This is a genomic window from Brevundimonas sp. Leaf363, from assembly GCF_001424025.1.
Lineage (GTDB): Bacteria > Pseudomonadota > Alphaproteobacteria > Caulobacterales > Caulobacteraceae > Brevundimonas.
Map to the genome: position 1 here is coordinate 1,050,321 of NZ_LMPZ01000002.1, position 56,797 is coordinate 1,107,117.

Annotated in this window: 49 protein-coding genes and 1 pseudogene (1 of these 50 running past the window's edge); 26 read left to right on the forward strand and 24 right to left on the reverse strand. The window is 67.2% G+C overall.

Features of this window, described 5'->3' with window-relative positions; all coding sequences use genetic code 11:
- The 3 genes in view from pyrC to ruvX are tightly spaced (at most 34 nt apart) and all read right to left on the reverse strand, a layout consistent with a single transcriptional unit that may run on beyond the window.
- Positions 1-693, reverse strand: the 5' portion of a protein-coding gene (pyrC, locus tag ASG17_RS08240; RefSeq protein WP_056101642.1) for a dihydroorotase. The gene continues 591 nt to the left of window position 1, outside the view; 693 of the gene's 1,284 nt are visible here — the first part of the coding sequence; the start codon lies at positions 691-693; its stop codon lies off the left edge, out of view.
- Entirely contained in the window at positions 690-1,667 is a 978-nt protein-coding gene (locus tag ASG17_RS08245) for an aspartate carbamoyltransferase catalytic subunit (protein WP_056101644.1), read from the reverse strand. The genes pyrC and ASG17_RS08245 overlap by 4 nt, the downstream gene beginning before the upstream one ends.
- 34 nt (positions 1,668-1,701) lie before the next feature.
- Positions 1,702-2,166, reverse strand: coding sequence for a Holliday junction resolvase RuvX (gene ruvX, locus ASG17_RS08250; RefSeq protein WP_056101646.1), 465 nt, complete (start codon positions 2,164-2,166; stop codon positions 1,702-1,704).
- 71 nt (positions 2,167-2,237) lie between these two features.
- On the opposite strand from ruvX, the gene ASG17_RS08255 reads away from it, so the two are divergent.
- From ASG17_RS08255 to gatB, 4 genes are all read left to right on the forward strand, one after another.
- A complete protein-coding gene (locus ASG17_RS08255) occupies positions 2,238-2,783 on the forward strand; it encodes a hypothetical protein (protein ID WP_056101649.1) in 546 nt (181 codons plus the stop codon).
- A 76-nt stretch (positions 2,784-2,859) separates the two neighbouring features.
- Positions 2,860-3,147: an Asp-tRNA(Asn)/Glu-tRNA(Gln) amidotransferase subunit GatC gene (gene gatC / locus ASG17_RS08260; protein WP_056101652.1), complete on the forward strand. Its 288-nt coding sequence runs from the start codon at positions 2,860-2,862 to the stop codon at positions 3,145-3,147.
- 2 nt (positions 3,148-3,149) lie between these two features.
- Positions 3,150-4,628, forward strand: a complete 1,479-nt coding sequence (gatA, locus tag ASG17_RS08265) for an Asp-tRNA(Asn)/Glu-tRNA(Gln) amidotransferase subunit GatA (protein ID WP_056101655.1) — start codon at positions 3,150-3,152, stop codon at positions 4,626-4,628.
- A 9-nt stretch (positions 4,629-4,637) separates the two neighbouring features.
- On the forward strand, positions 4,638-6,143 hold the full coding sequence (gene gatB / locus ASG17_RS08270) for an Asp-tRNA(Asn)/Glu-tRNA(Gln) amidotransferase subunit GatB (protein ID WP_056101658.1): 1,506 nt from the start codon (positions 4,638-4,640) through the stop codon (positions 6,141-6,143).
- An 88-nt stretch (positions 6,144-6,231) separates the two neighbouring features.
- Here the strand turns inward: gatB and ASG17_RS08275 are convergent, their stop codons facing one another.
- The 3 genes from ASG17_RS08275 to ASG17_RS08285 form a co-directional block, all read right to left on the reverse strand.
- Positions 6,232-6,615: an RcnB family protein gene (locus ASG17_RS08275; protein ID WP_056101661.1), complete on the reverse strand. Its 384-nt coding sequence runs from the start codon at positions 6,613-6,615 to the stop codon at positions 6,232-6,234.
- Positions 6,616-6,723: 108 nt separating this feature from the next.
- Positions 6,724-7,854, reverse strand: coding sequence for an RcnB family protein (locus tag ASG17_RS15685; protein WP_235560387.1), 1,131 nt, complete (start codon positions 7,852-7,854; stop codon positions 6,724-6,726).
- 158 nt (positions 7,855-8,012) lie between these two features.
- Positions 8,013-8,561 carry an RcnB family protein gene (locus tag ASG17_RS08285; RefSeq protein WP_056101664.1) on the reverse strand — a complete coding sequence of 183 codons (549 nt, stop codon included), beginning with the start codon at positions 8,559-8,561 and terminating at the stop codon, positions 8,013-8,015.
- 308 nt (positions 8,562-8,869) lie between these two features.
- On the opposite strand from ASG17_RS08285, the gene ASG17_RS08290 reads away from it, so the two are divergent.
- On the forward strand, positions 8,870-9,178 hold the full coding sequence (locus ASG17_RS08290) for a hypothetical protein (RefSeq protein ID WP_056103304.1): 309 nt from the start codon (positions 8,870-8,872) through the stop codon (positions 9,176-9,178).
- 23 nt (positions 9,179-9,201) lie between these two features.
- On the opposite strand, the gene ASG17_RS08295 is transcribed toward ASG17_RS08290, so the two are convergent.
- A complete protein-coding gene (locus ASG17_RS08295) occupies positions 9,202-9,924 on the reverse strand; it encodes a polysaccharide biosynthesis/export family protein (RefSeq protein WP_056101667.1) in 723 nt (240 codons plus the stop codon).
- 90 nt (positions 9,925-10,014) lie between these two features.
- Here ASG17_RS08295 and ASG17_RS08300 point away from each other — a divergent pair, with 90 nt between their 5' ends.
- Both ASG17_RS08300 and ASG17_RS08305 read left to right on the forward strand, forming a co-directional pair.
- Positions 10,015-11,466, forward strand: a complete 1,452-nt coding sequence (locus ASG17_RS08300; protein WP_056101670.1) for a Wzz/FepE/Etk N-terminal domain-containing protein — start codon at positions 10,015-10,017, stop codon at positions 11,464-11,466.
- Between the two features lie 22 nt (positions 11,467-11,488).
- The gene (locus ASG17_RS08305; RefSeq protein WP_056101674.1) at positions 11,489-12,190 is read left to right on the forward strand and encodes a hypothetical protein; all 702 of its coding nucleotides are present in this window, start codon (positions 11,489-11,491) and stop codon (positions 12,188-12,190) included.
- A 185-nt stretch (positions 12,191-12,375) separates the two neighbouring features.
- Here the strand turns inward: ASG17_RS08305 and ychF are convergent, their stop codons facing one another.
- The 9 genes from ychF to ASG17_RS08350 form a co-directional block, all read right to left on the reverse strand.
- Positions 12,376-13,473 (reverse strand): redox-regulated ATPase YchF, encoded by a 1,098-nt coding sequence (gene ychF, locus ASG17_RS08310; RefSeq protein WP_056101677.1) that lies wholly within the window; start codon positions 13,471-13,473, stop codon positions 12,376-12,378.
- Between the two features lie 69 nt (positions 13,474-13,542).
- The gene (locus tag ASG17_RS08315) at positions 13,543-14,013 is read right to left on the reverse strand and encodes a copper chaperone PCu(A)C (protein ID WP_056101681.1); all 471 of its coding nucleotides are present in this window, start codon (positions 14,011-14,013) and stop codon (positions 13,543-13,545) included.
- A gap of 10 nt (positions 14,014-14,023) precedes the next feature.
- Entirely contained in the window at positions 14,024-15,379 is a 1,356-nt protein-coding gene (locus ASG17_RS08320) for a PepSY domain-containing protein (RefSeq protein WP_056103307.1), read from the reverse strand.
- Positions 15,376-17,430 carry a TonB-dependent receptor domain-containing protein gene (locus ASG17_RS08325; RefSeq protein WP_056101684.1) on the reverse strand — a complete coding sequence of 685 codons (2,055 nt, stop codon included), beginning with the start codon at positions 17,428-17,430 and terminating at the stop codon, positions 15,376-15,378. Before ASG17_RS08325 ends, ASG17_RS08320 begins: the two co-directional genes overlap by 4 nt.
- A 68-nt stretch (positions 17,431-17,498) precedes the next feature.
- Entirely contained in the window at positions 17,499-17,885 is a 387-nt protein-coding gene (locus tag ASG17_RS08330) for a hypothetical protein (protein ID WP_056101687.1), read from the reverse strand.
- 32 nt (positions 17,886-17,917) lie between these two features.
- A complete protein-coding gene (gene pth / locus ASG17_RS08335; RefSeq protein WP_056101690.1) occupies positions 17,918-18,538 on the reverse strand; it encodes an aminoacyl-tRNA hydrolase in 621 nt (206 codons plus the stop codon).
- Between the two features lie 88 nt (positions 18,539-18,626).
- Positions 18,627-19,301: a 50S ribosomal protein L25/general stress protein Ctc gene (locus ASG17_RS08340; protein WP_056101693.1), complete on the reverse strand. Its 675-nt coding sequence runs from the start codon at positions 19,299-19,301 to the stop codon at positions 18,627-18,629.
- Between the two features lie 152 nt (positions 19,302-19,453).
- Positions 19,454-20,548 carry a hypothetical protein gene (locus ASG17_RS08345; RefSeq protein WP_056101697.1) on the reverse strand — a complete coding sequence of 365 codons (1,095 nt, stop codon included), beginning with the start codon at positions 20,546-20,548 and terminating at the stop codon, positions 19,454-19,456.
- 84 nt (positions 20,549-20,632) lie between these two features.
- On the reverse strand, positions 20,633-21,565 hold the full coding sequence (locus ASG17_RS08350) for a ribose-phosphate pyrophosphokinase (protein WP_056101699.1): 933 nt from the start codon (positions 21,563-21,565) through the stop codon (positions 20,633-20,635).
- Positions 21,566-21,759: 194 nt separating this feature from the next.
- Between ASG17_RS08350 and ASG17_RS08355 the strand changes: the two genes are divergently transcribed.
- Both ASG17_RS08355 and recN read left to right on the forward strand, forming a co-directional pair.
- Positions 21,760-22,602 (forward strand): outer membrane protein assembly factor BamD, encoded by an 843-nt coding sequence (locus tag ASG17_RS08355; protein WP_200935045.1) that lies wholly within the window; start codon positions 21,760-21,762, stop codon positions 22,600-22,602.
- A 68-nt stretch (positions 22,603-22,670) separates the two neighbouring features.
- Positions 22,671-24,371, forward strand: coding sequence for a DNA repair protein RecN (gene recN, locus ASG17_RS08360; protein WP_056101702.1), 1,701 nt, complete (start codon positions 22,671-22,673; stop codon positions 24,369-24,371).
- 164 nt (positions 24,372-24,535) lie between these two features.
- Here the strand turns inward: recN and ASG17_RS08365 are convergent, their stop codons facing one another.
- Positions 24,536-25,291, reverse strand: a complete 756-nt coding sequence (locus tag ASG17_RS08365; RefSeq protein ID WP_056101703.1) for a tRNA1(Val) (adenine(37)-N6)-methyltransferase — start codon at positions 25,289-25,291, stop codon at positions 24,536-24,538.
- Between the two features lie 196 nt (positions 25,292-25,487).
- Between ASG17_RS08365 and ASG17_RS08370 the strand changes: the two genes are divergently transcribed.
- The gene (locus tag ASG17_RS08370) at positions 25,488-26,429 is read left to right on the forward strand and encodes a polyprenyl synthetase family protein (RefSeq protein ID WP_056103313.1); all 942 of its coding nucleotides are present in this window, start codon (positions 25,488-25,490) and stop codon (positions 26,427-26,429) included.
- A gap of 145 nt (positions 26,430-26,574) precedes the next feature.
- Here ASG17_RS08370 and ASG17_RS08375 read toward each other — a convergent pair whose 3' ends face one another.
- The gene (locus ASG17_RS08375; protein ID WP_056101706.1) at positions 26,575-27,780 is read right to left on the reverse strand and encodes a pyridoxal phosphate-dependent aminotransferase; all 1,206 of its coding nucleotides are present in this window, start codon (positions 27,778-27,780) and stop codon (positions 26,575-26,577) included.
- Positions 27,781-27,906: 126 nt separating this feature from the next.
- Here ASG17_RS08375 and ASG17_RS08380 point away from each other — a divergent pair, with 126 nt between their 5' ends.
- The 8 genes from ASG17_RS08380 to rplL all read left to right on the forward strand — a co-directional run bounded on the left by ASG17_RS08380 (position 27,907) and on the right by rplL (position 36,134).
- Entirely contained in the window at positions 27,907-28,644 is a 738-nt protein-coding gene (locus ASG17_RS08380) for a TVP38/TMEM64 family protein (RefSeq protein WP_056101710.1), read from the forward strand.
- Between the two features lie 231 nt (positions 28,645-28,875).
- Positions 28,876-29,916, forward strand: a complete 1,041-nt coding sequence (locus ASG17_RS08385; RefSeq protein WP_056101713.1) for a rod shape-determining protein — start codon at positions 28,876-28,878, stop codon at positions 29,914-29,916.
- A gap of 139 nt (positions 29,917-30,055) precedes the next feature.
- The gene (mreC, locus tag ASG17_RS08390; protein ID WP_056101716.1) at positions 30,056-31,195 is read left to right on the forward strand and encodes a rod shape-determining protein MreC; all 1,140 of its coding nucleotides are present in this window, start codon (positions 30,056-30,058) and stop codon (positions 31,193-31,195) included.
- 8 nt (positions 31,196-31,203) lie between these two features.
- A complete protein-coding gene (locus ASG17_RS08395; RefSeq protein WP_056101719.1) occupies positions 31,204-31,710 on the forward strand; it encodes a hypothetical protein in 507 nt (168 codons plus the stop codon).
- On the forward strand, positions 31,707-33,731 hold the full coding sequence (mrdA, locus tag ASG17_RS08400) for a penicillin-binding protein 2 (RefSeq protein WP_056101722.1): 2,025 nt from the start codon (positions 31,707-31,709) through the stop codon (positions 33,729-33,731). Before ASG17_RS08395 ends, mrdA begins: the two co-directional genes overlap by 4 nt.
- Positions 33,728-34,879: a rod shape-determining protein RodA gene (rodA, locus tag ASG17_RS08405; protein ID WP_056101726.1), complete on the forward strand. Its 1,152-nt coding sequence runs from the start codon at positions 33,728-33,730 to the stop codon at positions 34,877-34,879. Before mrdA ends, rodA begins: the two co-directional genes overlap by 4 nt.
- Positions 34,880-35,175: 296 nt before the next feature.
- The gene (rplJ, locus tag ASG17_RS08410) at positions 35,176-35,691 is read left to right on the forward strand and encodes a 50S ribosomal protein L10 (RefSeq protein ID WP_056101728.1); all 516 of its coding nucleotides are present in this window, start codon (positions 35,176-35,178) and stop codon (positions 35,689-35,691) included.
- Between the two features lie 56 nt (positions 35,692-35,747).
- Positions 35,748-36,134 carry a 50S ribosomal protein L7/L12 gene (gene rplL, locus ASG17_RS08415; RefSeq protein WP_056101731.1) on the forward strand — a complete coding sequence of 129 codons (387 nt, stop codon included), beginning with the start codon at positions 35,748-35,750 and terminating at the stop codon, positions 36,132-36,134.
- A gap of 84 nt (positions 36,135-36,218) precedes the next feature.
- On the opposite strand, the gene ASG17_RS08420 is transcribed toward rplL, so the two are convergent.
- Positions 36,219-36,722, reverse strand: coding sequence for an FKBP-type peptidyl-prolyl cis-trans isomerase (locus ASG17_RS08420; protein WP_056101733.1), 504 nt, complete (start codon positions 36,720-36,722; stop codon positions 36,219-36,221).
- A 325-nt stretch (positions 36,723-37,047) separates the two neighbouring features.
- Here ASG17_RS08420 and rpoB point away from each other — a divergent pair, with 325 nt between their 5' ends.
- Together rpoB and rpoC are read left to right on the forward strand one after the other, a co-directional pair.
- On the forward strand, positions 37,048-41,163 hold the full coding sequence (gene rpoB / locus ASG17_RS08425) for a DNA-directed RNA polymerase subunit beta (protein ID WP_056101735.1): 4,116 nt from the start codon (positions 37,048-37,050) through the stop codon (positions 41,161-41,163).
- Between the two features lie 133 nt (positions 41,164-41,296).
- Positions 41,297-45,490: a DNA-directed RNA polymerase subunit beta' gene (gene rpoC, locus ASG17_RS08430; RefSeq protein WP_056101738.1), complete on the forward strand. Its 4,194-nt coding sequence runs from the start codon at positions 41,297-41,299 to the stop codon at positions 45,488-45,490.
- A 55-nt stretch (positions 45,491-45,545) separates the two neighbouring features.
- Here the strand turns inward: rpoC and ASG17_RS08435 are convergent, their stop codons facing one another.
- The 5 genes from ASG17_RS08435 to ASG17_RS08455 all read right to left on the reverse strand — a co-directional run bounded on the left by ASG17_RS08435 (position 45,546) and on the right by ASG17_RS08455 (position 51,398).
- Positions 45,546-46,769: a hypothetical protein gene (locus ASG17_RS08435; RefSeq protein ID WP_056101740.1), complete on the reverse strand. Its 1,224-nt coding sequence runs from the start codon at positions 46,767-46,769 to the stop codon at positions 45,546-45,548.
- A gap of 78 nt (positions 46,770-46,847) precedes the next feature.
- Positions 46,848-47,615 (reverse strand): hypothetical protein, encoded by a 768-nt coding sequence (locus ASG17_RS08440; protein WP_156367780.1) that lies wholly within the window; start codon positions 47,613-47,615, stop codon positions 46,848-46,850.
- Between the two features lie 114 nt (positions 47,616-47,729).
- Positions 47,730-48,965, reverse strand: coding sequence for an ABC transporter permease (locus ASG17_RS08445; RefSeq protein WP_156367781.1), 1,236 nt, complete (start codon positions 48,963-48,965; stop codon positions 47,730-47,732).
- A gap of 133 nt (positions 48,966-49,098) precedes the next feature.
- Entirely contained in the window at positions 49,099-49,779 is a 681-nt protein-coding gene (locus ASG17_RS08450) for an ABC transporter ATP-binding protein (protein WP_082496158.1), read from the reverse strand.
- A gap of 8 nt (positions 49,780-49,787) precedes the next feature.
- Positions 49,788-51,398 (reverse strand): efflux RND transporter periplasmic adaptor subunit, encoded by a 1,611-nt coding sequence (locus ASG17_RS08455; protein ID WP_056101745.1) that lies wholly within the window; start codon positions 51,396-51,398, stop codon positions 49,788-49,790.
- Positions 51,399-52,050: 652 nt separating this feature from the next.
- Here ASG17_RS08455 and rpsL point away from each other — a divergent pair.
- The 6 genes and pseudogenes from rpsL to ASG17_RS16030 all read left to right on the forward strand — a co-directional run bounded on the left by rpsL (position 52,051) and on the right by ASG17_RS16030 (position 56,643).
- On the forward strand, positions 52,051-52,425 hold the full coding sequence (rpsL, locus tag ASG17_RS08460; RefSeq protein ID WP_008260482.1) for a 30S ribosomal protein S12: 375 nt from the start codon (positions 52,051-52,053) through the stop codon (positions 52,423-52,425).
- Positions 52,426-52,463: 38 nt separating this feature from the next.
- Positions 52,464-52,937, forward strand: coding sequence for a 30S ribosomal protein S7 (gene rpsG / locus ASG17_RS08465; RefSeq protein ID WP_056101747.1), 474 nt, complete (start codon positions 52,464-52,466; stop codon positions 52,935-52,937).
- Positions 52,938-53,077: 140 nt separating this feature from the next.
- A complete protein-coding gene (gene fusA, locus ASG17_RS08470; RefSeq protein ID WP_056101750.1) occupies positions 53,078-55,159 on the forward strand; it encodes an elongation factor G in 2,082 nt (693 codons plus the stop codon).
- Between the two features lie 86 nt (positions 55,160-55,245).
- Positions 55,246-55,351, forward strand: a pseudogene (locus ASG17_RS15180) (GTP-binding protein); the annotation flags it as partial.
- Positions 55,346-56,536, forward strand: a complete 1,191-nt coding sequence (gene tuf / locus ASG17_RS08475) for an elongation factor Tu (protein WP_056101753.1) — start codon at positions 55,346-55,348, stop codon at positions 56,534-56,536. The pseudogene ASG17_RS15180 and the gene tuf, both read left to right, overlap by 6 nt.
- A gap of 26 nt (positions 56,537-56,562) precedes the next feature.
- Positions 56,563-56,643 (forward strand): hypothetical protein, encoded by an 81-nt coding sequence (locus ASG17_RS16030; RefSeq protein WP_369796697.1) that lies wholly within the window; start codon positions 56,563-56,565, stop codon positions 56,641-56,643.
- The last annotated feature ends 154 nt before the right edge of the window (positions 56,644-56,797 follow it).

Below are 56,797 nucleotides of genomic sequence, written 5' to 3' on the forward strand. Positions count from 1 at the left end.
GCGGACGCCGGTCTGTTCCACCAGCGCCAGGTCGCGCTCCAGACCGATACGCTCGGCGATGGCGGGACTGCCGGACAGGCCCAGACGGGTGGCCATCTCGCCGGAGGCTGCGACCGCGCCTGCGCTCAGCCAGGGATCGGCGGGGCGGCAGGCGATCAGGGCGTTGAAGGCGACGGCGTAGCTCATCACCCGCTGCAGGGTGCGGCTGTTGACGATGATGCTGTCGCCGTCGGTGAAATACAGGGCGCCGGCCTCGTCCATCAGGCCGATCTCGGCCATCCGCTCGCCGCCCAGCTTCTGGGTCGCCGCGCCGGCCGCGCGGACATTCACGAGATTCAGCGCCGCGCCGCGCCGCTGAATGAAGTCGATCATGGCCGGGTCGTCGACGGCGGGATCGGTGTCCGGCTGGACGACTATGGTCGTCACGCCCCCGGCCGCGGCGGCCAGGCTGGCGGACTTCAGCGTCTCCTTGGGCTCGGCGCCGGGCTCACCTGTCTTGACCCGGATGTCGATCAGGCCGGGCGCGAGGCAGCGGCCGTCTGCGTCGATGATGTCGAGGTTGGCGGGGGTGTTGGTCGCCGCGCCGCGCACCACCTCGACGATGTGGCCGTCCTGAACCAGCACGGCGCCGGGGCCGTCATAGTCGCTGGCGGGGTCCAGCAGACGGGCGTTGACGATGGCGAAGGCGGTCACTGGTCAACCTCGCGCCGCGCCGACAGGCTGGCCAGCACGGCCATCCGGGCGGCGACGCCCATCTCGACCTGATCCTGGATCAGCGAGACCGACAGGTCGTCGGCGACGTCGGAATCGATCTCCACGCCCCGGTTCATCGGCCCCGGATGCATCACCTTGGCTCCCGGCGCGGCCCAGGTCAGCTTCTCGCGGTCCAGACCCCAGAAGCGGAAATACTCGCGCGTCGACGGGACCAGCGCCCCGGTCATTCGCTCCAGCTGAAGCCTCAGCATCATGACCACGTCGGCGCCCTTCAGTCCCTCGCGCATGTCATGAAAGACCGGCACGCCCCAGTGCTCGGCCCCGCCCGAGGTCAACGTCGGCGGCCCGACCAGTCGCACCTCGGCGCCCATCATGGTCAGCAGGGTGACGTTCGATCGCGCCACCCGGCTGTGGGTCACGTCGCCGCAGATGGCGACGGTCAGCCCGCCGATCCGCCCGAAGGCGCGGCGCAGGCTGAGCAGGTCCAGCAGCGCCTGCGTCGGATGCTCATGCCGCCCGTCGCCGGCGTTGACGACCGCGCAGCCGACCTTCTGCGACAGCAACTCGGCCGCGCCCGACGCGCCGTGCCGCACCACCAGGATGTCCGGCTTCATGGCGTTCAGCGTCACCGCCGTATCGATCAGGGTCTCGCCCTTCTTCACCGAGGAGGCGGCGACCGGCATGGTCACGACGTCGGCGCCGAGGCGTTTTGCGGCGATTTCGAAGGAGGAGGAGGTCCGCGTCGAATTCTCGAAGAACAGGTTCACGACGGTGCGGCCGCGCAGCAGGTCCAGCCCCTTGGTCGACTGCCGGTTCATGTCGACGAAGGCGTCGCCCAGATCGAGCAGGTTCTCGGCCGCGACCGGATTCAGGTCCAGCGACGACAGGAAATGCGGGGTGGGGAAGGGCGCGAGCCGCGTCTGGATACGGTCGGTGACGTCGGCTTCGGTCATTAAAGGGCGGCTATACGTTGCGGCGGACGCGGCCTCAAGCGCGAAGCCGATCAAGCGCGCCTTGCAGGATCCAGGCGGCGGCCGTGCGGTCCACCACATCGGCCCGGCGTTTGCGGGTCAGGTCCATTTCCTCGATCAGGAAGCGCTCGACCGCGCTGGTGGACAGCCGCTCGTCCCAGAAGGCGACGTGGGTGGGCTGGATGCGGTCCAGGTTGCGGGCGAAGGCGCGGCAGGACTGGGCGCGCGGGCCCTCCGTCCCATCCATGTTCAGCGGCAGGCCGATGACCAGGGCGCTGGCGCTGCGGCCGCGCATCAGCTTCAGCACCGCCTCGGCGTCCTGGGTGAACTTGGCCTTGCGGATCAGCTGGATCGGGCTGGCGATCATCCGCGACGTGTCCGACGCCGCCACGCCGATGGTCTTCTCGCCCAGGTCCAGCCCCAGCCACGGCGTTCCGGGCGGGCAGGCGGCGGCGAGGTCGATCAGATCATGAACGGGCACGAGGGGGCGGTAGGGCTCGCCAACGGGCGAGTCAAAGGACAAGGTGAGGCAAATCGGAAAAGGAGCCCGCCGTGATCCGCGCCGTCCTCATCGCCTCCGCCGTCGCCCTGGCCGCCTGTGGCCAAGCCGAGCCGCCCGTTCAGGCGCCCGCGCCGGCTCCCGGAACCGAGCCCGGCTCGACACCGCCGTCGTCGCCCACGGCGCCGCCGCCGGTCACGGCCCCAGCGCCGCTGACGCCCGCGGGACCGGCGCAGGCCGTCGCGCTGAACGACCAGGCCGAACTGCAATGGTCCGCATCCGTCGTGAAGCTGCAGACGCTGGCCAGCGGCGCCAAGCTGTTCGGCGTGGCGGGGGGCGACCCGGCCATGAATGGGCTGCAGACCTATATCGGCTTCTTCGAGGATCCGGCGGACGGCTGGCGCATCTATCCGGTCGGCGACATCCTGGACTTCACCGTGCTGAACCAAGCGCCAAATCGCGTGGACCTGCAGATCAGCGAAAGCGTGATGGACCCCGCGACGCAGGCGATCGGCAGCCGCACCCGCCGCGTCATCGTCGCCTGGACGGGCCCGTCCGGGGTGGCGCCTACCGCGGTGACGGTGACGCCCGCGCGGTAACCGCCCCGTCCTTGTGAAATCAGGCCGCGACCGCTAGTCGTCCGGCCTCAATCCGACGTGCATTCTGGAGGGCCGCATGGCCATCGACGCCGCGACGGTGCGCAAGGTCGCGCACCTCGCCCGCATCAAGACCCCCGAGGATCGGCTCGAGCCTCTGGCCGCCGAGCTGAATGGCATCATGGCCTGGATCGAGCAGCTGGGCGAGGTCGACGTCGAGGGCGTGGAGCCGATGACGTCGAACGTGTCGCAGCCGCTTCGTCTGCGCGACGACGTGGTCACAGATGGCGACAAGATCGCCGACGTCCTGGCCAATGCGCCGAAGTCGGCGGACGGCTTCTTCGTAGTTCCGAAGGTGGTCGAATAGTCATGGCCGACCTGACAAAATTGACCCTCAAGGGCGCCGTCGACGGCCTGAAGGCCAAGGACTTCTCCTCGGCCGAGATCACGCAGGCCTTCCTGACCAACATCGAGGCCGCCAACCCGCGCCTGAACGCTTATGTCGAGGTCACGGCGGACAAGGCGCTGGCGATGGCCGCCGCGTCCGACGCGAAGATCGCGGCGGGGCAGGGCGGAGTGCTGGAAGGCGCGCCGTTGGGCATCAAGGACCTGTTCTGCACCGAGGGCGTCCAGACGACGGCCGGCTCCAACATGCTGCGCGGGTTCATCCCGCCCTATGAATCGACCGTCACCGCCAATCTGTGGCGCGACGGGGCTGTCATGCTGGGCAAGCTGAACATGGACGAATTCGCCATGGGCTCGTCCAACGAGACCAGCGCCTTCGGCCCGGTGGTGAACCCCTGGAAGTCGAAGGGATCGAACGCGGACCTGACGCCGGGCGGCAGCTCGGGCGGCTCGGCCTCGGCGGTGTCGGCGGACCTGTGCCTGGCCGCGACGGCGTCCGACACCGGCGGCTCGATCCGCCAGCCCGCCGCCTTCACCGGCACGGTCGGGATCAAGCCGACCTATGGCCGCGCCAGCCGCTTCGGCATGGTCGCCTTCGCCTCGTCGCTGGACCAGGCGGGACCGATCACGAAGACGGTCGAGGACGCGGCGCTGCTGCTGACGTCGATGTGCTCGTTCGACGTGAAGGATTCGACCAGCCTGGACGTCGAGACGCCGGACTGGACGGCGTCGGTCGGCCAATCGGTCAAGGGCCTGCGCATCGGCGTGCCGGCCGAATACGTCGTCGACGGCATGCCGGAGGAGATGTCCAAGGTCTGGGCCGACGGCATCGAATGGCTGAAGACCGCGGGCTGCGAGATCGTCTACATCAGCCTGCCGCACACCAAATACGCCCTGCCGACCTACTACATCGTGGCCCCGGCCGAGGCGTCGTCGAACCTGGCGCGCTATGACGGCATGCGCTTCGGCCACCGGGCCGAGGGCGCCAAGTCGCTGAACGACCTCTACGAGACCTCGCGGGCCGAGGGCTTCGGCAAGGAGGTCCAGCGCCGCCTGACCATCGGAGCTTATGTCCTCTCGGCCGGCTTCTATGACGCCTACTACGTCAAGGCGCTTAAGGTGCGTCGCCGCATCGCCCAGGACTTCGACAACGTCTGGGACAAGGTCGACGCCATCCTGACGCCATCGACCCCCTCGGCTGCCTTCGCCATCGGCGACAAGGAGGTCGATCCGGTGACCATGTATCTGAACGACGTTTTCACGGTGACGGCCAACCTGGCCGGCCTGCCGGGCATTTCGGTGCCGGCGGGGCTGGATCCCAACGGCCTGCCGCTGGGCCTGCAGGTCATCGGCAAGGCGCTGGACGAGGCGACGGTGTTCCGCGTAGCGGGCGCGCTGGAGCAGGCGGCGGGGTTCACGGCACGCGCCGGGAAGTGGTGGTAGGCTGAACAGATGACCGACACGATCAAGCCATCGACGTTCACCATCCAGGGCCGGACCGGGCCGTGGGAGCTTGTCATGGGGCTGGAGATCCACGCGCAAGTGGCGTCCAAGGCCAAGCTGTTCTCGGGCGCGGCGGTCGGTTTCGGCGCCGGGCCGAACGAGCAGGTCTCGCTGGTCGACGCCGGCTTTCCCGGCATGCTGCCGACGCTGAACAAGCACTGCGTCGAACAGGCAGTGAGGACGGGCCTGGGCCTGCGTGCGCAGATTAATCGCCGCAGCCAATTCGACCGTAAGAACTATTTCTATCCCGACCTGCCGACCGGCTATCAGATCAGCCAGCTGTTCCATCCGATCGTCGGCGAGGGCGTCGTCGAGGTCGAGGGCGAGGACGGGCAGTTCTTCAACGTCGGCATCGAGCGGCTGCACCTGGAACAGGACGCGGGCAAGCTGATCCACGACCTGTCGCCGACCGAGAGCTTCGTCGATCTGAACCGCGCCGGCACCGCCCTGATGGAGATCGTCTCGCGGCCCGACCTGCGCACGCCGGACGAGGCGGTGGCCTATGTGAAGAAGATCCGGACCATCCTGATCTATCTGGGCACCTGCGACGGCGACATGGAGAAGGGCAATCTGCGCGCCGACGTGAACGTGTCAGTGTGCCGGCCCGGCCAGTACGAGAAGTTCAAGGCGACCGGCGACTTCAGCCATCTGGGCACGCGCTGCGAGATCAAGAACGTCAACTCGTTCCGCTTCATCAACCAGGCCATCCACTACGAGGCCCGCCGGCAGATCGAGATCATCGAGGACGGCGGCAAGGTGGATCAGGAGACCCGCCTGTTCGACCCCGGCAAGGGCGAGACCCGCTCCATGCGGTCCAAGGAAGAGGCGATGGACTATCGCTATTTCCCTGACCCTGACCTGCTGCCGCTGGAGCTGGAACAGGCGTGGATCGACGAAATCCGGGCCTCGCTGCCCGAGCTGCCGGACGAGAAGCGCCGGCGGCTGATGGCCGACTATGGCCTGTCGCAGTACGACGCTATCGTTCTGATCTCGGAGCAGGCCAAGGCGGACTACTTCGAGGCGGCTGCGAAGGGGCGTGACGCCAAGCTCGTGGCCAACTGGGTGACGAACGAGCTGTCGGCGCGCCTGACGGCCGAGGGCAAGGACTTCGGCGAGAACCCGCTGCCGGCCGCCCATGTGGCGCAGCTGGTCGAGCTGATCGAGACCGGCGTCATCTCGTCCAAGATCGCCAAGGAGGTGTTCGACCACGTCTGGAACGGCGAGGGCTCGCCCGCCGAGGTCGTGGATACGCACGGCCTGAAGCAGGTCACGGACACCGTCGCCATCGAGAAGGCCGTCGACGACATCATCGCCGCCAACCCGGACAAGGCCGCCGCCGTCGCGGAGAAGCCCCAGGCCATCGGCTGGTTCGTCGGCCAGGTCATGAAGGCCACTGGCGGCAAGGCCAACCCGGCTGCGGTGAACGACATCCTGAAGGCGAAGCTGGGGTTGTAGCGCGCGGTTCAGCGCACCGTGTCATCAGCACGAAAAAGCCCGCCCGGATCGCTCCGGGCGGGCTTTCTTGTTCAGGTCGTGCCGGCGCCTAGTTGCTCAGCAGCGAGATGATCACGCCGGTGGCCAAAGCCGCCAGGACGATGTCGCCGGTGTCCGTGCGGTAATAACCGTAGCCGCGCGGCGGGGCGCGATAGCCGTAGCGTTGATAGTCGTTGATATACCAGTTGGACCGGTACTGGCGCGGCAGGGTCGCGCCGCGATAGTAGCGACGGGCCTCGCGGCGATCGTGACGGTATTCGCGACGATCCTGCCGACGCTCGTAGCGGTGGTCGCGGCGGTCCTCCCGACGCTCCCATCGTTCATATCGGCCATCGCGGTCGCGATCGTGACCCCAGGACTGCGCCGAAGCGGCCAACGGCGCCGAGACGGCCATGGCGGCGGTCAGTGCGCCGATCATCAGTGTCTTCTTCATCTGTCAGTCTCCTTCGGCCGGTGTGGCGGCCTCTGTTGTCTTCCCGACTAGGGCGCAGGATGAACCTGCGCCCCTGAACCGGAACTGAACGAGATGTTTAGGCGGTCCTCAGTACGTCCAGGCGTCGTAGACGACGTCCAGGATGTAACCGTCGCGGTCGTCGATCAGGTAGATGGTGTTATCCACCAGCACCCAACGCGTTCCCGGCTCCGGATAGCCCAGACCGTAGGTCCGGTAATCCAGGTTGTAGCGCCAGAAGACCGACGGGAGGTAGTCGCCCTCGTACCAGCGTTGATTATAGTACGAGCGCGGCACCGAGTAGTAACCGAAGCCCGGCGCGAAGTAGAAGCCGAACCGAACGCCGTTGTACCCACGCCAGCGGTGGTCGTTCCTCCACCAGTCACGGCCGTGGTTGCGACGCCAGTCGTCGCGCCAGCGGTTGCGGTCCCAGTCGCGAGGCCGGTTCGGGCGGTTCCAGCCGCCGTTGCCGTTGTGGCCGCCATTGTTCCAGCCGCCGTGGCCATTGCCGGGACGGTCGGGACGATCCGGGCGACCACCGCCGTTGTTGTGACCGCCATTGTTCCAGCCGCCGTTACCGGGCCGGTCAGGGCGGTCCGGACGGCCGCCGCCGTTGTTATGGCCGCCGCCGCTGCCGTTGCCAGGACGATCGGGCCGGTCTGGGCGGTTCGGGCCGTTGCCGCCATTGTTCCAGCCACCGCCGTTGCCGTTGCCGTTGCCGGGACGGTCGGGACGGTCAGGGCGACCGCCGCCGGTGTTGCCGCCGCCGTTGTTCCAGCCGCCGTTGCCGGGACGATCCGGCCGGTTGGGCTGGCCCGGTTGGCCGGGACGACCACCCCCGTTGTTCCAGCCGCCGCCGTTGTTTCCGGGGCGATCCGGGCGGTCGGGACGTCCGCCGCCGTTGTTGGCGCCGCCGCCGTTCGATGGGCGATCTGGGCGCGTGGGGCCCTGGCCGCCGGTTTCCGGACGGCTGGGACGCTGGCCTCCGCCGCCGGGGCCGAAGCGGTCACCGCCGCCGCGACTGTCGCCACGGCTCTCGGAGCGATCGCCACGCGGCTGTGCGGGACGCGGGCGCGGCCCATTGTTTCGGCTTGGCGCAGGCCGCGCCTCGCTGTTCTCATCACGGTCGCGTCCGCGATTCTGCGCGGCGCTGGCCACAGGCGCCATCGCCGGGATGGCGAAGGCGGCGATGGCCGTGAAAACCATCAGCGTACGTTTCATGGTCGTTTTCCCCGGCACGCCCTCTGTGGGCGGCTTAAGGTTGATGATCCGCCTCAGCGCATGAACCCGATCTGAACGAAATTCAGGGTTCGGCGGTCAGAAAAAAGGCCCCGCAAACGGCTGTCTGCGAGGCCTCCTTCAAGCGTTGCCTGAACCTCTTAGAACAGGTTCGAGAACACGCCCGCGATCAGGCCGGACGTGAGCGCGACCAGCAGGATGTCGTCGTTGGCGTAGACATATCGATAGCCATGCGGGGGCCGGTTCAGGCCATAGCGATAATAGTCATCGACGTAGTAGCCACGGTAGGCGGGCGGCAGGTATCCGCCTCTAGCCCAACGATGGCCGTAGTATCGCGGCTCGACATTGTAGTAGCCGCGACCCGGCGCGTACCACTGACCCTGACGGGGGCCGTTCCAGTCGCGGTACGAAGCGCGCCGGTCCTGGCGCCAGTCACGACGGTCGTTGCGGCGATCGTTGCGGTAGTCGCGTCGATCATCCCGGCGATCGTCCCGATAGTCGCGACGGTCATTGCGGTGGTCCTGGCGATAGTCGCGACGATCATCGCGGCGCTCGCTGCGATAATCCCTGCGGTCATCGCGGCGTTGCTCGCGGTGGTCGCGATCGCGGCTCTGTGCTTGCGCTGCCAGTGGGGCAGCGGTCGTCATCAGGGCGATGGCGACGACGGCGGCCTTGGTAAAGCGGTTCATCCTAGACTCCTTGTCACAGCACGGCTTGACCGTGGTCCCCCGTGTTGAGGTTCAGCGTCGGTCCCGGCGCATGAACTGTGTCTGAACGACCGTGTCAGGATTGAAACGAAGGCCGCGCGCTCACCGGCTTCGCGTTAACCGCGCGACAAGACGGGTTTAGAGATCGTGACTTGCCGCCAGAGTATTCATCTTGACTTTACAGAAAAGATTCGAGCCCGCCTTGGCTGTTAACTTTAACTTTAATGACGGGGCGCTTCATGGCGACACGGAAGCGACGTCAGAACGACGCGCCTGAGAGGGACACGGTGATGATGGCGCAAGAAATCGCGCAAGCCACGGATCAGACGGCGGACGAGGGCCTGCCGTTGCCCACGCCAGACATGGACGGCGACGCGCTGTTCCGTCTGGGCCTGATGTACTCGACCGGGGCGGAAGGTTGCCCGATGGATCGGGTCTCGGCGCACATGATCTTCAACCTGGCGGCCATGAAGGGCTCGGTCGAGGCGCGGATCTACCGCCGCGAGATGAGCCAGGAAATGGAGCAGGACGAAATCGCCGAGGCGCAACGCTCGGCGCGTCGCTGGATCGATTCGGGCCGGGTCACCCTGGCGGCCTGAACGGCGGCCGCCTGACCTGTCGGCTAGAACTGGGCGTAGCTGTTCCCGTTGATGGAGTAGCTGAAGCCGACCGGCAGGGCGTTGCGGATCAAGGTGAAGAAGTTGGCCAGTTCGCCCAGGTTCGAGCGCGGCACATAGATGATGTCGTTACGACGAATGGCGATGGCCACCGCACGTCGGGGCCGCAGGTCGACGACGCGGATCATCCGGCTGCCGCCTGGGCCACGGCGGATGAGAGCGACCTGCTCCGGCTTGGCGATCGTGGTGTAGTCGCCCGCCGCGATGACCGCCTGATAGGCGTCCATGTCGCCGTTGATCTCATAGACGCCCGGCGTTTTGACCTCGCCCGCCACGAACACGCGGATCGGCCCGGCCTGCCGCAGGCTGACCTCGACCAGCGGGCGAACCAGCTGCGAGGCATAGGCGGCCGCGACCTCGCCTTGCAGCTCCATCAACGTTCGGTCGCCGGCCATGACCTGGCCGATCAGGGGCAGGGTGATACGGCCGTCCGGCCCAACCTTGAGCTGACGGTTCAACTCCGGCGCAGTGGGCATGGTCACATCGATCTCGTCATTGACCGACAGGACGTACTCCGGCTCTGCGTCCGTCCAGGTCGCAAAGGGAATGTCCGCAAAATCGCTGGACGCGCCCGCCGGGCCTGCGACGCGCGCCGCCGGGCCATTGGAGGCGCAAGCCCCGAGCGCGCCTGCGGCGGCGAACAGAAAAAGACGACGATCCAGCGACATGGGGGCAAGGTCCGCGCTTATGGGTAATCGTTGGTTAACGGCGACAGGCGAAGTCTGAGGGTCTTAAGTACCCGGGATTCGCAACATTCGATGCGTTCGTCGCTCCAGGCCCCAGTTCGACCGCGTTATGGGCTGCTCGACGTCGTCGGGCTGCTGCTGCGCGAGACGATTCTGATGATCGTCGTCTTCGTGGTCATCTTCGCCCTGGGCGCGGCGGCCGTGCTGACGGTGATGAAAAAGAGCTACACGGCGACGGCCAGCGTCTTCGCCGGCGTCGGTCAGGAATACGTCTATCAGCCGCGCGTCGGCACCAGCGAGCGGGGCCAGGCGCCGACGGCTGATGAAGTCAGCCAGTCCGAGGCCGCCATTCTCGGGTCGACCGAGGTCAAGCAGAGGGTCATTGAAGCGCTGGGCCCGCGTCTGTTTCAGGGCAGCCAGCCTTCGACGAAGTCTCAGCCCGAGCAGGTTCAGGACGCCATGAAGGTGCTGGACGCCGGCCTGGGCATCGGTGTTGCGCCGTCCAGCCCGGTCATCAGCGTCAGCTATGAGGCAGACGATCCCGCCGTGGCGGCGCGCGTCCTCAACGCTGTGGTGGATCAGTATCTGGTGTATCGCCGAGCGGTCGTCTTCCAGAACGGCGATCCCACCGCCATCGGCACCCAGCGCCAGACGTTCGAGAACGAGCTGGCGGATGCGGACGCCGCCTATGGCGACTTCCTGCAGTCCAATGACATTGGCGATTTCGCCACGGCCAAGGCGACGCTGGCGGCCAACTATCAGGCCGTGTTCACCGACCGGATGTCGGTCCAGGCCCAGCTAAACCAGGCCACGCAGCGCCTGCAGACCCTGACGGCGCAGCAGGCCGGCACGCCCGCCGAGATCGCCCTGCAACAGGACCTGAACATCACCGCGCAGGACCAGGTCCTGCAACTGCGCACCGAGCGCGAACAGCTTCTGGCGCGCTATCAGCCCGACTCGCAGCCCGTGCGTGACATCGAGGCGCGGATCAACCAGCTGCAGGGCTATGTCGCCACCGGCACGACGGTGGGGCCCAAGGAGGTCCGCACCGGGCCGAACCCGATCTGGGTCGAGCTAGAGACGACGCGCATCAACACCCAGGCGGACCGTGATTCGCTGGCGGCCCGCCTCTCTGTGCTGAACCGGCAGCTGGAAGAGCTGCGCGGACGGCTGTCGCGGCTGACGCAGATCGAGTCGGAGAACTCGACCCTGGCCGGCAACCGCGAGGTGCTGAGCGCATCGATCCGCGAGTTCCAGCAGCGAGAGACCCAGGCGCGCGCCGATAATGAGCTGGTGCGCGCGGGCGCCGACAACGTCCGGGTCATCGAACGGGCCCAGCCGCCCCTGAAGGGCAAGAGCCTGAAAATCCCTCTGCTGGCCGCCGTTTTCCTGCTGGCGGGCTTCACGGCGCTGTGCGTCGGCTTGCTGCGCATATTCACACGGTCCGGTTTCGTGACGCCGGCGTCGGCCGGGCGGACGCTGGAGCTTCCGGTTCTGGCCGTCGCGCCGCTGAAAACGCGCTGACGGGCGTGGTAGGATCGATTCGATGGTCGATCTGACGGCTGAGATGGGCGCGCTGTGGGCGGCGCTGGGGCCCTCCCCAGCGCATCGCGGGCGTGTGATCCAATTTGCCGCCGCATCGACGGGCGAGGGTGTCTCTACCGTCGCGCGCGAATACGCGCGCCTGGTCGCCGTGCGCGCCCGCAAGCCCGTGTGGCTGATCGACGGCGACCTGGTCCAGCAGGGCCAGCTGGAGGCCGCCGCCGCCGAGCCCGACCGGTTCGGGCGGCTGGGCCGTGCGGCGCAGGCCTCGCCCGACGGCAGCGCCTTCTTCGCCGTGACCCCGCGCCCGACCAATGAGACCGGCCAGATCCTGCCGCCCGCAGCCTTGCTGACTGCGCGGCCATGCCTCGGCGGCCGCTTGTGGATCACCCGCTTCCCGATGGAGCGGCTACGTTCGGGTCAGAAGGTCGAGGCCGTGGGCGACCCGGCTTACTGGGACGCCATGCGCCGCCACGCCGACACCGTCATTATCGACGCCCCGGCGGCGGACCGCAGCGACACGGCGATTACCCTGGCGCCCTATGTCGACGCCACCGTCTTGGTGGTTGCGGCCGGCGGCACTTCGGCCGAGGAGCCGGCGATTCTGCGCGACGAGATCGAGGCCGTGGGCGGGCGCATAGCCGGCCTGGTGATGAACCGTTCGACGTACAAGCCGCCTGGACTGTTGAAACGGCTGACAGGCTGAACCGGGCTTCCCTCTTCCAGAGGGAGAGGGCTTGAGGCCCGCAGAGCGCATCGATGCGTCTTGGCCGAAAGGGTGAGGGGACTGCCCTCAACGGTTGGCCGCTCACCCCTCACCCTTTCGCGCAAGGACGACGGCTTGCGCCGCCGTGCGCTCAAGCCCTCTCCCTTTGGGAGAGGGGAGCCGCTTTAGTTATTGAACAGGAAGTGCATCACGTCGCCGTCCTTGACGACGTAGGTCTTGCCCTCCGCGCGCATCTTGCCGGCTTCCTTGGCGCCCGTTTCGCCTTTCAGAGCGACATAGTCGGGGTAGGCGATCGTCTCGGCGCGGATGAAGCCCTTTTCGAAGTCGGTGTGGATCACGCCGGCCGCCTGGGGCGCGGTGGCGCCGACGGGGATGGTCCAGGCGCGCGCTTCCTTGGGGCCGACGGTGAAGTAGGTCTGCAGGCCCAGTAGGGCGTAGGCCTCGCGGATCAGGCGGTTCAGGCCCGGTTCTTCCAGGCCCATGCTCTCCAGGAACTCGGCCTGTTCGGCGTCGTCCAGGATGGCCAGCTCCGAATCGATCTTGGCCGAGATGACGACGGTGTTGGCGCCATCGGCCTTGGCGCGCTGGGCGACGGTCTCGGACAGCGCATTGCCCTTGTCGGCCGAGCCCTCGTCGACGTTGGCGACGTAGAGGGCGGGCAGGGCGGTCAGCAGCTGCAGCATGTCCCAAGCCTTCTTGTCTTCCTTGGAGACGTCGACGACGCGGGCGGGACGGCCGTTGTTCAGCTGGGCCAGGGCGGCGTCGACGAGGCGCAGGCTCTGCTGGCTGTCCTTGTCGCCGCCCTTGGCCTTCTTCTCCATTTGGAGGCGGCGGCGCTCCAGGCTCTCCAGGTCGGCCAGCATCAGCTCGGTCTCGATGATCTCGAGGTCCGAAACCGGGTCGATGCGGTTTTCGACGTGGGTGATGTCGTCGTCGATGAAGCAGCGCGCGACGAAGGCCATGGCGTCGCAGTCGCGGATGTTGGCCAGAAACTGGTTGCCCAGGCCCTCGCCCTTTGACGCGCCGCGCACCAGGCCGGCGATGTCCACGAAGGTGATCCGCGAGGGGATGATCTCCTTGGATCCGGCGATCTGGGCCAAAACGTCCAGGCGCGGCTCAGGCACCGCCACGTCGCCGGTGTTCGGCTCGATGGTGCAGAAGGGATAGTTCGCCGCCTGGGCCGCCGCGGTGCGGGTCAGGGCGTTGAACAGGGTGGACTTGCCGACGTTGGGCAGGCCGACGATCGCGACTTTGAGAGCCATGGCGCTTTCGGGAGTGACGTGAAGGGGCCGCCTTTAGCCGCTCCCGATCGCTTTGTCAGGTCGAGACCGTCAGTGCGCCATGTGATCGGCGCCCGCCGTCGCCCCGATGGGACGGACCTGCGCCCGCACGTCCATCTGTGGCGCGTGCTGGAAGGTCAGAGCCAGGGTCACGGTTTCACCCGCGACCAAGGGGCCGGTCAGCCCGACGAGCATGATGTGGCTGCCGCCCGGCGCCAGCGCCTGAGGTCGGCCGTCGGGCAGGAGCAGCCCTTCGGCCATCTCGCCCATCTTCATGACGCCGCCGCCCGTCGACATCTCGTGAATCTGAACGGTCCGGGCGCGGTCGGTCGAGACGCGGACCAGACGGTCGCCGCCGCCGATGGCGGTCAAGGTGACAAAGCAGCCGCCGGTGGGCGCGCCGTTGGGTGTGGCGCGGCACCAGGGATCGGTGACTTCGACACGGGCGCCGGCGGACGGCTTTGCGGCGGGCGAGCCGCAGGCGGCCAGAGCGAGCAGCAGCAGGGGGGCGAAGCGCTTCATGGCGATCTCCTTACGAAGCGGGCTTGAGGGCGTAACGGGCCGCTGAGACGGCGCGATCCAGGATGAGAGCGACGACCAGGCTGAGGCCGGTCATCGGATAGAGGACGCACAGGGGCAGCACGATGCCCCAGACCGCGAAGCGGATGCGGGCGCCCGGCGGGGCAGGCGGGGCGCCCGCGCGGCCCTTGGCCAGGCTCGGTGGACGACGTTTGACCCACATCATCAGGCCGCTGATCGACAGCACCCAGACGCCCATGCAGCCCAGCAGCATGACGATGCGGTTCAACTGGCCGTACTGCATGCCCTGGTGGACGGCGATGCCCCATTCGAAGGCCTTTGCGCCCGGGCCGAACTGACTCCAGTGAATATCGGCCTTCACGGCGCCGGTCTGGCCGTCGACGTAGAGGCTGCGGGCCTCCTCGGCCTTGCGCGTCTCGCGCGCGACGGTCCAGGCGAGGTCCGGCGTGTGGGGGATGTTGACGATGTAGGGCCGCTGGAGACCCTGGGCTTCGGCGGTTGCGATGACCCGCTGGAGGCTGGGGTCGGTGACCGTGTGTCCATGAAGGACGGCGTGTTCCATCGTCCAGCCGACGCCGGCGGGCGCGTCGTGATGCTTGGCGTGGGCGAAGGCGCCGGCGGCCGCGGGCGCCTCCGGCCGCCCGAGATGATGCTCGCGCACATAGCCCAGGAAGCGATCACCCCAGACGGCGGACCACGGCATGCCGGTGACCGCCAGGAAGGCCACGACAGCGCCGACATAGAGGCCGGTGAGGGCATGCAGGTCGCGCCAAAACGGTCGGCGCCGGGCGTCGCTGGAGGTCAGGACGGCCGTGGCCACACTCCGCCCGCGTGGCCACCACAGATAGATTCCCGTGGCGAACAGGATGATTGTCCAGCCGGCGACGATCTCGACCAGGATGTTCAAAGCCGGGCCGGCGATGGCGAGGCTGTGGAGCTGCTTCACCGTCTCCATGACGCCGCCGGCGGATGCGACGCCGGTCACCTTGGCCGTGTGCGGATCGATGAAGACCGTGCGCTGCGTCCCGTCCGGGCGATCGACGCGCAGCTGGACCGCGCGGTCAGGCTGGCTCGGCAGGGTGACCGCGCCGACGTGGCCGCCGCCGGCCAGGGACGCCGCGGTGACCCACAGATCAGGTGCTGTCTGGGCCGGGGCAGGCTGCACCTGCATCATGTCGCGATAGACGACGCCCTCGATCTCGTCCTTGAACAGATAGAGGGCGCCCGTCAGCGCCAACAGCATCAGGATCGGCATGACCAGCACGCCGGCGTAGAAATGCCAGCGCCAGACGGCGCGGTAGGCGCCGGACAGATCGCCCAACGCCACCGAGGAGATATGCGCGCTCACCACGCCACCCGCACGCCGACGAAGGCCGAGCGGCCCTCGCCGGGATTGTAGACGTCCTGCGCGCCGGTCACGCCGTCGACGACGGCCCCGGCGTTGGAGACATACTTTTCGTCCGTGAGGTTCCGCAGGTCCGCGAACACGGCGACCGTGTCGGTCAGGTCGATCCCCGCGTTCAACGAGGCGGTGGCGTAGCCCGGATATTTCACCCGGTTGGCGTAGTCGACGTAGACGTCCCGGGGAACCCATTCGATCGATGGGGCGACGAACCAGCCGGCCGGATGCTCATACTTCAGCTCGGCGCGATAAGCGTGTTCCGGCAGGATCGGCAGGCGATTGTCGCCATAGACCGCGTCGCCGTCGAAGCGGAAATCCGACCAAGTAGAGATCTGGCGCAGCGTCAGGCGGCCCCACTCCTCCTCCATCAGCCGCCAATCCAAGCCCGCCTCGATCCCCTGGTGCACCGTGTCGCCGGCGTTGAAGGTGGCGGCGGGGATGTCGGCTGTGACGACGTAGTTCAGCAGTTCGCCGGTCAGCTCCGCCCGGTAGGCTGAGATGTCGTATCGGAACGGCCCGTGCTGGCCGCGCGCGCCGACCTCGGCGGTCCAGGCCTTCTGCTCGTCCAGCGGCACGAACTGCGGGACCGGGCTTTGCACCAGGTCGTAGAAGCTGGGCGGCTCCACGGACCGCGTGACGTTGGCGTAGATCTGCGAGCCGCCGTCGCCCTCCCACAGCAGGCCGATGCGCGGCGCCAACCAGTCATACCTGGTCTCGGCGTCGTTGGTCGGGTTGAGATGATTGTCCAGATCGCGCTCGGCCCGGCCCCAGGAGCCGCCACCGATGAGGGCGACGTGCTCGGTCACGAACAGCCGCCCTTCGGCGAAGACGTCCAGGCCCGACGCCTGCTGGAGCGTGTCGCCGATCTTGAAGCCGCGCACGCCGCCGCCGGTGTTCAGGAAAACCTCCGCGTCCGTGTCGCCCGTTCGGAAATAGGCGCCGGCGAAGGCGTCGGCGCGCAGGCCGGCGATCTGGCCGGTCCAGTCGAACCGGCCGAAGCCGCCGTAGGTGCGGTAATGGTTGTCCAGCACGACCGGCACCGGGTGATAAAGGCCGCGGTCCGAGGCGTAGACGCCGCCCTCGAACACCAGATTGTCGTTGAACCGCCAGTGGGTCTGCAGGCTCGTGCGGATGGAATCGACGTTGCGGCCGTAGTTCAAGAAGGCCGCGGCGGGCGTGGTGGCGCGCGGATTATGCAGCGCGTCGTTGAGGGTCGCGCCCGCCGAGATGTCCTGGTCCAGCGCATTGCCCTGGACGATCAGGCGCACCTCGCGGTCATCGCCCAACTGGCGGCCCAGGCTGACGGTCATACGTTCGCTGTCGGCGTCCTGCTGGTCCCGGAAGCCGTCGCTGCCGGACCAGGTCGCGGCGGCGTAGAGATCCCAGTCGCCCGACTGGCGCGCCAGGGCGGCGTGGAGGCGACGGGTCTGGAACGAACCGCCCTCGATCCGCAGCAGATTGTTGTAGGGGACGTTGCGGCCAGTCGGGGTGACGACATTGATCGCCCCGCCCAGCATGGCGCCGCCGAAGCGCAGGGCGTTGCCGCCCTTGTAGACCTCGGTGTAGCGGGCGATCAGCGGATCCAGCTCCTGGAACTCGCCGAAGCCGTCGGCCGCGTTGATGGGCACGCCGTCCTGCGCGAGCAGCACGCCGCGCATGTGAGCGCCCTGGCCGATGCCGGAGCCGCGAATGGACAGGCGCACCTCCTCGCCCCAGCGGCGCTGGGCGAAGACGCCCGGGACCGAGCGCAGGGTGTCGGACAGGGCCAGGGCGTAACGGTCTTCATAGCTTTCGGAGGAGACCACGGCGACGGCGCCGGGCGTGCGAGACAGGCGCTGGCGGGCGTCGGCGACGACCGCCGGATCGTCGCTGATGCGCGGGCCGGTGACGATGACCGAATCGAGCTCGGCGACAGAGGCCGCCTCTTGCGCGACAGCGGGGTTCGCCAAGGCGGCGAGCAGCAGCGCGCATGGCGCTGCGGAGGTCATGAATGACATGAAATTCCTGAAGGTCAGAGAGGATCAGGCGCGCAGCGAGGGTCGCGGCGCGCGGCGTCGGTCTGGCTTCAGGCGTGGGGCGGTGCGGTCGACGGCGGCCGTGGCGGCGCGCGGGCGGGAGGCGGCAGGGCCGTCTTCAGGCGTACATATGCAGGCTGGGCGGCGGGCTTGAGGGGCCGCGCCGGCTGGACTGGCACGACAGGCGGCAAAGCGGTCGCCAGCGGCATGACGCAGGCGGCGCATTTCACGCCGGCCTGTTTCTTGATCGGCCCATCGAGGCCGCCGACCTGGATGGTCTGGGGGCCCTCCGCCGAACATATGACCAGCGGTTGCCCCGGCCGAGCGGCCGCCATCGCCGCGAAGGGCAACAGGCTGCCGATGACGATGGCGAACACCGCCGCCAGGAAGGCGAGGGATCGCGTCGTCGACCAGGTATCGGCGCGGGAGTGGGTCACGGCCGCGCTCTAGGCCGTTTCTGACGCGCCGCCTAGCCTTCGCCGCGGGCGGCCTGGCGCGGGCTGAACTTGGGCGCGGGGGCCAGGCGCAACACCTCGCCCTGATAGCGCTCGTCGTCGCCGCCCAGTGCAAAGGGCAGGGCGTCGGCGCAGGCCTGCAGCAGGGCCTGCAGCCATGGCTGCTCGGCCTTGTGGAAGTCGCCCAGGACGTGCGGCATCACCAGCTCCTTCTCGCCAGGATGGCCCACGCCCATGCGGCCCCGGCGGAAGTCGGCGCCGATCTGGCTGATGATGGAGCGGATGCCGTTCTGACCAGCGGCGCCGCCGCCCGCCTTCATGCGGAAGCGACCGGGCGCCAGGTCGATTTCGTCGTGAAAGACGATCACATCCTGCGGCTTGATCTTGTAGAAGCGCGCCGCCTCACCGACCGCGCGGCCGCTCTCGTTCATGTAGGTCTGGGGCTTCATCAGCAGGACCTTCACCGGGCCATTCGCCGTGTCGACCTCGCCTTCGCGGATGACCGACTGGAACTTCGCCCGCTCGGGCCCGAAGCGCCAGCGCGAGGCGATCTCGTCGGCCGCCATGAAGCCGATGTTGTGCCGGTTGGCCTGATACTTGGCGCCCGGATTGCCCAGGCCGGCGATGAGGAACATGCGTCAGGGTCCGGATATGGAAACGGCCCACTCCAGGAGGAATGGGCCGTTCCGAAGTTCAGGTCGCCAGAAACGAGGCGGTGAGCAATCAGCCTTCCGACTTCTCGCCTTCATCCGACTGCTCGGACGCGGGGACTTCGGCCGCAGCGGCTTCGGCGGCGGCGGCGTCTTCCTGCTCGTCATGAGCGGCCGAGATAGCGGCCGACGAGGTCTTGATCGAGGCGATCATGAAGTCGCGGTCGGTGATGGTGGCGGTGACGCCTTCCGGCAGCTTGATGTCCGAGATGCGGATGGAGTCGCCCAGCTTGTGGCCGGCCAGATCGACGACCAGGTCTTCCGGGATGTGGTCGGCGCGGACCGAAATCTCGACCGTGTGGCGCACGATTTCCAGCGAACCGCCCTGACGGAAGGCCTTGCACTGGTCTTCGTTGATGAAGTGAACCGGGACTTCGATCTTGATCGTCTGATCTTCATCGACGCGCATCAGGTCGAAGTGCAGCGGCTTGTCGCTGACCGGATGGAACTGGACGTCCTTGGCGATGACCGGCTGGGTCTCTTCGCCGTACTTCAGCGTGACCAGGTGGCCCAGCAGCTTGCCGGTGTACAGGTTCTTGCGGAAGTCCTTCTCGTTGACCGAGATGGCGACCGGCGCCTTGCCGCCGCCGTACAGGATGCCCGGAACCGAGCCGGCGCGACGAGCGGCGCGGGAGTTGCCGGTGCCGACGCCGTCACGGACGTCGACGTTCAGGATGATCTCGGCCATCTGGCTCGCCTCAATACAGTTTAGCACCGGCGCTGGAACGGGCCCGCGCGGCGGGGTCTTAAGCCCTGGAATTCAAGAGCGCGGGTCAATACACGCATCGCGCCCGGCGCGCAACCGCGCGCGGCCAGGCGACTTTGCTGCGCGTCTAGGCCCTAGTTGGCGGAGGTCTGGACCGCGTTGGTGGAGGCTGTCGCGGCGTCGGCCGCGACCGGCGTGATCGATGCGCCCTCGGCCACCAGGGTCGTCGGCGCAGGCAGGGCGGCCGGGGTCACCATGGCGGCGGTGCAGGTGGACAGGTCGCGTGCGACGTGACGGCCGACACAGAACATGTCCTCATAGCTGGGGCGCGAAGCGGCCAGGCACTGGAACAGCATCAGCTTGGACATGTTCAGGCAGAACTCGCTGTTCGATTCGACCTGCAGCGCCTCGGTGTTGGTGCGGTTGTCCTCCCCGCCCGCGCCCAGAGCCGCGAGGGCGGCGATGGCCAGCGACCGAGTGACGGCCGGGGTGAAGGGCGGACCCGAGCGTGTGCCGGAGACACCAAGACCCGTACCGCTGTTGGCGGCCGTGAACAGACGCGCCGATTCGTCGGCGGACGGCAGCATGGCTGCGGCCGACAGCGTCTTGGCGCTCTCCAGCCGCACTTCGCGATTGGCGATGTGCGTGGTGGCCCAACGACGGCGTGGGTCGGTGCGCTCCTGAATGGTATAGGCGTCCCCCTCGACCGCATCGGCGATCACCAGCATGGCGGCCGAGTCCCGACCGACAGCGGCCGAGATCAGGCCGGCTGCGTCGGCCGCGCCGGGGAAGGTGGCGGCGTAGGCCGGATCGGCGATGATCCGGGCGACGATCTGCTGGCGCTGGGTCGGATCAGCCGCGAAGCTGCGAACGCCTGACACGAACTCAGGCGACTGCAGGGCGATGATCGAGCCATACGCGATCAGGCCGCGCGACAGCTGGCCAGGCTCGTAAGACGCGCCGCGGCGCAGGGCGGTCTGGATCGCCTCTGCGTTGGGGAAGCCGGCCTGGATGGTTTCGGCCTCGCGCATGAAGGCGACGTAGACCGAGGCGGCCTCGGCGACGCCCTGGTTCAGGCTGACGGGCGGCGGCGGCTGCGGCGCGACGGGCGCCGGCGCCTCAGCGATCACTTCCGGCTGGGCGCAGGATGCGAGGACGGCGGCGACTGCCAGGATCGCGACGGCGAGCCCCCGGCCATGACGACGCGAAATCGGATGGGCTTGAGACATAGGCTTTCCCCACTCACGCGAGACGCCCCCGGCGTCTGGATACAGGTAAAGGCCTATAGCGCGTCCAAAACCGTTTTCCGACCGTTAATCGAACAGCTTGGACACCGATTCTTCGTTAGCGATCCGTCGGATAGCTTCACCATTCAGCGCGGCCACGGAAACTGTTCGGATTTTCGCGCAGTTCAAAACTTCGTGGGGTTGCTCGATGGAGTCGGTGATCACCAGCTCCTTCAAGGGGCCGTCGGTGACGCGCTGGACGGCCGGGCCGGACAGAACGCCGTGGCTGATGTAGGCCGAAACCTGGGTCGCGCCGGCGTCGATCAGCGCCTTGGCGGCGTTGACCAGGGTGCCGCCGGAATCGACGATATCGTCGAACAGGATGCACTCCCGGCCCGCCACGTCGCCGATGATGTTCATGACCTCGCTCTCGCCCGCCTTGGGCCGGCGCTTGTCGACGATGGCCAGGTCGACGTTCAGCCGCTCGGCCAGCGACCGGGCCCGCACCACGCCGCCGACGTCGGGCGAGACGATCATCAGGTTGCCGCGCTGGTAGTTTCCCTTGATGTCGTTGGCCAGCACCGGCGTCGCGACGAGGTTGTCGGTCGGTATGTCGAAGAAGCCCTGGATCTGGCCGGCGTGCAGATCCATCGTCAGCACCCGGTCGGCCCCTGCGCGCGTGATCATATTGGCCACGAGCTTCGCGGAAATCGGCGTGCGGCCCCCGGTTTTTCGATCCTGCCTTGCATAGCCGAAATACGGGACGACGGCCGTGATCCGCCTGGCCGACGCCCGGACCAGGGCGTCAGTCATGATCAGCAGCTCCATCAGGTTGTCGTTGGCCGGATAGCTGGTCGACTGGATGATGAAGACGTCCTCGCCGCGGACGTTTTCCTCGATGGCGACGAAGACTTCGTTGTCCGCGAATCGCTTCACCTGGGCGCGGGTCAGCGGCATGTCCAGGTGGTCGGCGATGGCCTGGGCCAGAGTGCGGTTGGAGTTGCCCGACAGCAGCTTCATAGACCGGTCATCCTTTCGCCGTCATCGGGCTTCCAATGACGTGCGCGCTCTTTACCAGTGGCGCTGTGGGGGGCAAGCCGCGCCGACGCTTTTGTCTGGCGCTTTTGTCTGGATTGGCTCGCTCAAACCGCTGGTGTAGAGACCCGTCAACATCCCAGGTCGCCATTCCGGTGCGGCCACGCGAGAGGTCTCCATTGTCCGTAGGCAAGTTCCGATCCGGCCTGACCCTGGCGGTCGCGTTGGTCGCCGCCCTGTCGATCTCGGCCTGCGCCGGTCAGAAGCGCCAGCGGCTGGCTTATGAAGAGCGCCCGGTCGAGCTGCTGTACAACACGGGCTATCAGCGCCTGCAGCAGCAACGCTGGGCCGACGCGATCGACTATTTCCAGGAGGTCGAGCGCCAGCACCCCTATTCGGAATGGTCGCGCCGCGCGATCCTGATGCAGGTCTACGCCTACTATCAGAACAACAACTACCCCGAGGCGATCGCCGCGTCGGATCGCTTCGTGCAGCTGTTTCCCGGCAATCCCTCGGCGGCCTATGCCTATTACATGAAGGCGGTATGTAACTTCGAGCAGATCACCGATGTGGGTCGCGACCAGGGTTACGCCACCGCCGCCCTGAGCGGTCTGCGCGACGTGGCCCGCCGCTATCCGGGCAGCGCCTACGCCATCGACGCCACGGTCAAGATCGACATGGTCAACGACCAGTTGGCGGGCAAGGAAATGTCCATCGGCCGCTACTATCAGCGCGGCAACCAGCCGCTGGCCGCCATCAACCGCTACAAGTCGGTCGTGGCCAATCCGGACTTCCAGCGCACGTCGCACACCCCGGAGGCGCTGTATCGTCTGGTCGAGGTCTATCTGTCTCTGGGCCTGAAGGACGAGGCGACGCGCAACGGCGCTGTTCTGGGCTTCAACTATCCCGGCAGCCCCTGGTACGCTGAAGCCTACGCCCTGCTGACCGAACAAGGCGCCAAGCCCGAAGTCGCTCCGGAAGGCCAACGCGAAAGCTGGCTGCGCCGGATGATTCCGGGCTGAGGCCGATGCAGCCGACATCGACGTCGGTTGCTCGCTAGACTGCGGCCGATGCCGAATCACGCGCGCCCATGCTGACCGCCCTTTCCATGCGCGACATCGTCCTGGTCGAGGCGCTCGACCTGGATGTGGCGACGGGCCTGACCGTGCTGACCGGCGAGACCGGGGCCGGCAAGTCGATAATCCTGGACGCCCTGGGCCTGGCCTTGGGGGCGCGCAGCGACGCGGGGCTGGTTCGCAGCGGCGCCAAACAGGCCAGCGCCACGGCCGTATTCAGCGCACCCGACGATCCCGCCCTGATCGAGCTGATCACCGAACGCGGATTCGACGTGACGCCGGGCGAGGACCTGATCCTGCGCCGCACCGTCGCCGCCGACGGTCGCAGCCGCGCCTTCATCAACGATCAGCCGGCCGGGGTGACGGCCCTGCGCGAGATCGGCCAGGCGCTAGTGGAGGTGCACGGCCAGCACGAGACGGTCGGACTGCTGGACTGGAAGACGCACCGCGCGCTGCTGGACACCTACGGCGGGCTGCAACCGCAGCTTCTGGGCGTTGCAAGCGCGGCCGAAAAGCTGAAGGCCGGCGAGCGCGCCGTCGCCGACCTCAAGGCGTCCGCCGCCGAGGCCGCCGCCCATGCGGAAGAGCTGACGCAGAATCTGGCGGACCTTGACGCGCTAGACCCCCGTCCTGACGAGGAGACCGAGCTGGCCGGCGAGCGCGCCGTGCTGGGCGCATCGGAAAAGGCGGTCGCCGATCTGGCCGACGCGCGCTCGTCACTGGGCGGGGACAAGCTGTCGCGCAATCTGGCGGCGGCTCTGCGCGCGGTTGAGCATGCGCGCCAGAGGGCGGCGCAGTCGGGGGTTGAGGCCGACCATCCGCTGATCGAGAGGCTGACCGCCGCCGCCGAGGCCATCGACCGGACTCTGGTCGAGGCGGAGGAGGCGTTGGCCTGCGTCGACGCAGCCGCTAACGCGTTCGACTTCGAACCCGGACGGCTGGACAAGACTGAAGAGCGGCTGTTCGCGCTGCGCGCCGCCGCTCGCAAGCTGAACACCTCCGTCGAACTGTTGCCGGTGTTGCGGGAGCGTTTCCGCGAGCAGCTGCGAATGATCGAGAACGGCGCGGACGCCATCGCAGCGGCCGAGCGCGCGGCCGATGCGGCGCGCGAGCGGTACGACCTGGCCGCCACCTTGCTGACTTCGGCTCGGGAAGCGGCGGCGGATCGGCTGGTTGCCTCGGTGATGCAGGAGCTGGGACCGCTTAAGCTGGAGCGGGCGCGGTTCCGGGTGTCGTTCGAGCCGGTGTCGGATGGGCGGCGCGGACCGTTGGGTGTCGAGACGGTTCGGTTCCAGATCGCCACCAACGCCGGGACCGACTTCGGGCCGCTGGATTCGGTCGCCTCGGGCGGCGAACTGGCGCGCTTCGCCCTGGCCATGAAGGCGGCGCTGGCCGGGCGCGACGACCAGCGCCAGCCGGTGATGATTTTCGATGAGGTCGATCAGGGCGTGGGCGGCGCGGTCGCCGAGGCCGTGGGGCAGAGGTTGCAGCGGCTTTCGCAGGGCGCACAGGTGCTGGTGGTGACCCACAGTCCGCAGGTCGCGGCGCGCGGCCACGCCCATTGGAAGGTGATGAAGGCCGACCAGAGCGGCACGACGGTGACGTCGGTGGTCGATCTCGACGCCGATGCGCGGCGCGAGGAGATCGCACGGATGCTGTCCGGCTCGCGCATCACCGACGAGGCGCGGGCGGCTGCCGACGTTCTATTGGCCTAAGCGTCCCTCGCTTTCGTGATCCCCCGACTTGATCGGGGGACGAGGCGGCGCCGACGGCGATCTTTTTTCAGACGCGGCATCCTCGGCAGTCTCGCGCTCTCGCGCGCCGCCTCGTCCCCCGGTCTCCGCTTCGATTCGCCGGGGGATGACGAAAGTAATGAAGATCAGAAGGGCAGGACGGCCTCGCCGCGCAGGATGGCTTCGGCCTCCGGCGTGTGTTTCGCGCCGCCTCGGTCGTGCAGCACCAAAGGCGGCAGCAGGCGCAGCGGCGCCTTGCCGGTCTTGATGGCCTGCACCAGCACCCGCTTGGCCGGCTCGTCGGCATGGGCGTGGATCGGGCGGATGGCGAAGGAGCCCGCGGTCTCGCCCAGCAGGCTCAGCAGGTCCGCGAGCCTATCGGCGCGGTGGACGACCACGATCCGGCCGCCCTCGCGCACGGCCTTCAGCAGGAACCGCGTCCAGGCCTGCAGCCCGTCGTCGGCCATCCAGGCGCCGGACTTCTCGGCCGCCGGGGCCCGCAGGGCGTTAGGATCATCGAAAAAGGGCGGGTTGGAGATGGCCCAATCGAAGGGCTGCAGCGCCAGGGATCGGAAGCCGGCGGCCACGTCGGCGCAGACGATCTCGGCCCGTACGCCGTTGGTCGCCGCGTTGACGCTGGCGAGCGCGGCCGCTGACGGATCGCGCTCGACGCCCGTCAAGGCGACGTCGGCGCACCGCGCCGCTACCTGCAGCAGCGCTCCGCCCACGCCGCAACCCGCCTCGATCAGCCGCTCGCCCGGCTTCGCCTCGACCGCCGCCGCCAGCAGGGCCGCGTCCATGCCGGCGCGATAGCCGCGCGCGGGCTGGCGCAGCAGCACCCGGCCACCCAGCAGGCGATCGTCGGTGTACGAAACAGGCTGGCTGTCGGCGGCGTTCGGCATCGCTTCCTTGCTTGACCCTCATGGGCGGGATCACCATTGTGCGCCGCAATCGCCCGGGACAAGTCGGGCAGAGAGTTTCGCGGGCCAACGACGCCCGCTCGATGGTGAAAGAAGCCTACCGTTGGACGCTAGCCCAGTCGCCGTTTCCCGACCCAAGGGTGACGTCGAGGCCCTGGTTCGCCTCGCCGGCGCCGACATGGGCGCGGTGGATGCGCTGATCCTCGATCGCATGCAGTCCAGCGTGCCGGTGATCCCGTTGCTGGCGGAGCATCTGGTCTCGGCGGGCGGCAAGCGCCTGCGCCCCCTGCTGTCGGTCGCCGCCGCCCGCGCCTCGGGCGCCACGGGTTCGATAGAGGCGTCCCACAAGCTGGCCGCCGCGGTCGAGTTCATTCACACGGCGACCTTGCTGCATGACGACGTGGTCGACAGTTCCGAGCTGCGGCGCGGCAAGGTGGCGGCGCACCTGATCTGGGGCGCGCCGTCCAGCGTGCTGGTTGGGGATTATCTCTTCGCGCGCGCCTTCGAGCTGATGGTCGAGACGGATTCGATGCGCGCGCTGGGCGCGCTGGCGCGAGCGTCGGCAGTGATCTCGGAGGGCGAGGTGCTGCAGTTGACGCGGGCCCACGACCTGAACCTGGATCAGGACACCTATCTAACCATCATCCGCTCCAAGACGGCTGAGCTGTTCGCCGCCGCCGCCGAGGCGGGCGCGGTGGGCGCCGGGGCCAGCGAAGAGCAGATCGTCGCCCTGCGCGACTACGGCATGGCTTTGGGCGTGGCCTTCCAGCTGGCGGACGACGCGCTGGACTACGGCGGCGCAACCGAGACCTTGGGCAAGAACGCCGGCGACGACTTCAACGAGGGCAAGGTGACCATGCCGCTGCTGCTGGCCATCCGGCACACGCGCGACAAGGAAGACGCCTTCTGGGACCGCGTCATCACCAGGGGCGAACGTACCGAGGATGACTTCAAGCGGGCGCGCGAACTGATCTTCGCGGCGCGCGCGATCGGCGGGACGCTGGATCTGGCGGGCGACTATGCGGACCAGGCCAAGGCGTCGCTGGAGGTTCTGCCGCAGAGCGACTGGCGCGATGCGCTGGCGTCGCTAGCGGACTTCGCGGTCAGCCGGGCGGCGTAGAACTTTTCCTCCCCACGCTGTGGGGAGGGGGACCGCTTGCGGTGGAGGGGCGCCTCACGCGCGGCGCCTGAACAGCCCTTCCGTCTCGGCCAAAGGCCGAGCCACCTCCCCATCGCCTTCGCGATGGGGAGGAGAACTCAGTTTGTTACTTCAGGCTCGCCGCGAAGCGCTGGATGCGTTCGCAGGCGGCTTCCAGCACGCTCTCGCTGGTCGCGTAGCTAATGCGGAAGTAGGGGCTGAGGCCGAAGGCTTCGCCCTGGACCACGGCGACGCCCTCGGCGTTCAGCAGCTCGGCCGCGAAGGTCGAGTCGCCGTCGATGACGACGCCGGTCTCCGTCGCCTTGCCGATCAGGCCGGCGATGGACGGATAGACGTAGAAGGCGCCCTCCGGCGTCGCGCAGGTGATGCCCGTCGCCTGGTTCAGCATCGAGACGACTAGGTCGCGGCGGATCTCAAACGCCGCCTTGCGGGTCGGGATGAAGTCCTGCGTGCCGTTCAGCGCCTCGACCGCCGCCCACTGGCTGATGCTGGTGGGGTTGGATGTCGTCTGGCTGGCCACCTTGCGCATCAGGTCGATCAGGGCCTTGGGGCCGCCGGCGTAGCCGATGCGCCAGCCGGTCATGGCATAGGCCTTGGAGACGCCGTTCACTGTCAGGGTGCGGTCGTAGAGGTCCGGCGCGACCTGGGCGATCGTCGTGTATTCGAAGTCGCCGTAGACCAGATGCTCGTACATGTCGTCCGTCAGCACCCAGACCTGCGGGTGGCGACGCAGCACCTCGGCCAGGGCCTCCAGCTCGGCGCGTGTGTAGGCAGCGCCGGTCGGGTTCGACGGGCTGTTCAGGATCAGCCACTTGGTGCGCGGCGTGATGGCGGCTTCCAGCACCTCAGGACGGAGTTTGAAGCCGTCCTTCTCCTCGCCGATCACGGTAACGGGCTCGCCGCCGGCCAGCAGCACCATGTCGGGGTAGGAGACCCAGTAGGGCGCCGGCACGATGACCTCGTCGCCGGGGTTCAGGGTGGCGACCAGGGCGTTGAAGATCACCGGCTTGCCGCCCGGCGCGACGTGGATCTGGCTGACGTCGTAGGTCAGTTCATTCTCGCGCTGGAACTTCGCGACGATGGCCTTCTTCAGTTCCGGCATGCCGTCGGCGTCGGTGTACTTGGTCTCGCCGCGGTTGATGGCGTTGATCGCCGCCGCCTTGATGTTCTCGGGCGTATCGAAGTCGGGCTCCCCGGCGCCGAGACCGATGACGTCGCGGCCCTCGGCTTTCAGCTTCCGGGCCTGGGCGGTCACGGCGATGGTGGCCGACGGCTTGACGCGGGCGAGGGCTGAGGACTGCAGGGTGGACATGGTCGCATCCGAGGGGAGGGGAGGGGAGAGGGAGCCAAAAAGGCGGCCCCCCTTTAGGCGGAACGACAGTCGCTGGCCACCGCGACACTCGCAGAAATACTAAGGCCGGTGCTAAGCGTGGCTGCGATGCGTCGGCTCTTCGATTTCCTGCTGAACATGGAGGCGCGCCGCTGGCGGGCGGTCGTGGCCACGGCGGTGCTGTTCGGCCTTATCATCGCCCTGTTCGCCTTCGGCAAAGGGCTGCTGGGGCTGGACCAAGGCGTGGATGGCGCCGAGGCGCGGCTGGAGGCCTGGCTGGGCGGGTTCAGCGTGGGGCCTTGGGGACTGGTCGCCACCATTCTTCTGTTCGTGGTGTCGGCGTTCGTGGGAGCGCCGCAATTCGTGTTGATCGCCGCCTGCGTGGTGGTGTTCGGGCCGTGGGCAGGATTTGGATACAGCTGGATCGGCACTGTGGTGTCGGCCGCCGTGACCTATTGGCTAGGGCGGGGGCCGACGGCGCGGCTGCTGGCGCGCTATGGCGGCAAGACGGCCGGGCGGCTGACGCGGTTCGTCGGCGACAACGCCTTCTACGCCAGCTTCATGATCCGCAACGTGCCGTCGGCGCCGTTCATCGTGGTCAACATGGCGTTCGGCGCGGCGCGGGCCCGGTTCCTGCCCTATCTGGCCGGATGCGCCGTGGGGGTGCTGCCCAAGACCGCTCTGGTGGCCTTCTTCGGCGGTTCGTTCATGGCGGCGGTGAAAGGGGACGGCGTCTGGACCGCTGCGATTTTGGCGGGCGTTTCGCTGGTCTGGCTGGGACTGATGCTGGCGGTTCGCGAATGGGTCAAACGACGCGAGGACCGGCGATCAGAACCGCCTGACTAATCGCAGCGATGCCCCGGCGAATACGGCTTCGCTTCAAGGTCGCCGCCTTTGTCACAAGGCCCGTGAAAGGACTTGTAATCGCCTTATCATGCGGGCAAACGGGCCGTCAGTCCGCTTGACGAAGACGATCTGGGCGCCGTGCGTATGGGGATGCGCGCGGCGGGGCGTCGGCTCTGACAGGCAGAAGAATATCCAGCCTCTCAAGGCCCGACAGAACGGTACCCGACCCCCATGAGCTTCTCCCTTTTCGGCGCCATCTCCAATGACATCGCCATGGATCTGGGGACCGCCAACACCCTGATCTATATGAAGGGCAAGGGCATCGTCCTGAATGAGCCATCGGTGGTGGCGCTGCGCAACGTCGGTGGACGCAAGATCGTTCACGCCGTGGGCATCGAAGCCAAGCAGATGCTGGGCCGCACCCCGGGCCACATGGAAGCCATCCGTCCGATGCGCGACGGGGTCATCGCCGACTTCGAAGTCGCCGAAGAGATGATCAAGCACTTCATCCGCAAGGTTCATAACCGCAAGGGCTTCGTGAACCCCAAGATCATCGTCTGCGTGCCCTCGGGCGCCACGGCGGTCGAGCGCCGCGCGATCAACGACAGTTGCCTGAACGCCTCGGCCCGCCGCGTCGGCCTAATCGACGAGCCGATGGCCGCCGCGATCGGCGCCGGTCTGCCGATTCACGAGCCGACCGGGTCGATGGTCGTCGACATCGGCGGCGGCACCACCGAGGTGGCCGTGCTGTCGCTGTCGGGCATCGTCTATTCGCGCTCGGTCCGCGTGGGCGGCGACAAGATGGACGAGGCGATCATCTCGTACATGCGCCGCAACCATAATCTGCTGATCGGCGAGACCACCGCCGAGCGCATCAAGAAGGACATCGGCACCGCCCGCATCCCCGCCGACGGCGAGGGTCTGGCGATCGAGGTCAAGGGGCGCGACCTGATGCAGGGCGTGCCGCGCGAAGTCCGCATCTCTGAGCGCCAGGCAGCCGAAGCCCTGGCCGAGCCGGTCACGCAGATCATCGACGCCGTGAAGGTGGCGCTGGAAGCGACGCCGCCGGAGCTGGCCGCGGATATCGCCGACAAGGGCATCATGCTGACGGGCGGCGGCGCCCTGCTTCGCGGACTGGACGCCGAAATCCGTGATCACACCGGCCTGCCGGTCTCGGTGGCGGACGATCCGCTGTCGTGTGTGGCGATCGGCTGCGGCCGCGTGCTGGAGCACCCGCGCTGGATGAAGGGCGTGCTCGACTCCGCACTCTGACCCTACTGCGGTCCAGAGGGCCGCGACGACGTGTCAGGCCTGCGTGATCGGCCGTTTCAATCTGGTCTGAATTTTGCGATAGCCTCACAAAATCAGCGTGGGGCGTCCCGCTGATTCCTGCATTCGAGAAAGGCGCGCCGTGGCGTTTCGCGACGGACCGTTCGAGAACATCAAGGTCCCGCTGATCTGGACGGCCGGGGTCGTCGTCGTCGTGGCCGGGGTGTGCGCCGTGCTGCTTCTGGTCAGCGGCGGCCGCGACGACGGCGATACGGCGCCGTCCTCCGTCAAGACCGGGTTCACCGCCGCTGCAGGCCCTGTAGGCGGCGTTTTCGCGGCCCCCGTGCGGTGGGCCGGCGCCGTGACGGATTATGTTGGCGGCTACTTCTTCGCCGTGTCCGAGAACCGCAGGCTTAAGGCCGAACTGGCGGAGTTGCAGCCCTGGCGGGACCAGGCGATCGCCTTGAAGAACGTGAACGCTCGCTACGAGGCCATGCTGGGCCTGCGGACCGAACCGGCCGTGGCGATGGTGACGGCCCGATCAGTCTCCGAGGCGCGCGGGCCCTTCGTCAATGCGCGCCTGATCGACGTCGGCACGGACAAGGGCGTGCGCCTGGGAAATCCGGTCCTGAACGAGCATGGTCTGGTCGGCAAGATCGTCGGGTCGTCTGGCGGCATCAGCCGTCTGCTGTTGCTCACAGACGTATCCAGCCGCACGCCGGTCCTGATCGACCGCACGGATGCGCGCGCCATGCTGAACGGCGACGGTTCCGGTAACCCGCGCCTTGAATATGTGCGCGGAGCTGGTGCGGTGCAGGCGGGCGACCGCGTGCTGACTTCGGGCGACGGCGGCGGCTTCCCGCGCGGCGTGCCGATCGGCGTCGTGGCCAAGGGCATCGACGGCTCTTGGCGGGTCAAACTGTTCAGTGATCGCGGCGCGATCGACTTCGTTCGCGTCATGCTGTTCCAGGATTTCGGCCAGTTGGCCGATCCCGCCGCGCTGAACGCCCCGCCGCTGGCCGCCATGAGCGCGGCGCCGGCTCCCAGCGCCGATCAGGTCGCTTTGATCAACGACGTCGCCGCGCGCCGCGCCGCCGCCGCCGAGGCTCAGCGCGCCCGTGTCGCCGCCGCCGCCGCTGCGCCGCCGCCGTCGCCTGCACCCGCGAGGCCTGCCACGACAGCCCCGTCGCCTTCGAGGCCTGCAGCAGTGACGCCCGCGCCCGCTGCGCCGGCGCCCGCCGCACCCGCAACCGACACGCCGCCCAACGGAGGCGCGCTGTGAGACGATCCATGGCGGTCCGCGTCGTGGGGCCGATGCAGTGGATCGTCTATCCGTCGCTCGCCGCCATCGCCGCGACGGTGATCCTTGCCACGCCTGTGGAGTTGTTCGGGCTGAAGCTGCCCGAGCCCGTGCTTCCGCTGGTGTTGGCCTTCGCCTGGCCCCTGATCCGGCCGTCGATGCTGGGTCCGGCGGTACTGTTCCTGTTGGGCCTGTTTCTGGACCTGTTCTGGGGCGGAGCGATGGGTCTGTGGCCGCTGTGCCTGCTGGGCGTCTACGGCGGCATCCTGCTGGCGCGGAACCTGCTGGCCGGGCAAGAGACGTTGATCCTCTTCGCGTGGTACGCCGCTGCATCCTGCCTGGTGTTTCTGACGGCCTATCTGATCGTCACGGTTCAGGCCGGCAACGCGCCCAGCCTGATTTCTCTGTTCAATCAGGTCTGGCCGACGCTGGCGATTTTCCCGATCGCGGCCTGGCTGATCGAGCGTTTCGATGACGGGGACGTGCGCTTCCGGTGACCTCCGAACCGTCGATCATCTTCTCGGATCCTAACGAGCGTCAGGGCTCGTTCCTGCGGCGCACCTTCGTGGTGGGCGGTCTGACGACGCTGGGCGTCACCGCCCTGATCGGACGTCTGGCCCAGCTTCAGGTCGTGCAGGCGCGCGAGTATTCGACGCTGGCCAGCCAGAACCAGTTCAACTTCCGCCTCGTTCCGCCGCCCCGAGGCCGCATCCTGGATCGCAACGGCGTGGTCATCGCCGGAAACCGGCCAAGCTTCCGCGTGCTGGTCGTGCGCGACGAGACCAAGGATCTGGACCAGACGCTGGACCTGCTGGGTCGAGTCTTGCCCGACACCATGGACCGACGCCGCGCCATCATCCGCGACGTCAACGCCGCCCCCCGCTTCAGTCCCGTGCCGGTCAAGAGCGACATGACGTGGGAGGAGTTCGCCAAGGTCAATCTGTACGCCGCCGATCTGCCCGGCGTGATGGCCGACATGAACGAGGCTCGTTACTATCCGTTCGGTGGTTCGTTCGCCCACGTCATCGGCTACGTCGCCAAGGTCTCGGACCGCGACATCAAGGCGATCCGAGACAAGGGTGAAGAGCCGCCCGCCATTCTGTTCAACCCCGGCTTCCGCATCGGCCGACAGGGCGTTGAAAAATCCCTGGATGAGCAGCTTCGCGGCGTCGCGGGCGGAAATCGCGTCGAAGTCGACGCGCGCGGCCGTGTGGTTGCCGAAGACATCGGCGGTTCGCGGCCGGCCGAGCCCGGCGAAGACGTGATGCTGACGCTGGACGCCGACGTCCAGAATCGCGCCCTCGAGGTTTTCGGCGACGAGAGCGGCAGCTGTGTCGTCATGGACGTGCGCAACGGCGACATCCTGTGCATGACGTCGTCGCCGTCGTTCGACCCGAACCTCTTCGTCGGAGGGGTGCCGTCGAACATCTACCGCGCCCTGGCCGATTATGAGCGCAAGCCGCTGCTCGACAAGGCGATCAACGGCAACTTCCCGCCCGGATCTACCTTCAAGCCGGCGACGGCGCTGGCTCTGCTGGCAGCCGGAGTGAATCCGGCCGAGCGGGTCAACTGCACCGGCGTCTTCCGCACGGGCCAGCGCTGCTGGGGCCGGCACGGATCGCAGGACATGCACAACGCGATCAAGAACTCCTGCGACATATATTTCTACACCATGTGCAATCGCGCGGGCGTGGACATGATCCGCGACACGGCGATCAAGCTGGGGTTCGAGCAGACGTTCGACATCGGCGTCGGCAACCAGCGCAAGGGCCTGCTGCCGTCCACGGCGTGGAAGAAGAAGACCTTTCCGCGTGATCCGGTCTGGCATCCGGGGGAGACGACGTCGGTCGCGATCGGGCAGGGGGCGGTGCTGGTCAACGCCCTGCAACTGGCGACCTATACCTCGCGCCTGGCCAATGGCCGCAAGGCCATCCGGCCGCGTCTGATCAAGTCGGTCGGCGGCGTCGAGCGGCCATCCGGCGGGGACGTGCCGGACCTGCCGTTCAGCCGCGAGCATCTGGACATCGTGCGCGGCGGCATGATCGCCGTGGCCAACGACACCTCCGGCACCGCCTATCGCCAGTCCCAGCTTGGGCTGGGCGACATCCAGATGGCCGGCAAGACCGGCACCGCCCAGTCGCGGGACTACAAGCCCGGTCAGTCGCGCCGCTCGGACGTCTGGGCGCTGAAGGACCACAACCTGTTCATCGCCTTCGCGCCGGTCGACGCGCCGCGCTACGCCGTGGCGGTGATCATCGAGCACGGCGGTCGCGGCGGGGGCACCGCCGGCGCCCCGCGCGCCCGTGAAGTCATGCGCACCGTCCTGCTGAAGGATCCGGACATGCTGCAGCGGATCCAGCGCCCCCCGCCCCCCGAGGGCACGGCGGCGCCCGACGACGTGGTGGAAGGGGCCGCGCCGGAGACTGCGCCGCCGCCGATCGCGCCCGTTCAGCCGAACACGCCGCCGCCTCCCACGACGCCCGGCCCGCAACCGTATTATTCTGAGACAGCCGGATGACCGCCTCGGCCCTGACGCGACCTGGCGAGCGTGATCGCCTGCCGGTCAAACTGACCCAGATCGACTGGCGGTTCGTCGGCCTGCTGTGCGTGATCGCGGGCATCGGCTGCGCCATGCTTTATTCGGTGGCGGGCGAGTCCTGGGAGCCGTGGGCGATCAAACACCTGATCCGCTTCGGCGCCTGCGTGGTCATGCTGCTGGTCCTCGCCATGATGGATCCGCGCTACTGGTTTCGCATGGCCTGGCCGGTCTACGGCATCGGCTTACTGCTGCTGGTGGCGGTCGAAGTGGCCGGCGACACCCGGATGGGCGCGACGCGCTGGCTGGAGATCGGCCCGTTCAGCTTCCAACCGTCCGAGATCATGAAGATCGGCGTCGTGCTGGCATTGGCGCGCTATTACCACGGCGCCACGGCGCAGGAGGCGCGGCTGCACTGGAAGCTGATATTCCCGGTGCTGATCATCGGCGCGCCCTTCCTGCTGGTCGCCCACCAGCCAGACCTTGGCACCGCGATGCTGATCGGCCTGACCGGGGCGGCGATCATGTTCCTGGCAGGGCTGGACTGGAAAGTGATCGCGGGGGTCACCATCCCCGCCCTGATCGCCATTCCCGGATACGTCATGTTCGGGATGCACGGCTATCAGCGGGACCGCGTGCTGACCTTCCTGAGCCCCGAGAGCGATCCGTCCGGCACCGGCTATCACATCACCCAGTCCAAGATTGCGCTGGGCTCCGGCGGTCTGCTGGGCAAGGGCTATGGTCTGGGCAGTCAGAGCCAGCTGGAATTTCTTCCCGAGAAGCAGACAGACTTCATCTTCGCGGCTGTGTCGGAGGAGTTCGGCTTCGTCGGCTCGGTCACCATCCTGCTTTGCTACATCGGCGTCGTCCTGATCGCCCTGCGCATCGCGTCGCTGTCGCACAGCCACTTCGGCCGGCTGGCCTCGGCGGGCGTAACGGCGACCTTCGCCCTCTATGTGCTGATCAACGCCGCGATGGTCATGGGCCTGGCGCCCGTCGTGGGCGTGCCCATGCCGCTGATGAGCTATGGCGGCACCGTCATGGTGACGGTGATGATCGGCTTCGGCCTGGTCATGTCGACGCGGGTGCACCGTTACGCGGAGCTGCCCAAGGGCCATGGCCTGTTCTAGGCCGTTGATTTCCACGGCAAGCGCCTGTATGAGGCGCGCCTTCCGGCAAGGTTTGCCCTTTCCGGTCCTGTCCGAGAACTTCGGGGCGTGGGGGCCACCCATGCCGTAACAGTCAGAGAGCCCTCTGGCGCCGTGGGGAGATGGGGAAGCGATTTGACAGCGGTCGGCCCGGTTCCGGGACGGACCCCGGTCGGCGCATCCTTCGGACAATTCGATACCGGCCCGGCGGCGTTCGCGCGCGCAGGCCAACGGCGTCGGGGCTCGTCCCGCCGCCGCACGTGAGACTGGAGACCGCAATGGACCGCGCACAGAAAGCCGAGTCGATCGAAACGCTGAAGGGCGTTTTCGCTGACGCCGGCAGTGTGGTCGTGACCCACAACCTGGGTCTGACCGTTGCGGAAATGGAAGACCTGCGTGGTCGTCTTCGCAAAGAAGGCGGCGCGTTCAAGGTGGTCAAGAACCGCCTGGCGCTGAAGGCGCTCGAAGCCGAAGAAGGCAGCGGCTACCACGGCCTGTTCAAGGGTCCGGTGGGCATCGCCTATTCCGAGAACCCCGGCACGGCCGCCAAGGTGGCCACCGAGTTCGCCAAAGCCAACGATCGCTTCAAGATCGTCGGCGGCTTCATGGGCGAAACCGTCGTGGACCAGAAGGGTGTCGAGGCTCTCTCGAAGCTCCCGACCCTCGACGAAATCCGCAGCTCGCTCATCGGCCTGCTCAATGCGCCCGCGACCAAGATCGCCGGCGTGCTGCAAGCGCCCGCCGGTCAGCTGGCCCGCGTGTTCAACGCCTACGCCACCAAGGACGCGGCGTAAGCCGCTCTTTCATCTCCGCATAAACCCAACCCAAATCCTCCGAAGGAAAACTGACTATGGCTGACCTGTCCAAGATCGTCGAAGACCTGTCCTCGCTGACCGTCCTCGAAGCCGCCGAACTGTCGAAGCTGCTGGAAGAAAAGTGGGGCGTCAGCGCCGCTGCTCCGGTCGCGATGATGGCCGCCGCCGGCGGTGGCGCCGCTGCTCCGGCTGAAGCCGCCGAAGAGCAAACCGAGTTCACCGTCGTCCTGCTGGACGGTGGCGACAAGAAGATCAACGTCATCAAGGAAGTTCGCGGCGTCCGCTCGGACCTGGGCCTGAAGGAAGCCAAGGACCTGGTCGAAGGCGCTCCGCAGAACGTCGTCGAGAACGTCTCCAAGCAAGCCGCCGACGAAGTCGCCAAGAAGCTGACGGAAGCCGGCGCCAAGGTGCAGGTCAAGTAAGACCGGCCCTTCTAGGCTGAACGATCGAGGGGCCCGGCGAGCGATCGCCGGGCCCCTTTTCGTTGCGCCGAAGATTCAGGCGGATCAGGCCGCCGGCGTGACGTCCAACAGCTCGACCGTGAACTTCAGCGTCGAGTTGGGCGGCAGCTCGTCGCCGCCGACCCAGCGCTCGCCGTAGGCCAGGGCGGCCGGGATCACGAACTCATAGGTCTCGCCGACGCGCATCAGGGCCACGCCCTCGGTCCAGCCCTTGATGACGCGATTGAGCGGGAACTCGGCCGGTTCATTGCGGGCGTAGGAGCTGTCGAACTCACGCCCGTCGACGAAGGTCCCCCGATAGTGGACCTTGACCGTATCGGTGGCCTTGGGCTGCGCGCCCTCCGGATGCGCCGCGCCGACGCGCCGATACTGCAGGCCGCTCTCAGTGGTCGTCCATCCGCGCTGCGCGCTGTTCCAGGCCAGATAGGCGGCGTTGCCCGTATCCCAGTTCGCCTGGGTCGCAGGCCCGGCAGGCGCGGGCGGCGTCGGCGCGGTCGTGGCGCATGCGGTCAGGATGAGGGCGGCGGGGAGGGCGAGAGCGATCTTCATGGCCCTGAAATAGCACGACTAGCCGTGGCGCCGAGCACCGGAGGCGAAATCGTTCCACAGGCCTTTATTTCGTCCGAAAAGCGAGTATATCAGCGCGTTCCGCACATCTCTGCATTGAGTCCGCGCGAAAGCGTCGAGGCCCGGTCCGTCGCCCTCCGACCGGTGCGAAGACGCGCTCCTTCCCAAGGGAGCTGCACATTTCAGGCGTCCTGGTCTCATGGGACCGAGGGTGGACGCCGAAACCTTTCGGTCCGCGGACGCCGGTTGGCGCGCCGCGGCCGCCGCATTGAACGCGGGCTTCAGGCCCGCCGATTGGGAACGAATAATGGCCAAGTCCACCGACGGTCTCGCCGATCTGGGTCAGATCGCCTTCGCCACGTCTTTCACCGGCAAGAAGCGCATCCGCAAGTCCTTCGGCCGCATCCCCGAAGCCGTGCAGATGCCGAACCTGATCGAGGTTCAGCGCGCTTCCTACGAGCAGTTCCTGCAGCGCGACGTGCGCAGCGGACCGCGCAAGGACCAGGGCATCGAGGCGGTCTTCAAGTCGGTGTTCCCGATCAAGGACTTCAACGAACGCGCCATCCTTGAATACGTCACCTACGAGTTCGAGGACCCGAAGTACGACGTCGAGGAATGCATCCAGCGCGACATGACCTATGCCGCGCCGCTGAAGGTCAAGCTGCGCCTGATCGTGTTCGAGGCGGATGAGGAAACCGGGGCCCGCTCGGTCAAGGACATCAAGGAGCAGGACGTCTACATGGGGGACATCCCCCTGATGACGGACAAGGGCACGTTCATCGTCAACGGCACCGAGCGCGTGATCGTTTCGCAGATGCACCGTTCGCCGGGCGTGTTCTTCGACCACGACAAGGGCAAGACCCACTCGTCGGGCAAGCTGCTGTTCGCCGCCCGCGTGATCCCGTACCGCGGCTCGTGGCTGGACTTCGAGTTCGACGCCAAGGACATCGTCTACGTCCGCATCGACCGCCGCCGTAAGCTGCCGGCCACCACCTTCCTGCTGGCCCTCGGCATGGACGGCGAGGAAATCCTGCGCACCTTCTACGAGACCGTCCCGTACGAGAAGCGCGGCGAAGGCTGGGTCACGCCCTACAAGTTCGAGCGCTGGCGCGGTGTGAAGCCGGAGTTCGACCTGATCGACGCCGACACCGGCGAAGTGGTCGCCCAGGCTGGCCAGAAGATCTCGGCCCGCGCCGCCAAGAAGCTGGGTGAAACCACGACGTCGCTGTCGCTGGCCGCCGACGCCCTGCTGGGCCGCTATCTGGCCAACGACGCCGTCAACATGGAAACCGGCGAGATCTACGCCGAAGCCGGTGACGAGCTGGACGCGCCGACCATCGAGCTGCTGGAAGGCCACGGCTTCACCACCATCGACGTGCTGGACATCGACCACGTCACGGTCGGCGCCTACATGCGCAACACCCTGCGGGTGGACAAGAACACCGGCCGCGAGGACGCGCTGTTTGACGTCTATCGCGTGATGCGTCCGGGCGAGCCGCCGACCCCGGAAGCGGCCGAGGCCATGTACAACTCACTGTTCTTCGACAGCGAACGCTACGACCTGTCGGCGGTCGGCCGCGTGAAAATGAACATGCGGCTGGAGACCCCCGAGGTTTCCGACGAGATCCGCGTCCTGCGCAAGGACGACGTGCTGAAGGTGCTGCAGATCCTGGTCGGTCTGAAGGACGGCCGGGGCGAGATCGACGACATCGACAACCTGGGCAACCGCCGGGTTCGTTCGGTCGGCGAGCTGCTGGAGAACCAGTACCGCGTCGGCCTGCTGCGGATGGAACGCGCCATCAAGGAGCGCATGAGCTCTGTCGATATCGACACGGTCATGCCGCACGACCTGATCAACGCCAAGCCGGCCGCTGCCGCCGTGCGTGAGTTCTTCGGCTCGTCGCAGCTGTCGCAGTTCATGGACCAGACGAACCCGCTGTCGGAAATCACCCACAAGCGTCGCCTTTCGGCGCTTGGCCCGGGTGGTCTGACGCGTGAGCGCGCCGGCTTCGAAGTCCGCGACGTGCACCCGACCCACTACGGCCGCATCTGCCCGATCGAGACGCCGGAAGGCCCGAACATCGGCCTGATCAACTCGCTGGCCACCCACGCTCGCGTCAACAAGTACGGCTTCATCGAGAGCCCGTACCGCCGCGTGAAGGACGGCAAGGCCCAGGACGAGGTGGTCTACATCTCGGCCATGGAAGAGGCGAAGTACACGATCGCCCAGGCCAACATCGAACTGCGCGCAGGCGAAATCGTCGAGGATCTGGTCCCCGGCCGGATCAACGGTGAATCGCAGCTCCTGAACAAGGACGCGGTCGACATGATGGACGTGTCGCCCAAGCAGGTCGTTTCGGTCGCCGCCGCCCTGATCCCGTTCCTGGAAAACGACGACGCCAACCGCGCGCTGATGGGCGCGAACATGCAGCGTCAGGCCGTGCCGCTGGTCCAGTCGGATGCGCCGCTGGTCGGCACCGGCATGGAAGCGGTCGTGGCCGTGGACTCCGGCGCCGTCGTGGTCGCGCGCCGTGAGGGCGTCGTCGAGCAGATCGACGGCACCCGTATTGTCGTGCGTGCCACCGGCGACGTGGATGCCGCCCGCTCGGGCGTCGACATCTATCGCCTGTCGAAGTTCCAGCGTTCGAACCAGTCGACCTGCATCAACCAGCGCCCGATCGTGCGCGTGGGCGATCAGGTGAAGGCCGGCGACGTCATCGCCGACGGCCCGTCGACGGACCTGGGCGAACTGGCGCTGGGCCGCAACGCCCTCGTCGCCTTCATGCCCTGGAACGGCTACAACTTCGAAGACTCGATCCTGATCTCCGAGCGCATCGTGCGCGACGACGTCTTCACCTCGATCCACATCGAGGAGTTCGAGGTCATGGCTCGCGACACCAAGCTGGGCCCGGAAGAGATCACCCGCGACATCCCGAACGTCGGTGAGGAGGCCCTGCGCAACCTCGACGAAGCCGGCATCGTGGCGATCGGCGCCGAAGTACAGCCGGGCGACATTCTCTGCGGCAAGGTCACCCCTAAGGGCGAAAGCCCGATGACCCCGGAAGAGAAGCTGCTGCGCGCCATCTTCGGTGAAAAGGCTTCGGACGTCCGCGACACCTCGCTGCGCCTGCCGCCCGGCGTCGCGGGCACCATCGTCGACGTGCGCGTCTTCAACCGTCACGGCGTCGACAAGGACGAACGCGCCATCGCAATCGAACGCTCGGAAATCGAGCGTCTGGGCAAGGACCGCGACGACGAGCTGAAGATCCTGGAACGCAACGTCTACGGCCGCCTGCGTCCGCTGCTGCTCGGCAAAACCGCCGTCTCGGGTCCGAAGGGCCTGGGCCGCGGCGACATCACCGAGGAGAAGCTGGCTGACGTCAGCCGTGGCCTGTGGTGGCAGATCGCCCTCGACGACGAGAAGGCGATGGGCGAACTGGAGGCGATGAAGCGTCAGTTCGAGGACGCTCGCAAGGCTCTGGACCGTCGCTTCGAGGACAAGGTCGAGAAGCTGCAACGCGGCGACGAACTGCCCCCAGGCGTGATGAAGATGGTCAAGGTCTTCGTAGCCGTGAAGCGCAAGCTTCAGCCGGGCGACAAGATGGCCGGCCGTCACGGCAACAAGGGCGTCATCTCCAAGATCCTGCCGATCGAGGACATGCCGCACCTGGAAGACGGCACCTCGGTGGACGTCGTTCTGAACCCGCTGGGCGTGCCGTCGCGCATGAACATCGGCCAGATCTTCGAAACCCACCTGGGCTGGGCCGCCGCCGGCCTCGGCAAACAGATCGCCGGCCTGCTGGAAGCCTGGCAGGACGGAGGCCAGAAGCAGGCCCTCGTCGATCGGCTGACCACCATCTACGGCGAGGACATCCCTCTGCCGGACGATGAGGAAGACCTGATCGAGCTGGCGCGCAACGTGTCCAAGGGCGTGCCCTTCGCCACGCCGGTCTTCGACGGCGCGCACATCTCGGACATCGAGGACCTGCTGGAAGCAGCCGGCCTGGAGCGTTCGGGCCAGTCCATCGTCTACGACGGTCAGACCGGGGAGCAGTTCAAGCGTCCGGTCACGGTCGGCTACATCTACATGCTGAAGCTGCACCACCTGGTCGACGACAAGATCCACGCCCGCTCGATCGGCCCGTACTCGCTGGTCACCCAGCAGCCGCTGGGCGGCAAGGCGCAGTTCGGCGGTCAACGCTTCGGCGAGATGGAGGTCTGGGCTCTGGAAGCCTACGGCGCGGCCTACACCCTGCAGGAAATGCTGACGGTGAAGTCCGACGACGTGGCCGGCCGGACCAAGGTCTACGAGGCCATCGTCCGTGGCGACGACAGCTTCGAGGCCGGCATTCCCGAGAGCTTCAACGTGCTCATCAAGGAAATGCGTTCGCTGGGTCTGAACGTGGAGCTGGAGAACAGCTGATCCGAGTGAAGAGTGAGTGGTGAGTAGTGAGTGGGTCTTGGCCCGCTTCGCTGCTCCTACTCACTGATCACCGGCACTGTTCACCTGATCCGCACGATATTTTTCGCGGCGTCTGCCGCAGAAGGAACTCAAGATGAACCAGGAAGTCCTGAACATCTTCAATCCGGTCCCGGTCACCCCGACCTTCGACCAGATCAAGATCGCCCTGGCCTCGCCCGAAAAGATCCGCTCGTGGTCGTTCGGCGAGATCAAGAAGCCCGAGACCATCAACTACCGGACGTTCAAGCCCGAACGCGACGGCCTGTTCTGCGCCCGTATCTTTGGCCCGACCAAGGATTACGAATGCCTGTGCGGCAAGTACAAGCGCATGAAGTACAAAGGCATCATCTGCGAGAAGTGCGGCGTCGAGGTCACTCTGGCCCGCGTTCGGCGCGAGCGGATGGGCCACATCGAACTGGCCTCGCCTGTCGCCCACATCTGGTTCCTGAAGTCGCTGCCGTCGCGTATCGCCCTGATGCTCGACATGGCCCTGAAGGACGTCGAGCGCGTCCTATACTTCGAGAACTACATCGTCACCGAGCCGGGCCTTACTCCGCTGAAGCAGAACCAGCTGCTGACGGAAGACGAGTATTATCGCTACCAGGAAGAGTTCGGCGATGACGGCTTCACCGCCGAGATCGGCGCCGAGGCCGTGCGCAACCTGCTGATCGGCATCGACCTGAACGCGGAAGCCGAGAAGCACCGCGGCGAACTGGCCGACAGCCCCTCGGAAATGAAGGCCAAGAAGGCTTCCAAGCGCCTGAAGCTGATCGAGGCCTTCCTCGAGAGCGGCAACAAGCCCGAGTGGATGATCCTGACCGTCGTGCCGGTCATCCCGCCGGAACTGCGGCCGCTGGTGCCGCTGGACGGCGGCCGCTTCGCCACGTCCGACCTGAACGACCTGTATCGCCGGGTCATCAACCGGAACAACCGCCTGAAGCGCCTGATCGAGCTGCGGGCGCCGGACATCATCATCCGCAACGAAAAGCGGATGCTGCAGGAATCCGTCGACGCCCTGTTCGACAACGGCCGTCGCGGCCGGGTGATCACGGGCGCCAACAAGCGTCCGCTGAAGTCGCTGGCCGACATGCTGAAAGGCAAGCAGGGCCGCTTCCGCCAGAACCTGCTGGGCAAGCGCGTCGACTACTCGGGCCGTTCGGTCATCGTGGTCGGCCCGGACCTGAAGCTGCACGAGTGCGGTCTGCCCAAGAAGATGGCGCTCGAGCTCTTCAAGCCGTTCATCTATGCGCGCCTGGACGCCAAGGGCCTGTCAGGCACCGTCAAGCAGTCCAAGCGGATGGTCGAGCGTGAACAGCCCCAGGTGTGGGACATCCTCGAAGAGGTGATCCGCGAACACCCGGTCATGCTGAACCGCGCGCCGACGCTGCACCGTCTGGGCATTCAGGCGTTCGAGCCGAAGCTGATCGAAGGCAAGGCCATCCAGCTGCACCCGCTGGTCTGCGCCGCCTTCAACGCGGACTTCGACGGCGACCAGATGGCCGTGCACGTCCCGCTGAGCCTCGAGGCCCAGCTGGAAGCGCGCGTGCTGATGATGTCGACCAACAACATCCTGTCGCCCGCAAACGGCAAGCCGATCATCGTGCCGTCGCAGGACATCGTTCTGGGCCTGTACTACCTGTCGCTGGTCAAGGACGGCCAGAAGGGCGAGGGCAAGCTGTTCGCCAACGTCGGCGAGATCGACGCGGCGCTCGACGCCGGCGTCGTGACCCTGCACACCCGTATCAAGGCCCGTTGGACCGAGATGGACTCGTCCGGAGCGTCGATCACCAAGGTGATCGATACGACCCCAGGCCGTATGAAGCTGGGCGCCCTGCTGCCGCAGAATCCCGAGATCGGCTACCGCCTGCTCGAGAAGAACCTGACCAAGAAGGAAATCGGCAACCTGATCGATCAGGTCTATCGTCACTGTGGTCAGAAGGCGACGGTCATCTTCGCTGACCAGATGATGGGTCTGGGCTTCAAGGAAGCGGCCAAGGCCGGCATTTCCTTCGGCAAGGATGACATCGTCATTCCGGCCAAGAAGTCGGTCATCGTCGACGAAACCCGCACCCTGGTGGAGGAGTACGAGCAACAGTACGCCGACGGCCTGATCACCAAGGGCGAGAAGTACAACAAGGTCGTCGACGCCTGGGCGAAGGCCACCGATCGCGTCGCCGACGAGATGATGGGCGAGATCGCCCAGCCCCGCGTGCTGGCGAAGGGCCAGCAACCGGACATCAACTCGGTGTTCATGATGGCCAACTCCGGCGCCCGCGGTTCGCAGGCCCAGATGAAGCAGCTGGGCGGCATGCGCGGCCTGATGGCCAAGCCGTCGGGCGAGATCATCGAGACGCCGATCATCTCGAACTTCAAGGAAGGACTGACCGTCCTTGAGTACTTCAACTCCACCCACGGCGCCCGCAAGGGTCTGGCCGACACCGCGCTGAAGACGGCCAACTCCGGCTATCTGACGCGTCGTCTGGTCGACGTGGCGCAGGACTCGATCGTCACCGAGGACGACTGCGGCTCGACGCGGGGCATTACCCTGCGCGCCGTGGTCGAAGGCGGCGACGTGCTGGTCTCGCTGGGCCAACGCGTCCTGGGTCGCTATGCGGCCGAGGACATCAAGGAACCGGGCGGCGACACCATCCTGTTCCCTGCGGACACCTATCTGCAGGAAGAGGAAGTCGAGATCATCGACAAGGCCGGCGTCCAGTCGGTCAAGGTTCGCTCTGGCCTGACCTGTGAAGCCGAGGCCGGCATCTGCGGCTACTGCTACGGCCGTGACCTGGCGCGCGGCACCAACGTCAACATCGGCGAAGCGGTCGGCGTCATCGCGGCCCAGTCGATCGGCGAGCCCGGCACCCAGCTGACGATGCGGACCTTCCACATCGGCGGCACCGCGCAGGTGGCGGAAACCTCGTTCGTCGAGGCGACCAATCCCGGTTCGGCCAAGGTGGTCGGCCCGACCGTCAAGGCGGCGCACGGTGATCTGGTGGCCATGAGCCGCAACGTCGTCGTCGTCGTGGTCGTGGACGGCAAGGACCGTGAGACCCACAAGGTGCCGTACGGCGCCCGCATCCGCGTCAAGGACGGCGCGGACGTGACCAAGGGCCTGCGTCTGGCGGAGTGGGATCCCTACACCACCCCGATCCTGACGGAAGTCGGCGGCGTCGTGCGTTTCGAGGATCTGGTCGAGGGCCTGTCGGTCCGCGAGGAGACCGACGAAGCCACCGGCATCGCCAACCGCGTCGTCTCGGACTGGCGCGCCAGCCCGCGCGGCTCGGATCTGCGTCCGGCCATGGGCGTGACGCTGGGTGACGGCTACGCCAAGCTGGCCTCGGGCTCCGACGCCCGCTACCTGCTGCCCGTCGGCGCGGTTCTGTCCGTGTCCAACGGCGACGAGGTCAAGCCGGGCGAGATCATCGCCCGCGTTCCGACCGAAGGCGCCAAGACCCGCGACATCACTGGCGGTCTCCCGCGGGTGGCCGAGCTGTTCGAAGCCCGTCGTCCCAAGGACTGTGCGGTCATCGCCGAGATGGACGGTCGCGTCGAGTTCGGTCGCGACTACAAGAACAAGCGCCGCATCAAGATCACGCCCGAGCCCAATGCGGACGGCGTGCAGGGCGAAGCGGTCGAGTTCCTGATCCCGAAGGGCAAGCACATCTCCGTCCACGACGGCGATCTGATCCAGAAGGGCGACTACATCATCGACGGCAACCCGGATCCGCACGATCTGCTGCGCATCCAGGGCGTCGAGGCGCTGGCCGAGTATCTGGTGAACGAAGTGCAGGAGGTCTATCGACTGCAGGGCGTGCCGATCAACGACAAGCACATCGAGGTGATCGTTCGCCAGATGCTGCAGAAGGTCGAAATCCTCGACTCGGGCGAGACCACTCTGATCCGTGGCGACACGGTCGAAGTGGCCGAGGCCGTGCTGGAGAACGCCAAGGTCGAGAAGCGTGGCGGCCGTCCGGCCACGACGCAGCCGGTCCTGCTGGGCATCACCAAGGCGTCGCTGCAGACCCGCAGCTTCATCTCGGCGGCGTCCTTCCAGGAGACCACCCGCGTCCTCACCGACGCCTCGGTCAACGGCAAGGTCGATACGCTGGAAGGCCTGAAGGAAAACGTCATCGTCGGCCGACTGATCCCGGCCGGCACCGGCGCCTACCTGCGCTCGATGCAGAAGATCGCCAACGAGCGTGACGCTGAACTGACCGGCGCCCGCGAAGCCGCGATCGAGCCCCTGCCGGCCGACCTGCAGCTGCAGCTGGCCGAGAGCGAGTAATCGTTCTCAACGGCTGAAATGAAGAGGGCGGCGCTGGAAACGGCGCCGCCCTTTTCTACGTCTGGGGCAGGGCGTCAATCAGCGCACGCGCGCCAGGGCTGCCGCCCTCGGCCGCCGCCGTCAGGGTCCGCCTTTGCACGCGCATCCGCACGCCGCCGCTCAGGGTCCGGGCCGACAGCGCCATGATCGCCGTGGACAGCGCCTCGCCGGTGATCGCGGCCAGCACCTTTTCCGCCTCTGGGCCGCGCTGCGCCCGCAGCAGGTCCACCGCCTGGGTCACTCGGTAAAGCCCGTTGACGCGGTCGCGGTCGATCGCGGCGCGCAGAAGAGCCTCTGCCCGCTCTGACTGTCGAAGGTCCGTGGCGGCGAGGTAGCCGACCCAGGCGGCGAAGGCGGTCTGGAGGGGCGGCAGGCCGTCGTCGGTCACCACACCCGCCTCGATCGCGGCGAGGCGCACCTCGGCGTTGAGGATGGCATCGACCGATTGGGGACGGCGATCGCTGAGCTCGGCGGCCAACCGGGCGAAGCCGCTGGATCCCGCGACGATCCGGCCGGCGCGCCCCATCAGAGTGATTTCGAACAGCGCCTGTTGGGCTGGGCCCCAACTCGGATCGGCCAGATCGGCTGAGATGAGGAGGCCGGGCCGGCCGGCGTATCGCTCGGCGACCTGCTGATCTTGCGCGAACAGCAGGACGCCCGCGCCCTCGGCCAGCAGTCTCTGGATCAGCAGGTCCGCGACAGGCATGCAGATGACCTTGTCGGCGATGCCGGTCGAAAAGCGCCAGTCGCCATAGACGATGTCGCCGGCTCTTAGATGGACCGCCGTCACATTGCTCGGCAGGGCGGCTCCGGCCGCTGCGGCGACCGCCGCCTTAAGGCCGGGCGCGAAAGGCAGACTTTCAAAGACGCTTCGCATCGCACCGGCAGGCAGTCGAAGCCCGGAGGCCAGGACGTTGGGAAAGTTGTTCTTGCGCAGCAGCCAGCCACGGGGGCCCGCCACGGCCTTCAGCTGTCGCAGGCTTTCCACCCTGTCCGGCAGGGCGCCGTAATCGGCAGGGTCGAACCCCGGGACCATGTGGCGATCGAGGAAGGCGGCGTCGAAAGTCTCTTGCGCCGACAGCACCGCATGATTGAGATCCGAGACCAGCGTCTCATCCCAGGTGAAGGCGAAATCGCTGGTCGCCACGCGCGACAGATAGATGGCTGACATCAGACCGCGCAGACGTTCGCCCAGGCCGTCCGGACGGTGGCTCAGCGCGCGTAGGTCGGTTTGTTTCAACAGCTTGTTTCGTCTTGCTCAACCAGCCGCGCATTCGAAGGGATGCGGGGCCAATGATCAAGCCCGCGCCGGCTCCCGCTAGTCGAGCTTGTTGCTGGGCTGGCGGACCAAGCTGTCGGAACCTTGCCGCATGTCGACGCCTGGAACGCTGCCCAGATGGGCGCCGGCGCAGCCCGTGCCGAAGTTGGAGCCGATGCAGTCGGCCGGGCCGACGACGCCCACGCCGCTGCCGAGAGGACGACGCATGGCCTCGTACTCCGCGAGGGCGCGAGCGCCTTCGCGCGCGAAGCGGGCGTCGCGGCGAGCGTTGCCGGTGCCTGTGATCGGCGGCGCCAATGCAGCGGCCGCGCCGAAGGTCTGGTCGCAGGCCTCGCGTTCGGGTTGGCTGAGGATGTCGGGCGTGCGGCAGCCGGGGATGCCGGCCCGCAGGGAGCGAGCCACGGCGTCGCCCATATCCTCCCGGCGCACCTGCCAAGGATCGGCGGGCGGCGGGGATGCAGCCGCGGGAGCGGGGGCAGCCATCCGAGGCCGAGGGGGCGAGGGCAGAGGGGACGGGGCGTTCACGGACACGGCGCTGAGAGCGGCCTGCGCGGCGGCCTGGCGCGCCTCGGTGCGGCGGGCGGCCTCGGTCGGTTTGCGCACGGGGTCGCTCGGCCGGACAAGCCGTGGCTCAATGTCCAGATAGACCACCGGCGCCGCCTGACGTTGGAGGTCCATCGGCTTGACGGCGCCCCAGGCCAGGGCGGCGATGACGACGGCGTGGCCGGCCACAGACGCGCCGACCCAGGCGATCTTCCGCCGGTCCTTCATCGCTGGAAATCGCGTCGCCGTCTGGACGTGGGTCATTCACCCTCCCAACGGCCAAGCTGGCGGGGCGGCGTGTTCATTGTGCGGCCTTTGTCGGACCTATCCGGGTTGCTCCATGTCCGGCATGAAGCAATCGCCAGGTCGAGCGGGACGTTATTCCCGGCGCAACGCCTCGATGGGATCCAGCTGCGCCGCCCGCCAGGCCGGATAGGCGCCGAACACCACGCCCACGAAGGTCGAAAAGCCGATGGCCAGGGGCGCGGCCCAGGCGGGGATCACCGCTGGCCAGTCGCCGAAGTGGGACATCAAGAGCCCGCCCGTCACGCCGATCAGCAAACCGATCAGTCCGCCCAGCAGCGACAGCGCAACCGATTCCAGGGCGAACTGGGTCAGAACGTCGCTGCGACGCGCGCCGATCGCCATGCGCAGGCCGATCTCGCGCGTCCGCTCGGTCACCGACACCAGCATGATGTTCATGATGCCGACGCCGCCCACCACCAAGGACACGCCCGCAACGGCGGCCAGCAGGATGGTGAAGGTCTGGGTCGAGCTTTGCGCCGCCTCCTGGATGGAGGTCAGGTTCTGGACGTTGAAGTCGTCGTCCGCGCCGACCTGGATGCGATGCCGTTCGCGCAGCAGAGCCGTGGTGTCCTGTTCCAGTTGATACAGGGCGTCTTCGTCCTCGGCCTTGACGTAAATCTGGTTGACCTGATCGCCCGATACGCCGCGGCCGATGATGCGCGACCGGGCGGCGTCCAGCGGCACCACGACGATGTCGTCCTGATCCTGGAACCCCGACTGGCCCTTGGGCGACAGCACGCCGATGACGGTGAAGGGGATGGGGCCGACGCGGATGCGCTGGCCGACTGGACTGGCGCCTTCGCCGAACAGTTCGGTGACCACGGTCTGGCCCAGGACGGCGACCTTCTTGCCGCTGTCGGCCGCCGCCTCGTCGAACATCTGGCCGTCGGCGATCTCCAGATCGCGGGCGATCAGGTAGTCGGGCGTGACGCCCTCGACCCGGCTGGACCAGTTGGCGCCGTTGTAGACCAGTTGGGCGTTGCCGTTCACGGACGGCGAGACGGCGCGGACGCCGTCCAGTTCGCGGATCGCCTCGGCGTCCTTGGCCGTCAGGGTGTTGCCCGATCCGCCGGCCCCGCGCACGAAACCGCCGCCCGCGCCCCGCGCCGCGCCCGACCGGACAACCAGCATGTTGGTGCCCAGCGACGACAGCGCCTGCTCGACGCGTTGCTGCGCGCCGACGCCGATGGACGTCATCATGATGACCGCCGCCACGCCGATGACGACGCCGAGCGATGTCAGCACGCTGCGCATCGGGTGGGCGGTGATCGCGCCCATGGCGAAGCGGACCAATTCGATCGGGTTCACAGCCTATCTCCGTGCATCCCCGCGGACGCGGGGATCCAGTAAGAACCACGCGCACCACGCCGTCCGACTGGATGAAGCCAAAGCACTGGATCCCCGCGTCCGCGGGGATGCTCGGCAGAGGAGGGGATGGTGCTCACGCGCGGCCCCTCTCGTCCGACACGATCTGGCCGTCACGGAAGGCGACACGCCGCTTGGCGCGAGCGGCGACTTCCAGGTCGTGGGTGACGATGCACAGGGTCAGGCCCTGGCTGTTCAGCTCGTCGAACAGGGCCAGCACTTCTTGGCCCGTGGCGGTGTCCAGAGCGCCGGTCGGTTCGTCAGCCAGCAGCAGGTCTGGGTTGTTGGCCAGTGAGCGGGCGATCGCGACGCGCTGCTGCTGGCCGCCCGACATCTGGGTCGGGCGGTTGCCCAGGCGGTTGCCGAGACCGACGCGCTGCAACAGCTCGATGGCGCGCTCCTTGCGCTCGGCCGGGGCGACGCCGCCGTAGATCATCGGCAGTTCGACATTCTGCACGGCGGTCAGGCGCGGCAGCAGCTGGAATGACTGGAAGACGAAGCCGATGCGTCGGTTGCGGAAGCTGGCCAGCTCGTCGTCGTCGAACTCGGCCACCGGCTCTCCCTCGAACCGGTAGGCGCCGCCCGTCGGCCGGTCCAGCCCGCCCAGTACGTTCATCAGCGTCGACTTGCCCGAGCCGGAGGGGCCGACGATGGCGACGTGCTCGCCCCGGTCGATGGCCAGCGACACGCCGCCCAAGGCCGCGATGACTTCGTCGCCCATGACGTAGGTCTTGGTCAGTTTGTCGATCTCGATCATGACGGATCTCAGCGCGGAGGCGGGCCGCCGGCGCCGCCGCCGAGCCCTCCGACGCCGCCGACACGGCGCTGGGCCTGCGCTTGCGCCGCCGCATTGACCGCGCGGGGGCCGCCGCCGGTGATGACCTGATCACCCGCCTTGAGGCCGCCGCCGGTGATCTGGGTATAGCTGCCGTCGGTGGCGCCGGTGCGGACCGGGACCGCCACGGGCTTGCCGTCCCGCAACACCCAGACCACGCCGCGCCCGCCGCCGCCGGCGAACTGGCTGCGCAGGGTCTCCAGCTTCGTCTGCTGGTCAGGGCGCAGCAGCGGCTTAATCTCGTCGAAGGCGGCGTTGAAGGCGGCCGCCATGGCCGGGTTACGACGCCCGCCCGAGCCCTGACCGCCCTGGCGCTGGCCGCCCGCGGCGCCCGATCCCTGGGGCCGGCTGGCGCGCGCGGTCTGCTGGGCGCGTTGCAGGATCGGCTCGACCTTGGCCTTCTGGGCGGCGTCGAGGTTCAACTCCTCGACGATCCGCGCCGCCATGTTGCCGCGCTGGCCGCCCTGGCCTCCCGCGCGTTGCCCGCCCTGGGCGCCGCCCCGCTGCGCGCCCGTCTGGGCCGTCATGCCGGCCGGAGTGAAGCGTAGGGCGGAGTTCGGCACGCGCAGCACGTTGCGCTGCTGGCTCAGGATGATTTCGGCATTGGCCGTCATGCCCGGCAGCAACCGCTCGCCGGGGTTCGCCGCCTCAGCCTCGACCGTGTAGGCGACCACGTTCGATTCGGCCGTCGGCAGCATGCGGATGCGCGTGACCTGACCGGTGAAGGTGTCGTTCGGATAGGCGTCGACGGTGAACCGCACCGGCTGGCCGACCTTGACCGAGCCGATGTCGGCCTCGTCGACGTTGATAAGCGCCTGCACCCGCGACAGGTCCTGCGCCAGGGTGAACAGCACCGCGACGTTTAGGCCCGAGGCGACGGTCTGGCCCGGCTCGATCTGGCGGTCGATGACGACACCGTCGATGGGCGCCACGATGGTGGTGCGGCCCAGATTGGCTTGGTTGGAGCGCAGGGCCGCCTGTTGCTGGGCGACCTGGGCCTGGGCGGCGCGGACGGCCGCGCGGGCGGTCCGCAGCGAGGCGCTGGCGGTATCCAGCGCCGCCTGGGCGACGATGCCGCGATCGAAGAGGAATTTCTGCCGATCGTATTCGGCTTGGGCCAGGGCGACCGAAGCCTGTTGCTGCGCCACGCTGGCCTGCGCCGCCTGCACCGACGCGGCCGACTGCTCGACAGAGGACCGCTGCGTCTGCGGGTCCAGAACGGCCATGACCTGACCCTTGCGGACGCGGTCGTTGTAGTCGACCAGCACCTGGGTCACCTGACCGGACAGCTGCGAACCCACCTCGACGGTGACCAGCGCCTCCAGCGTGCCCGACGCCGAGACCGACGAGACGATCTCGCCGGTCGCCGCCGCCTCGGTGCGGTACGGATCGGCCTTCTCGTCGCCGCGCAGGAAGAAGAACCACACGGCCACGATGGCCAGCACGAGCACGCCCAGTCCGATCCACAGCCCGCCCTTGGGCGCGCGGAACCGGCGCTTCGGCTTGGTCTTGGGTGCGGCGGAGAAGGGCGTGGCGGTCATAGGCGGTTCGTCCGGTAGGCTGTGTTAGGCTGGTAAACGCGTGAACGGCTCTGATCCGTCGCGGAGGGCGGCATGATCCCTATGATTGTTGCAGGCGTGTTTCTGGCGGCTCAGGCCAACGCCGATCAACCTACGGACACAGTCCACCGAACAGGCGTCGTTGTCCTGTCTTGCCACTTGGACCTAGGCAGTCCGAGGCACTGCGAGGTGGTGTCTGAGGATCCACCCGACGCTGGCTTCGGTGAGGCAGCTCTACGATCCATGGCTCGGGCACGTTTCCCTGCTTCCGCATACAATACGAGGAGGGGACGGGCACGTTTCACCGTGCGCTTTCGTCTACAGGACGACCAACCCTCGGCCAACGAGGCAGCGCGGCCGCCTGTAAACTCCGCCCCGCTTGACGTTACACCCCCTTCCGAGTAAACGCCGCTCACCTTCGAGGCGGGCTTCGGCTCTTCGCGTCGGTCACAATCGAACGTACGGGCTGTGCCCGCCGGAATGCCCATAGCGCGCGTTCCGGCTTTTGCGTTTGGGCGTGGCCCCGTGGTCTCGATGACAACCCGGGCGGAGGAATGGTCCTCCGTTCATAAGAAGGCGAGGGGCGCTCCGGCCGACAGGCACACGCCCCCATCAGAAGTCGAGACTGCCTTTAATGCCTACGATCAATCAGCTGATCCGCAAGCCGCGCAAGCCCAAGCCCACCCGTAACAAGGTGCCGGCCCTGGAGGGTTCGCCCCAGCGTCGCGGCGTCTGCACCCGCGTCTATACGACGACCCCGAAGAAGCCGAACTCGGCGCTGCGTAAGGTCGCCAAGGTCCGCCTGGCCAAGAACGGCTACGAAGCCGTGTGCTACATCCCCGGCGAGGGCCACAATCTGCAGGAGCACTCGGTGGTCCTGATCCGCGGCGGCCGCGTGAAGGACTTGCCCGGCGTCCGCTACCACATCCTGCGCGGCGTGCTCGACACGCAGGGCGTCAAGGACCGCAAGCAGCGCCGTTCGCACTACGGCGCCAAGCGTCCGAAGTAAGCCCAGCAGCGCCCGTACAGATTTAAGAGGATCAACCCATGTCCCGTCGTCACCGCGCACAGAAGCGCGAAGTCCTGCCGGATCCCAAGTTCGGCGACCTGATCGTCACCAAGTTCATGAACTACGTCATGTACGAGGGCAAAAAGGCCGTCGCCGAAAACATCGTCTACGGTGCGTTCGACATCCTGGCCGACAAGAAGAAAGACCAGGAGCCGGTCGCGACCTTCCACACCGCGCTGGACAACGTCGCCCCGTCGGTCGAAGTCCGCTCGCGCCGCGTCGGCGGCGCCACCTACCAGGTGCCGGTCGAGGTCCGTCCGGACCGTCGTCGCGCTCTGGCCATCCGCTGGCTGGTCAACGCCGCGCGCAAGCGTGGTGAGAACACCATGACCGAAAAGCTGGCGGCCGAGCTGCTGGACGCTTCGAACAACCGCGGCACCGCCGTGAAGAAGCGCGAAGACACCCACAAGATGGCCGAAGCCAACCGCGCCTTCAGCCACTACCGCTGGTAAGGCCTTAAAGAGGCCCCTTCGGCTTCTTACATACGTGACTATCCGGCGCGGGCGGTTTGAGCTAAATCGCCCGCGCCCGCTTATCCGACATTCCGGGACGCTTCTGACGGCGTCCGCCCCTGTTTCCAAGGCACGCTCTCATGGCCCGCACGCACAAGCTCGAGGACTACCGCAACTTCGGCATCATGGCCCACATCGATGCGGGCAAGACGACGACGACCGAGCGGATCCTGTATTACACCGGCAAGAACCATAAGATCGGCGAAGTCCACGACGGCGCCGCGACCATGGACTGGATGGACCAGGAGCAAGAGCGCGGCATCACGATCACCTCGGCTGCGACGACCGCCTTCTGGCAGGGCAAGCGCCTGAACATCATCGACACCCCCGGGCACGTCGACTTCACCATCGAGGTCGAGCGCTCGCTGCGCGTGCTGGACGGCGCCGTGACGGTGCTGGACGGAAACGCCGGCGTCGAGCCGCAGACCGAGACCGTCTGGCGTCAGGCCGACAAGTACAAGGTTCCGCGGATCGTCTTCGTCAACAAGATGGACAAGATCGGCGCCGACTTCGACGCGTCGGTCCAGTCGATCCGCGACCGCCTGGGCGCCAAGGCCGTGCCGATCCAGTTCCCGATCGGTTCGGAGAGCTCGCTGTCGGGCCTGGTCGACATCGTCGAAATGCGTTCGGTCGTCTGGGACAACGACGCCTTGGGCGCCAACTTCACCATCGGCGAGATCCCGGCCGACCTGGTGGACAAGGCCAATGAGGCTCGCCAGTACCTGATCGACAATGCCGTCGAGCTCGATGACGAGGCGATGGAAGCCTATCTGGACGGGACCGAGCCTTCGGTCGACGTGCTGAAGAAGTGCATCCGCAAGGCCGTGCTGACCGGCGCCTTCTATCCGATCCTCTGCGGCTCGGCCTTCAAGAACAAGGGCGTGCAGACGCTGCTGGACGCCGTCGTCGACTATCTGCCGTCGCCGCTCGACATCCCCGCGACCCCGGGCATCGACTTCAAGACCGAAGAGCCCGTCGTGCGTAAGGCGTCGGACGACGAGCCCCTGTCGATCCTGGCCTTCAAGATCATGGACGACCCGTTCGTCGGCTCGCTGACCTTCTGCCGCCTGTACTCGGGCAAGATGGAAACCGGCCAGAACCTGCTGAATTCCAGCCGCGACAAGAAAGAGCGCGTCGGCCGGATGCTGCAGATGCACTCGAATAACCGTGAAGACGTCAAGGAAGCCTACGCCGGCGACATCGTCGCCCTGGCCGGCCTGAAGGACACCCGCACCGGCGACACCCTGTGCGATCCCCTGAAGTCGCCGGTCATCCTGGAGAAGATGGAATTCCCGGCCCCGGTCATCGAGATCTCGGTCGAGCCCAAGACCAAGGCTGACCAGGAAAAGCTGGGTGTGGCCTTGGCCAAGCTGGCTTCGGAAGATCCGTCCTTCACCGTCTCGACCGACCACGAGTCGGGCCAGACGATCCTGAAGGGCATGGGCGAGCTGCACCTGGACATCAAGATCGACATCCTGAAGCGCACCTACAAGGTCGAGGCCACCATCGGCGCGCCGCAGGTCGCCTATCGTGAATCGCTCGGCCGCAAGGTCGACATCGACTACACCCACAAGAAGCAGACCGGCGGTACGGGCCAGTTCGCCCGCGTCATGATCACCTTCGAGCCCGGCGAGCCGGGTACGGGCTTCGTGTTCGAGAACTCGATCGTCGGCGGCGCGGTGCCCAAGGAATACATCCCGGGCGTCGAAAAGGGCCTGACGTCGGCCAAGGACAACGGCCTGCTGGCCGGATTCCCGCTGATCGACTTCAAGGCGACCCTGACCGACGGCAAATACCACGACGTCGACTCCAGCGTGCTGGCCTTCGAAATCGCATCGCGCGCCGCGTTCCGCGAACTGAAGGAGAAGGGTTCGCCCAAGCTGCTCGAGCCGATCATGGCGGTCGAGGTCGTGACCCCCGAGGACTATCTCGGCTCGGTCATTGGCGACCTGAACGGCCGTCGCGGCATGATCCAGGGTCAGGACATGCGCGGCAACGCCACCGTCGTGAACGCCTTCGTGCCGCTGGCCAACATGTTCGGCTATGTGAACACGCTGCGCGGCATGTCGCAGGGCCGCGCCGCCTTCACCATGCAGTACGACCACTACGAGCCGGTGCCGCAACACGTCGCCGACGAAGTCATCAAGAAGTACAGCGCCTAAACCAACCAATCCCGGCGGCTGTTCAGGCCGCTGGACCCCTGAAAATCTAGGACTAAGCCCCCTGTTCAGGGGACGGAGAGAAGAGAATGGCCAAGGAAAAGTTCGAACGTAACAAGCCGCACTGCAACATCGGCACGATCGGTCACGTTGACCACGGCAAGACGACGCTGACGGCGGCGATCACGAATGGCCAAGGAAAAGTTCGAACGTAACAAGCCGCACTGCAACATCGGCACGATCGGTCACGTTGACCACGGCAAGACGACGCTGACGGCGGCGATCACGATGACGCTGGCGAAGGCCGGCGGCGCCAAGGCGATGAACTACGCCGACATCGACGCGGCGCCGGAAGAGAAGGCGCGCGGCATCACGATCAACACGGCGCACGTCGAGTATGAGACGGCCAACCGTCACTATGCCCACGTCGACTGCCCCGGCCACGCCGACTATGTGAAGAACATGATCACCGGCGCCGCCCAGATGGACGGCGCGATCCTGGTGGTCTCGGCCGCCGACGGCCCGATGCCGCAGACGCGCGAGCACATCCTGCTGGCCCGTCAGGTCGGCGTGCCGGCGCTGGTCGTGTTCATGAACAAGGTCGACCTGGTCGACGACGAGGAGCTGCTGGAGCTCGTCGAGATGGAAGTGCGCGAGCTGCTTTCGTCCTACCAGTTCCCGGGCGACGACATTCCAATCACCAAGGGCTCGGCCAAGGCCGCGACCGACGGCGTGAACCCGGAGATCGGCGAGAACATGGTTCTGGCGCTGATGGAAACCGTCGACGCCTACATCCCGCAGCCGGAACGTCCGGTCGACCTGCCGTTCCTGATGCCGGTGGAAGACGTCTTCTCGATCTCGGGCCGTGGTACGGTCGTGACCGGACGCGTCGAGCGCGGCATCGTCAAGGTCGGTGAGGAAGTCGAGATCGTCGGCATCCGYCCSGTCCAGAAGACGACYTGCACGGGCGTSGAAATGTTCCGCAAGCTGCTGGACCAGGGCCAGGCGGGCGACAACGTCGGCGTGCTGCTGCGCGGCACCAAGCGTGAAGACGTCGAGCGCGGCCAGGTGCTGTGCAAGCCGGGCTCCATCACCCCGCACACCAAGTTCCTGGCCGARGCCTACATCCTGACCAAGGAAGARGGCGGCCGTCACACGCCGTTCTTCACSAACTACCGCCCGCAGTTCTACTTCCGCACSACGGACGTGACCGGCATCGTKCACYTGAAGGAAGGCGTCGAGATGATCATGCCCGGCGACAACGCCGAGCTGAACGTCGAGCTGATCACGCCCATCGCCATGGAAGAGAAGCTGCGCTTCGCCATCCGTGAAGGCGGCCGCACCGTCGGCGCCGGCGTCGTGGCCAAGATCATCGCCTGAACGTCGAGCTGATCACGCCCATCGCCATGGAAGAGAAGCTGCGCTTCGCCATCCGTGAAGGCGGCCGCACCGTCGGCGCCGGCGTCGTGGCCAAGATCATCGCCTGACAGCTACATCTGAGCTGAACGACAGAGCCCCCGCCGGAGCGATCCGGCGGGGGCTTTTGTTTAGGCGCCCCCATGTCCTCCCTGTTCCTCTGGGAGCGGGTAGAGAGGGAACACCCCTCCGATGCTCCGCGTTCGGCCCGTGGCGCTCGCATCG

What these genes read in the sequence shown, in the direction of transcription:
- ASG17_RS08245 (WP_056101644.1), bottom strand. Translation starts at nt 1,667, where the DNA reads ATGACCGAAGCCGACGTCACCGACCGTATCCAGACGCGGCTCGCGCCC.
- gatC (WP_056101652.1), top strand. Translation starts at nt 2,860, where the DNA reads ATGGCCATCGACGCCGCGACGGTGCGCAAGGTCGCGCACCTCGCCCGC.
- gatA (WP_056101655.1), top strand. Translation starts at nt 3,150, where the DNA reads ATGGCCGACCTGACAAAATTGACCCTCAAGGGCGCCGTCGACGGCCTG.
- gatB (WP_056101658.1), top strand. Translation starts at nt 4,638, where the DNA reads ATGACCGACACGATCAAGCCATCGACGTTCACCATCCAGGGCCGGACC.
- ASG17_RS08275 (WP_056101661.1), bottom strand. Translation starts at nt 6,615, where the DNA reads ATGAAGAAGACACTGATGATCGGCGCACTGACCGCCGCCATGGCCGTC.
- ASG17_RS15685 (WP_235560387.1), bottom strand. Translation starts at nt 7,854, where the DNA reads ATGAAACGTACGCTGATGGTTTTCACGGCCATCGCCGCCTTCGCCATC.
- ASG17_RS08285 (WP_056101664.1), bottom strand. Translation starts at nt 8,561, where the DNA reads ATGAACCGCTTTACCAAGGCCGCCGTCGTCGCCATCGCCCTGATGACG.
- ASG17_RS08290 (WP_056103304.1), top strand. Translation starts at nt 8,870, where the DNA reads ATGATGGCGCAAGAAATCGCGCAAGCCACGGATCAGACGGCGGACGAG.
- ASG17_RS08295 (WP_056101667.1), bottom strand. Translation starts at nt 9,924, where the DNA reads ATGTCGCTGGATCGTCGTCTTTTTCTGTTCGCCGCCGCAGGCGCGCTC.
- ASG17_RS08300 (WP_056101670.1), top strand. Translation starts at nt 10,015, where the DNA reads ATGCGTTCGTCGCTCCAGGCCCCAGTTCGACCGCGTTATGGGCTGCTC.
- ASG17_RS08305 (WP_056101674.1), top strand. Translation starts at nt 11,489, where the DNA reads ATGGTCGATCTGACGGCTGAGATGGGCGCGCTGTGGGCGGCGCTGGGG.
- ychF (WP_056101677.1), bottom strand. Translation starts at nt 13,473, where the DNA reads ATGGCTCTCAAAGTCGCGATCGTCGGCCTGCCCAACGTCGGCAAGTCC.
- ASG17_RS08315 (WP_056101681.1), bottom strand. Translation starts at nt 14,013, where the DNA reads ATGAAGCGCTTCGCCCCCCTGCTGCTGCTCGCTCTGGCCGCCTGCGGC.
- ASG17_RS08325 (WP_056101684.1), bottom strand. Translation starts at nt 17,430, where the DNA reads ATGTCATTCATGACCTCCGCAGCGCCATGCGCGCTGCTGCTCGCCGCC.
- pth (WP_056101690.1), bottom strand. Translation starts at nt 18,538, where the DNA reads ATGTTCCTCATCGCCGGCCTGGGCAATCCGGGCGCCAAGTATCAGGCC.
- ASG17_RS08340 (WP_056101693.1), bottom strand. Translation starts at nt 19,301, where the DNA reads ATGGCCGAGATCATCCTGAACGTCGACGTCCGTGACGGCGTCGGCACC.
- ASG17_RS08345 (WP_056101697.1), bottom strand. Translation starts at nt 20,548, where the DNA reads ATGTCTCAAGCCCATCCGATTTCGCGTCGTCATGGCCGGGGGCTCGCC.
- ASG17_RS08350 (WP_056101699.1), bottom strand. Translation starts at nt 21,565, where the DNA reads ATGAAGCTGCTGTCGGGCAACTCCAACCGCACTCTGGCCCAGGCCATC.
- recN (WP_056101702.1), top strand. Translation starts at nt 22,671, where the DNA reads ATGCTGACCGCCCTTTCCATGCGCGACATCGTCCTGGTCGAGGCGCTC.
- ASG17_RS08365 (WP_056101703.1), bottom strand. Translation starts at nt 25,291, where the DNA reads ATGCCGAACGCCGCCGACAGCCAGCCTGTTTCGTACACCGACGATCGC.
- ASG17_RS08370 (WP_056103313.1), top strand. Translation starts at nt 25,488, where the DNA reads ATGGGCGCGGTGGATGCGCTGATCCTCGATCGCATGCAGTCCAGCGTG.
- ASG17_RS08375 (WP_056101706.1), bottom strand. Translation starts at nt 27,780, where the DNA reads ATGTCCACCCTGCAGTCCTCAGCCCTCGCCCGCGTCAAGCCGTCGGCC.
- ASG17_RS08380 (WP_056101710.1), top strand. Translation starts at nt 27,907, where the DNA reads ATGCGTCGGCTCTTCGATTTCCTGCTGAACATGGAGGCGCGCCGCTGG.
- ASG17_RS08385 (WP_056101713.1), top strand. Translation starts at nt 28,876, where the DNA reads ATGAGCTTCTCCCTTTTCGGCGCCATCTCCAATGACATCGCCATGGAT.
- ASG17_RS08395 (WP_056101719.1), top strand. Translation starts at nt 31,204, where the DNA reads ATGGCGGTCCGCGTCGTGGGGCCGATGCAGTGGATCGTCTATCCGTCG.
- rodA (WP_056101726.1), top strand. Translation starts at nt 33,728, where the DNA reads ATGACCGCCTCGGCCCTGACGCGACCTGGCGAGCGTGATCGCCTGCCG.
- rplJ (WP_056101728.1), top strand. Translation starts at nt 35,176, where the DNA reads ATGGACCGCGCACAGAAAGCCGAGTCGATCGAAACGCTGAAGGGCGTT.
- rplL (WP_056101731.1), top strand. Translation starts at nt 35,748, where the DNA reads ATGGCTGACCTGTCCAAGATCGTCGAAGACCTGTCCTCGCTGACCGTC.
- ASG17_RS08420 (WP_056101733.1), bottom strand. Translation starts at nt 36,722, where the DNA reads ATGAAGATCGCTCTCGCCCTCCCCGCCGCCCTCATCCTGACCGCATGC.
- rpoB (WP_056101735.1), top strand. Translation starts at nt 37,048, where the DNA reads ATGGCCAAGTCCACCGACGGTCTCGCCGATCTGGGTCAGATCGCCTTC.
- rpoC (WP_056101738.1), top strand. Translation starts at nt 41,297, where the DNA reads ATGAACCAGGAAGTCCTGAACATCTTCAATCCGGTCCCGGTCACCCCG.
- ASG17_RS08440 (WP_156367780.1), bottom strand. Translation starts at nt 47,615, where the DNA reads ATGACCCACGTCCAGACGGCGACGCGATTTCCAGCGATGAAGGACCGG.
- ASG17_RS08450 (WP_082496158.1), bottom strand. Translation starts at nt 49,779, where the DNA reads ATGATCGAGATCGACAAACTGACCAAGACCTACGTCATGGGCGACGAA.
- ASG17_RS08455 (WP_056101745.1), bottom strand. Translation starts at nt 51,398, where the DNA reads ATGACCGCCACGCCCTTCTCCGCCGCACCCAAGACCAAGCCGAAGCGC.
- rpsL (WP_008260482.1), top strand. Translation starts at nt 52,051, where the DNA reads ATGCCTACGATCAATCAGCTGATCCGCAAGCCGCGCAAGCCCAAGCCC.
- rpsG (WP_056101747.1), top strand. Translation starts at nt 52,464, where the DNA reads ATGTCCCGTCGTCACCGCGCACAGAAGCGCGAAGTCCTGCCGGATCCC.
- fusA (WP_056101750.1), top strand. Translation starts at nt 53,078, where the DNA reads ATGGCCCGCACGCACAAGCTCGAGGACTACCGCAACTTCGGCATCATG.
- ASG17_RS16030 (WP_369796697.1), top strand. Translation starts at nt 56,563, where the DNA reads ATGGAAGAGAAGCTGCGCTTCGCCATCCGTGAAGGCGGCCGCACCGTC.